We start from the raw sequence: 57671 nt of genomic DNA on the forward strand, positions 1-57671 counted from the left end.
AACCGATTTCCCGCGCTCTTTCAAAAGAGGTGAATACATCTTTTTGCTTGTGCACTCGGCCGATTTTTTCTAACAGATCGTCTTCGAACGTTTGCACACCAAAGCTGAGGCGATTTACGCCTGCTTCTTTTAATATTTTTAATTTCTCTGCGGACAAGTCGTCCGGATTCGCTTCAACCGCAAATTCCGATAAGTCGCTTGAGGGCTTCAGTACGCGGTTGATCATGTCCATCAGCTTTTTGAGCTGTTCCTCAGACAGGGAGGTCGGCGTGCCTCCTCCGATAAAGATTGTTTTGAGATCAGGCTGCCCAGTTTTTGCTATTGTATTTATCATTTCCTGTTCGAGTGCGTTTAAATACTCGTCGACTGGCTGACTTTGAATAAAATATTTATTGAAATCGCAGTAGTGGCAAATATGCTCACAAAATGGGATATGGATATAAGCTGATTTCAACGGATTCACCTTCTTTACAGAAAGAAGCCGCAGTACAAGACTGCGGCGGCTTCTATTGTTTTTTCGGACTGTCGTCCATTTTCAGAACTGCCATAAATGCTTCTTGCGGCACTTCAACTGAGCCGACCTGCTTCATACGGCGTTTTCCTTCTTTTTGTTTTTCAAGAAGTTTCCGTTTACGCGAGATGTCCCCTCCGTAACATTTAGCCAATACGTTTTTACGCATTGCTTTTATGGTGGAGCGGGCCACGATTTTCTGGCCGATTGCGGCTTGTATCGGAACTTCAAACTGCTGGCGCGGAATGAGTTCTTTCAGTTTTTCAACGATCACTTTTCCGCGTTCATATGCGTAATCTCGATGCACGATAAAGGAAAGGGCATCGATTTTTTCACCATTCAGCATAATGTCCATTTTCACAAGCTTGGACGGTTTGTAGCCGATCAGTTCATAATCAAAGGACGCATAGCCTTTAGTGCTTGATTTCAGCTGGTCAAAAAACTCATATACGATTTCCGCTAATGGCATATCATAAATGATGCTGACACGGTTTGCGTCTAAATACTGCATATCAATGAAATTGCCTCGTTTTCCTTGGCAAAGCTCCATTACAGCGCCGACATAGTCATTCGGCACCATCATCGTCGCTTTTACGTATGGCTCCTCAACCCGTTCGATCTTTTGAGGATCCGGCATGTTAGACGGGTTGTCGACAACGACCTTTTCGCCGTCTGTCATGTACACGTCATAGATAACGCTTGGCGCTGTAGTAATCAGGTCGATGTTGAACTCACGCTCAATTCGCTCCTGAATGATCTCCATGTGAAGCATGCCTAAAAATCCGCAGCGGAACCCGAATCCAAGCGCTTGCGAAGTTTCCGCTTCATATTGAAGGGAGGAATCATTCAGCTCAAGCTTTTCAAGAGCTTCCCTTAAATCATTATACTTCGCTGTATCAATCGGATACAAACCACAGTACACCATCGGGTTTAGCTTGCGGTATCCCGGCAGCGCTTCTTCTGCAGGATTAGCAGCGCTCGTTATTGTATCACCGACACGTGTGTCACCGACATTTTTGATTGAGGCAGTCAGGAAGCCTACATCACCGACCGTCAGTTCATTTGTCGGAGTTGCTTTCGGCGTGAACACGCCTACCTCTGTTACTTCGAATTCTTTGCCGGTTGCCATCATTTTGATTTTTTGTCCCGGCTTTACCGTTCCTTCAACGACTCTGATATAAGCCACGACACCGCGGTAGGCGTCATAAAGCGAGTCGAAGATCAGCGCTTTGAGCGGCGCCTCCGGATCTCCGGTCGGAGCTGGCACCTTTTCTACGATTTGTTCTAAAATCTCCTCAATCCCAATACCGGCTTTTGCTGAAGCAAGCACGGCTTCTGATGCATCAAGGCCGATAACGTCTTCTACCTCTTGGCGCACACGTTCAGGCTCGGCGCTCGGAAGGTCGATTTTATTGATGACCGGAAGGATTTCAAGATCGTTGTCAAGCGCTAAGTAGACATTGGCGAGCGTCTGCGCTTCAATCCCCTGGGCTGCATCTACGACAAGAATCGCTCCCTCACAGGCAGCAAGGCTTCGGGATACTTCATATGTGAAGTCGACGTGTCCCGGCGTATCGATTAGATGAAAGATATATTCTTCTCCGTCTTTTGCTTTATATTTAAGCTGAACAGAGTTTAATTTAATGGTTATGCCCCGCTCACGTTCAAGATCCATAGAATCGAGCAATTGTTCTTTCATTTCTCGTTGAGTGATTGCCGACGTTTTTTCTAAAATACGATCCGCTAAGGTCGATTTTCCGTGGTCAATATGGGCAATGATAGAGAAATTCCGTATTCTCGATTGCCTCTCTAAACGCTTTTCTTTATCTGTCACAATCTATCACTCCTACTATTAAACGCAAAATACACTAGCTTAGATTATATCAATAGGATTGTAAAGATTCAATGTAAAACAAGAAAGAGAAAAGTTCCCTATCATATCTGGGCTGCTTTTCTCTTTCACGTACTTATTGATTCATATCCCGTATCCATTCATACATTGACTGGGCAGTATTGGTTACGGTGTTCGAAAGCGCTTTTCCGGCTTTTGAAAACATATTGAATGTCTCCACCTTTTCCAGCTCTTTTTGTTTTTCTTCTAAATCTTTTGCCGTGACTGTTTCTCCTAGGATTGAGGCTTCTTTTTCATTATCTTTTCCGTCGGTGAGCGTAAACGCCCCCTTCAGTGAAGGGTCATGATAGCCTTTCATACTCAGCATCCCGTTGTTTGCCTGCTGCATGCCGAACAGTACGCCTAAAAACATGATCGTGACAAGCAGTAAGCATTTTCCAAAGTATGCAATCAAATCAACCACCTATTTCTTATTGTTTTTTCGTCTCCCCGCTCGCTGCGTTGACCTTTTCAGCATCCCAGTACATTTCGCTGAATACGTCCGCGGCCGCGTTAGCCGCACGCTGCAGCTCTTCGAGATTATTATCTACTCCGCCAAATTCGAGCAAAAGCGCTCTATCGGTTAAATCCTGATTGTAAACACCATTATCGCCTGGCGAGCCTTTGGAAAAGACACCTGTGCTAAGTCCGGGGTATTTTTTCTCCATCAGTTTATGAAGCTCACTCGCAATTTTATAGTTTTCTTCGAAGTTTTTGCTTTTTTTCCCGACGACAAAGGCTACCCTGGCATAGCTTTTTCCTTTAATCGTTGCGGTTGTGTCTTTTTTGCGCCGTGAGTCTCTGTGGATGTCAATGATATATTGCAGATTTTTGTTTGAAGCGAGGGCGTCTTTCACAACCGGCCTTGATTCATCATAGGACCTGGCATAGTTTAAGCCTTTTTTATTCAATTTTGACTGTATATCGGTTTTATTCACTGTGGCTCCGATTCCCTGGGATTCAAGCGCTTGTCCGAACATATCTCCTACAAGCGTGACGTTGGCTTTAGAATGGCGCGCCATGTCAGGATCGGTCTCGCCTTTTAATAGAGGGAGATATGATTCCGTATTGTGCGTGTGATAGATAAACACGACCTTTTTATCACCTGTTGTTTGTTTGGGCGGATCTTTTTGCGCATTATCTGATTGCGTTTGCTGTTTTTCAATCTCTGCCAAATTCGCTTCCCTTTCTTCCTCCATCACCTTAGACGGCGGCGGCGATTCCGCAGGCATATTCGTATAATCGGTCCCTTGTCCAGCTAACAAAATCTCGGTATCAAATTGTGCAAACCCCGGCAGCTCCCGGCCGAGAAAGCTCCGTGGATCTTCGAGGTTAATGCTCGTCGCCAGCTTTAAAGAAAGACGAGAAAGATGAAATGAGCTGTCTGTTTGAGAGAGGTCAGAAGCGAAATAATGGTTTTCCATCCGCAGCAAATGTGCAAACACGTCACCCGGCAATTCTTCAGCTATCCCATAAAAAGAGTCAGACGACGGCCTAAGTTCCGGCCGGAGAGACGTCAGCACACCGGATAGAACAAAAATCACGATAAGGCTTACGATAAATAGAAAGATGGCTTTTACCGCTTTCCCTCCATTTACCGCAACAACAATTTGTCTGTTTCTGCGTTTATTTCTCATTGAATCCCTCCAGCGCTTGTCTAGTAATTACTCTATGAACAAGCTAGAGGAAGTAGAACTGTTTAGTGATTGTAGGAGCCTTTGTTTTCTTGTGACACTTTTTCATGAAGCGCTGTGTTTAATCCGTTCGCTAAAACATTTGCCATATCGTCGATAAATGAATCGACTTCCTTCGGCGTAACCATTAAGTTGTGCCCTAAAGGCGAAAGCACCTCGTGAATGAGCTGCCGTTTTTCATCCTCTTGAAGGGTTCCGACAATACCTAGGAACGATTGGCGCTGCTTTTGATCGGGAAGATCTTCTTCAGTGAGCACTTTCTTTTTCCCAAACGTCATGCCTGCCGGAACAAGCGATCTTGCTGGCCTGTTATCCTTCATTTCTCTGCCAAAATGTTTTAATATGTAGTCCACCGTGTCACTGGCAATTGTCACGGCATCAACTACTGTCGGAACACCGATAGCAATCACCGGAACACCAAGCGTGTCTTTGCTTAAATCTTTTCGTTTATTCCCCACTCCAGATCCCGGGTGAATGCCTGTATCCGATATTTGAATGGTTGTGTTGACCCTTTCCACCGCCCGCGCCGCCAACGCATCAATGGCGATGACAAAATCAGGCTTCGATTGCTCAATCACACCTTTAATAATGTCACTTGTTTCGATTCCTGTTATCCCCATTACACCCGGTGCAAATGCACTGACAGGCCTGTAACCCTCCTGTACGTTTTCCGGCTGAAGCTTAAACAAGTGCCTTGTTACCAACAGATTTTCTACTGCCATCGGTCCAAGCGCGTCAGGTGTCACGTTCCAGTTGCCGAGCCCAACGATCAAACAGCTCGCATCTTTTGAGATATTAAGGTTTTCAAGAAAAGCTGAGAATTCCTCTGCAAAGACAGCAGAGACCTTCTCCTGCATTTCCGAATCATTCTCCCTGATTCCCTGTGCTTCAAGCGTTAAATAGCGCCCTTCTTTTTTTCCCGAAAGCTCTGCGCCTTCCTTTGTAACATCAACTGTGCGGATTTTAATGCCGCCGTGATCACGCTCTTTTTCAATAAAGCCTTTAATTTCTTTTGTCGGCACAGCCTGCTGATTGGCCATTGCTTCCTTCGTTTCCACTGCCAAATCGGTACGTATCAAATACTGATTCACATCCAGCTCACTCTTTTTCATACAGGGGCCTCCTTCACATTAAGTACCTATATTGTTGCCATTTGCTGAATGAATCATGCTAAAAAGAGAACCTTCAATGAAAAATACTTTACATTTATATTGCAATCTAAAGGTGTGTTTGATAGAATACAATTTGTTCTATTGTGAAGAAGATTTAACCTTAAGACACTGTGCTACAGGTTGTATCTTAGGAGGTGAAACACATGCCAAACATTAAATCAGCGATTAAACGTACAAAAACAAACAACGAACGCCGCGTTCATAACGCGACAATCAAATCTGCTATGCGTACTGCAATCAAACAAGTTGAAGCTTCTGTTGCCAACAACGAAGCTGACAAAGCGAAAACTGCTCTTACTGAAGCAGCTAAACGTATTGATAAAGCAGTGAAAACAGGTCTTGTACACAAAAATACCGCAGCTCGATACAAATCAAGACTAGCGAAAAAAGTGAACGGACTTTCTGCATAATATAAAAACGATCCTCAATAATGGGGATCGTTTTTTTCATTTCTTTTTAACAGCTGTAAAAGGAACAGTTCGAGCAGGAGCTGCTTGTCCTTTTTCCCGGTTTTCATCTCATAGTCCATGACAGCAAGCTGTTCAATAATTGAACGGAGCTCCTCCTCTGAAAAAAGCCTTGCTTGATCCATCGCCAGCTTTACCCGAAATGGGTGAACTTTTAGATTAGAAGCGATTTGTTTTTGTCCGTATCCCTGTTCCGCGAAGTACTTTGTCTGCAGAATCAGCCGGAACTGATTCGAAATAAGCGCCATAATTTTGATCGGTTCTTCATTTTGTTTAAGCAAATCATAAAAAATTTGCAGACTCTCAGTTCGTTTTCGGTTGACGATTTTATTGATCAGCTCAAAAATATTTTGTTCAAGGCTTCTAGCAACAAGCATTTTCACATCATCCAGCGTAATTTCTTCACGATCTCCAATAAACGTGCAGAGCTTTTGAATCTCCTGAAAAATCGATGACAAATGCCCGTTCACAAGCAGAACCAAATGCTCCGCCGCTTCCGTGCCGATTGTTTTCTGCTCTGTTTTTGCAAGGTTGACAGTAAAGTCTGTCGTTTCCTTTGCGTTTAATTCCTTCGCCTCCATCATAAACGCGTGCTTCTTTAACGCTTTCGTCAGCTTTTTCCGCTCATCAAGCTTTTCATACGGAGCAAGCAGGACAAAGACTGTGTAAGGCGCAGGTGATTGTATATATGATTCAAGCGCACTGACGTTGTGCTCAATTTTTTCTTTTTTCTTTTCACCTGTTAAAAAATATGGATTTTTCACAATGACAAGACGCCGCTCCCCCATAAACGGAAACGTTTCAGCATCTGCAATCGCTTGATCCAGCGGGTCCTCTTCCAGATCAAAAACGGACAGATTGAAATCCTTTGTCTCCTGATCAACGACCGTCTGTCTGATCCTGCTGACGGTTTCTTGCAGCAGATATGTCTCTTTTCCGTATAAACAATAAACTGGATGGACCTCTCCTTTTTTCAGGCTTTTCCACACATCAAATACCATTGTTGTACGACTTCCTCTCTTTCATCATCCCCTTCTATCCTAAATTGAGTTTGCAAAATAGTAAAGAGGAAGCCTGACTGCTGCTTCCCCATTTATATTAAACGCCTGTTCGCAAGCCCCCGGGACAGCTTGTAAAAAGGCGATAATCACCAGAACAGAAAACGTTACCTTAGCTTCTAGATTTTTCAAAACAATTCCATTATACTTAAGTCAGTCAGGAGGGATAAAGTTGAATGATTTTGAAAAAAACGTTCAAAGCAAACGAAATGATGCTGTAGATTCAGCTGTTGGTTTTGTTGTGTCCTTCGGATTTTTCGCCTTCTTGTTTGTCATGGCAACGGTTATTCACCTAGTTGGTTCATAACAGCGACTGCCCGGGCTGCTGATTTCTCGGCAGTCTTTTTTAGTTCGTCTCTGTTATATCTGATGTATCATATGGAGGATAGACAGAAAAGGTTCCAACTCTGTTTTTGTATCTATATTGGATCGTTCCGTTTTGATCTGTTCGCAGCACACGGATAGAATGTCTCTGTAATAGTTGCAGAACTTCTTGATGAGGATGATGGTACCGATTGTTTTTCCCGGCTGAGATAATGGCCGTTTTCGGCTGAAGCTGTTGGATGAATTCTTCACCAGTAGAGCCTTTGCTCCCATGGTGCCCCACCTTTAAGACATCTGCTTTAATATTTGGAAACACGTCCATCACCTCCTGTTCCCCTTCTTTCTCCAGATCACCCGTCAAGATCCAGCTCAGAACGCCCGTCTCCATCCACAGAACGAGAGAGGAATTATTTTTGCTTGCAGGATCAGGTGCTTCAGGTGACAGTACATGGAACTGCAAATCCTTTATTTGCAATACATCGCCTCGCTTCACCTCTTCAATTGTCACTCCCTCTTCTCTGGCTGTCTGCAGCACTTTCTCATCTTTAGGTTCAGAAACGAACCCTTTCGGAATCACGAGGCGCTTTACTTTATGATGCTTCAGCAGAGTCTCCGCCTCTCCGATATGATCTTGGTCAGCGTGCGTCAGAATTAAAGCGTCAAGCTGTTTGATTCCCTTAGCAGTTAAAAACGGAATCAGCACCTTTTCCCCCAGTGAAAACGGATGCTGTTTTTCACGCCAAGGCTCTGACGAGTAAGACAAAGTGCCGCCGGTATCAATTAAGACACGACCCCGCTGATGCGGAGCACCTACAAACATGCTGTCACCCTGTCCAATATCTATCATATCCACTTCTCCTTCGGAACTAAGACACGGATATATAAAGAGCAGAAACAGCACTGTGCAGCAAATGCCGCCGGTTACTATCAACTGCGACAAGGAGCGTTTTTCAATCGCCATAAGCAATAGGATGATCGTGACCGTGAATAAAAAAAGCAAAACAGGTGCAGGATGTGCGATCATAATCGTGAACACATCAACATCTGCAATTTTTGTGATTAACCTATTGGTCCAGCTTATCAATAAATCAAACCAGCTGAAAAACAATCTCCCAAACGAAGCGGAAAGACTTAATAGAAGAACACCTGCTACAGCTCCCGGCAAAATACAGAAGGTATAAAATGGTACCATCAACATATTCATCGGTACGCTAATTATAGAAAACTGATGAAAATGATACAGGAGAATCGGAAGCGAGCCCAGCTGAGCGATGAGTGATACAATTGTCAGCTGTCCCAAGGAGGTTTTAACCTGCTGAAAAATAGAAGAGGATAGAATTAAAGAAAAACTGACGGCGAACGATAGCTGAAAACCGGCTTCAAAGAGATGATAAGGATTGAAGAGCAGAAGGACGATGTATGAAAGGCAAATTGCAGTTGCAGAGTGGACACGCCATTTGACAAGACTTCCAGCTAAGTAAACACCCGACATGAGAGCGGCGCGTAGCACTGAAGGAGCAGCGCCGGTCAACATCACATAGAACGGCAGAAATAACAGCAACAGAATTGACGCCTTCTCTCTTGTTATACCAAGGCGGATCATGATATAAAACAAACCTGCTGTCAAAATCCCCACATGGAGTCCTGATATTGCCAAGAGATGGACAACACCAAGCTTTTGATACGCGGTAAGCACTTCATCCTCCACATAAAATCTGTCACCAACTGTAAGTGCCTGTACAATCCCTGCCGAATCAGGAGGCAGAAGGCTGTTTGTGAATGATATGATATGTTTTCTCAAACTGAGCACCTTGTACTTGAAATTTTCAGGTTCGCTGCAGTTTTGGATAGACGTGACAGAGTAGTTCCAATGAATATGCTGCCGATAGAGATACTCGTTATAATCAAATGCACCCGGCACAGTTGCGTGTTTCGGTTCTTCCAATGTACCAGTCAATTCACATGACATTCCTGGTTCTATGTATAACAGCTGTTCTTTTTCACCAGCAGACTGAATGCGATACGCAGCAGCCCATTTTTCCTTATCAGGTGTCTTAACCATCATAGACATACGGTCGCCGTCAATTTTGGGAATAGTGTCAATCACTGCCTTGAATTGATAGGTCCCCTGCCGATAGGAAGAGACATTCTGAGAATCTGTGACTGCATACAGTACAAAAAACAATATAAAAGAGAAGAAACAAACAATAATGAGAAAAGCGTGCCTCGTTTTGATTAAAATGATGAGGAGAAAGAGGATGAATAGAAAAATAGCGGGGAAATAAGCGGCGGCAGTAATTCCAACCGTTGCCGAAGCTGCCGCCATAGGCAATAACAAACGCGAATTACGCATTCATCACACGTAGCTCGTGAAAAGTGTATTCGCCTGTTCATGTATCTTTTTCAATTCTTCCTCCGCTAAACCGGCATCGGCCAATTTCCCTATAAGACCCGCTACAAATGAAAGCTTTTCTCTGTTTTTCAGATCAACGATCATTTCATCGAGTTCAACCTGTTCAACAGTTACACCCGCCTGTTCAAATAATTCCTGCGCATACGGATGTGTTTTGTAATCCTCAGCATAATAAACCGTTTTGATACCAGCTTGAATAATAGATTTGCAGCATTGAATGCACGGATAATGCGTCACATAAATCTCCGCTCCATCAGTCGGCACCCCAAACTTAGAACATTGAAGAATCGCATTCATTTCAGCGTGAATCGTTCTTGCACAATGATCATCTATCATTAAGCATCCTTCATCTGCACAATGTACGCCGCCCGCGATTGACCCGTTGTAGCCTCCTGCTATCATGCGTTTGTCTCTGACTATAGTAGCGCCGACAGATAATCTCGGACATGTGCTGCGCAGCGCCAATAAATGGCTTTGAGCCATAAAGTATTGATTCCATGAAATTCGTTCCACGTTGTTCCCTCCAAATGTTGTATTGCCTGACCTTTAGTTTACCTATCATAATGCATGACCGTCAAATCACTTTACTGTAATGGAAGACTTTATTTTCTCAAATGACTTTTCACCTATTCCTGAAACCTTAGTGATATCTTCAATTGTTTGGAAACGACCGTTTTCTTCCCGGTATGCAATAATAGCTTCAGCTTTGGATGGCCCCACCCCTGAGATGCCTTGTAACTCCTCTAAGGTTGCTGTATTGATATTCACCAGCGCTCCCTTCCCTCCATCGCTTTGGACAGACCCTCCACCACCACCTTGCTGCACTGCTGTTTCCTCTCCCTTTTTCGGGATGTACACCACTGTCCCGTCCTGCAGAATCTCCGCCAAATTTACTTGCGCTTCGTCTGCTTGTTCACTGGTCCCGCCCGCTTTCTCAATTGCCTGAGATACTCTGTCCCCTGTTCGCATTTCATAAACGCCAGGATGCTGAACAGCACCTTTGATGTCTATCACAATTGTTTCGTTTGACTCGTCGTTGTTTGCTTCCTGCTTTACCACTGTATTTTCTGTCTCTGTTGGTACAGCTTGCTTCACCGGCTCTTTATTTTTCCCTGTGGCCAGAAAGATCATAATCGCTGTGAAAACAGCCGCAGAAGCCGCTAAAATAATTGCTTTCTTATGCTGCTTCAACCAATTCATCGTGCATGTTCCCCGCTTTCGTCATATTTTATTTTCATAACACATATGGTTTAGAGGATAATAGCTCAAAGGAGGGGAAACCATTGAAGATAGGCTTTATCGGCACAGGAAATATGGGTACGATCCTTATCGAATCATTTATTGAATCAAAAGCAGCCGATCCCTCAAACATAACAATCACAAACCGCACAATTGAAAAAGCGTTACACATAAAAAACCGCTACAACAGCATAAACGTTACCGAAAGTCTCGAAAAGCTCGTTTCTGAGAACGAGATGATTTTTATTTGTGTTAAGCCGCTTGATATATATCCTTTACTGGCAAGAGCGTTACCTTATTTAAGAAAAGATCATATTCTCATTTCAATTACTAGCCCCGTTCAAACCGAACAGCTCGAACAATATGTGCCGTGTCAAGTGGCGCGAGTGATCCCAAGTATTACGAACAGAGCGCTGGCAGGTGTTTCTCTCGTCACTTTCGGCACAAGCTGCAGCGAATCTGCAAAAGCGAAAATCAATGAGCTGATGCAGCATATCTCTCATCCGCTGCAAATTGAAAGTGACATCACAAGGGTTGCATCAGACATCGTAAGCTGCGGCCCTGCTTTTATGAGCTATCTGATTCAGCGGTTTATAGATGCAGCTGTTTCGGAAACATCGGTGTCTAAACAGGACGCGATTTTGATGTGTAAGGAAATGCTTGTCGGAATGGGAAAACTGTTAGAAACCGAATTGTATACCCTGCCTGCATTACAGGAAAAGGTTTGCGTTAAAGGCGGTGTAACAGGAGAAGGCATTAAAGCGCTGGAAAGCGGTGTGCAGGATATGTTTCACCGGGTATTTCAAAATACTCATATGAAGTACGAGGAGGATATTTCCGCAGTGAAAAAGCAGTTTCATGTGTAGGCGAGTATGTCATACTTTCGTCTGTACTGCAAAAGCATAAAAAAGCATTTTAAAAAACCATCGTTTTAGGAAACGATGGTTTTTGATTTCTGCGCCTTGAAAAATAGGCGTTCTGATTGTGCTGATGGCTCGGTATCCGTAAAATCAGCTGTCACGCGATGGAGCTGAAAGCCGCAGTTCTTAAGCATTTCTTCGTATTCTTCCACTGGGAACGTTCTTTGCTCGTGTGTCTCATCAAAACGATCATACGCTTCTCCGTTCCACACAAAAAACGACATATCATGAATGACAGAAAGCTCGCCACTTCCGGCAAAGCTCTGCCAGATATAGCTGATATCTTCGTCCTGGTCAGCAAATGTGCTATCCGGAAAGACTTCCGCAATTTTATAAGATGAATGGACATCAAACAGCAAAATGCCTTCAGGCTTTAATACCCGAAATACACTTTTAAAGGTTTCGATCACATCATTTTTTGTTTTTAAATAATTTAATGAGTCACAGCATATCACAACAGCGTCAAACTGACCGTCAAAGCCGGTAATCTCTCTCATATCCTGCTGAAGAAATAAAATAGGCTGGCTACTCGATACCTTTTGCTGGGCGAAAGAAAGCATCTCTTCGCTGAGATCGATGCCTGTAACCTCGAAGCCTTTTTCGGCAAGCCGGATGGAGATTTCCCCCGTGCCGCATGCTAGATCGAGAATACGGCCTTTTTCCGGGAGAGATGCTTCAATCCATTCTGTCCATTGATCGTAAGGAGCGTGTGACATTAACTCGTCATACACGCTTGCAAAGCCTTGATAAATCATTGATTCATTCCAAGATCAAGATCTGCGAGCGGAGCGTCTCCCCACAGCTTTTCAAGGTTGTAGTAGCTTCTTTCATCCTTGTGGAAGACATGGACAATCACATCGCCTAGATCAACGAGAACCCATCTTGCTTCATCAAAGCCTTCCATCTTTTTGACTTGAATGCCGTTTTCATCAGCCTGATCCTTGATTTCACGGGCAATCGCCTGTACCTGTTTATCTGAATTTCCGTGGCAGATCAGAAAATAATCAGCAACCAGAGAAATACCTTCCATATCCAGTGCTAAAATATCCTCTGCCCGTTTATCGTCGCAAGCCGCAGCTGCGATCTTTAAAATGGACTTTTGGTTCATTCACAAATTCCTCCTGTTCAGCTGCCAGACACAAGCCAGTTATACGTTAAAAATGTGTCTGGAAAAACCGGTTGATTTTTTTTCATAAGAAAAACCATTGTATTTTTAATGGACTGAATCAGCGCTTGATTCAAATCTGTCTCAGCAAGCTTACGCACCTCATCGACACCGGGAAATGCCCGATTTGGCTCAATGTAATCAGCAACGTAAATGACTTTTTCTAAAAGTGTCATGCCGGGGCGCCCTGAGGTATGATACCTAATGGCGTCAAGAATGTCTTCATCTTGAACCCCTGCCTCTCTTTGGACCAAATAAGCGCCGACCGGAGCGTGCCAGAGCTCCGGATTATGATCCAATAAATGCGCAGGCATTTTTTCTCGCGCAATAATTTGTTTCATTTCTTCTTTCGGGCGGAATTTGGCGTAATCATGAAAGATTGCCGCTGTTTCCGCTTTTTTAGAATCGGCTCCAAAACGCTCCGCAAGTTCGATCGCCGTGTTCATCACGCCAACCGTATGGATATATCGGTGTTCGGTCAATTGCTGCTTCACGCATGCAAGTGCCTCCTCACGATTCATATAAACCATTCTCCTCTACATACTTCTTCACTTTATCAGGGATTAAGTAGTCAGTGGGCTTCTTGCTTTTAAACCGTTCCCTTATCATAGTTGATGATACCTCAAATTCCGGAACGTCTGCAAAGAGAAGCGGATAAGGGGTTTCAACATGAAAACCGGGGCGCTTTACTCCAATAAATTGAATGAGGTTCAGCAGCTCGTCCAGCTTATACCATTTCGGCAAATATTCAATCATATCAGCACCGATAATAAAGAACAGCTGATCATTTGGATAACGCTGCTTCAGTAAAGAAACGGTATCAAAGGTATATGACGGTCCTTCTCTTTCCATTTCAACAAGCTCCAGCTTAAAGGACGTATTAGATTGAATTGCAAGCTTTAGCATTTCCACGCGATGAAAGCTGTCGGTATAGTCTTCGTTCTGTTTATGCGGCGGAATTTGATTAGGCATAAACCAAATTTCATCAAGCCCTGCCTGGTACAGCACCTCATTCGCCATTAAGAGGTGACCATTATGCGGAGGGTCAAACGTGCCTCCGAAAATTCCGATTTTCTTCATTTCAACCACCTTTAAGGAAGCTCGATTTGTTTATTTTCCTTTGATTCCTTATATAACACAATCGTATTGCCGATTGTCTGCACCAATTGAGAGCGGCTTCCTTTTACAAGAGCTTCCGCTACATCGTTTTTATCCTCTTCGCAATTCTGAAGCACGCTGACTTTAATGAGCTCTCTCGCTTCAAGCGCCTCAGCAATTTGTTTAATCATGTTGTCGTTTACTCCGCCTTTACCTACTTGAAAAATCGGCATTAAATGATGCGCTTTTGAACGCAAAAAACGTTTTTGTTTACCTGTTAACATTCTGTTCCTCCTAATTTTCCTATTACAATGGATCTCATTTTTTCAATATCAGGCTCTTGTCCAGTCCACAATTGGAAAGACAATGCTGCCTGTTCAACAAACATGCCCACACCATCGAGTGTTTTCAAGCCTTTTTGGCTTGCTTCCTTTAAAAGGGCCGTCTGTATTGGATTATACACGATATCACATACGACGGCACTGCTCGCGGCACGCTGTAATGAAAGCGGCACATCGTCCACGTTCGGATACATGCCCACAGACGTTGTATGGATGATAACATCATACTGCTCAAGACGTTCTTCTGCTTCTTTTATGCTTAATACTTCTTTATTGTGAAACGAGGGAGTAGCTTCTGTAAGCCGCTTTGCTTTTTCTAACGTCCGGTTGCAAATGTCAAATTTTTTCGGGGTATTTCGGACAATTGTTGTAAAAATGGCTCTCGCCGCTCCGCCAGCGCCGATCATTAAGAATGACAGTTCAGAGATGGGCTTGTCTAATACCTTCTTTAATGACTTCACGAAGCCTTCCCCATCGGTATTGTATCCGACAAGCTTATCTCCCTCTCTTCTGACCGTGTTTACGGCACCGATCACTTTTGCACTCTCATCAATATGATCCAGATAATCCATAATGGAAACCTTGTGCGGAACAGTCACATTGATTCCTTCTACGCCTAGAGCTCTTATTCCTTTTACCGCATCCTCCAGATCATTCTCTTCTACCTTGAAGGCATGATAATGTCCGTCAAGCCCGAGGTCTTTCAATGATGCGTTATGAATATCAGGTGACATAGAATGGCCAATCGGATTTCCGATAACCCCGTACAGCTTTTTCATACTCCTCTCCCCTTTTCTTAAATTAATGAACGCCGAACAAATACATGAACGCCTTTTGGCGCGTATGCAGTTACCTTTTTATCGGCGTCATGGACAGTAACCCAGCCTAACCCAGAGAAAACGATATCTGTCTTTTTGTCTTTTATCGTAAACGTATGGGCGACCAATTCCGGAAACTCATCCATTTCATCTTTACCCGGAGGTGTGAGCAATTCCCCTGCATGCTTTTCATAAAGCGCGTCTGCATTTTCAAGTTTTGTTCTATGAATCATCAGCTCATTCGGCATATAGCAAATAAAAGGAGATCTTTCCCCAGACACATAATCAAACCTTGCAAGTCCGCCAAAATACAGTGTTTGCTGATCATTAAGCTGGAATGTGCGAGGCTTCAGCTCCTTTTTAGGAGATAATATTTTCAGATCATTTTTATTGACATAATGCGCCATTTGATGGTTGTTGATAATTCCCGGTGTATCATACAGCGATGAACCGTCATCCAGCGGGATTTCAATCGCATCAAGGGTTGTGCCAGGAAATTGGGATGTTGTAATAATATCTTCTTCACCTGACACTTCTTTAATAATCCGGTTAATAAAGGTTGACTTTCCTACATTTGTACATCCGACAACATAGACGTCTTTTCCGTTGCGGTAATGCTCAATCGCGTCAATTACTTCTCTGATTCCCTGGCCGCGTCCCGCACTGACCAAAAATACGTCAACCGGTTTTAAGCCAAGCTCTTTCGCTTCACGCTTCATCCATTGGATCAGACGCTCTCTTTTCAGTGACTTAGGCAAAATATCCGCTTTATTGCCAACTAATAAGATAGGGTTTCCCCCCACCAAGCGCTGCAGCCCATTAATCCAGCTGCCGTTAAAATCAAAAATATCAACAATTTTTACGACAAGAGAGTCCGTTTCTCCAATACCGTGAAGAATGTTCAAAAAATCATCATCAGTTAAGGAGACATCTTGTATTTCATTATAGTTTTTCAGTCTGAAGCAACGCTGGCAAATCACATTTTCTTTCGTAAGCGATGCAGGCGGCGCGTACCCCAAACCTGTTTTGTCCTCGGTTTGGATCGTAACTCCGCACCCGATACAAACAAACTTTTCCATTTTCTACTCCTCCCACTGAATGTGCCCTTTTCGTTTGAGAGCACTCAGTATTCTGCGTTCGACCTGGCGGTTAAAGCGCGTAACGAATCCGTCAGAGGAAGCGACTGGCACGACCAAAATCGTATGGTAGCCGTTTCGGTTTCCCCCGAGCACATCGGTCAGCAGCTGGTCTCCGATGACAACGCAGTCCTCTTTTTTCAGCTCCATATTGCGCACTGCTCTATTAAAGGCTTTACCCATCGGTTTTCTTGCTTTATAGATGAATGGGATTCCAAGCGGTTCTGAGAAAAGTTTCACTCTTCTTTCGTTATTATTAGAGACAATTGTCACTTTAATGCCGTGTTCCTTCATTTCTTCAAACCACTCGATCAATCGCGGCGTCGCGTTCGGCCTGTCCCATTCAACAAGCGTATTATCCAGGTCAGTAATAATTCCTTTTACATTTCGTTCCTTTAATTTCTCAGGTGTAATATGAAAAATATTTTTTACAAACTCGTCAGGTAAAAAAAACTTTTTTAACAAAACCCGCACCCTTCCCTTTTTCTTTCTTTCAAAATGATTGTCGAAAAAAATCGAACTTGCGCCTAAAGAAAAACTGAGCAAAAAAATTTCGACAAAAATTGGGTTTCTTCACCAGGTGTGGATAAATTTACACACACTATCCACTCTTATTACATCACTCTTTAGACAAATTATAAACACGATACTCACAAGTTATCCACTTTTTGGTGTGGATAACAGAACGATTGTTCTTATATGCATTTCATGGTAGATTAAAGATAACTTCAACCTCAGATGAACGCAACTTATCATTGTATGCGTTAAAATCATGAATGATTCCAACTTTTAAGGAGGTGCCTCTCCCATTAATTGGGTTCCTAGCATGAGAAAACTGTCTGATGAATTACTAATAGAATCTTATTTCAAAGCCACCGAAATGAATTTAAACCGTGACTTTATCGAGTTAATTGAAAACGAAATAAAAAGAAGATCGCTCGGACATATTATTTCCGTATCTTCTTAATAGGAATTTGTCTATTTTTTCCGGGCGTATTTCCTTTTTTTACTCAGATGACTGATATTATATCACTTTGGCTGCGCGCTTTACTACTATTTTCAGCAAAAAACACCCCTAAAAAGAGGTGTTTTAAAGGGCCGGTTATTATGCTAACCAGTATATGCCGCCCACAACCAGGAGAACAACAACTAAAACAACAATAAAAGCGTATCCATATGCTCTGCCTGCGCCATACATGTGAAGCGCCTCCTTAATAAGGTTTTATAACAGCCTATGTAGGAGAAATAAATCGGACTAGGCGGTTGTCCGGCTCAACGCTGCAGGATCTGCCCATCTTGTATTCCTTCATATACGATCCTTGCCCCTTTAGGTGTCATATGATTTCCAGAAGGATCTATAAGACCAGATTGGATAAGCGCTTCATCAGTTGCTTTTCCGCCGTCTGCTTCTATAAAATGCTTCCAGTTATCTACAAGAGGGACATCCAGGCGCTTCGACACATCTCTTGTAATATCGTTATATGAGTTGTGCCATTTCCTTGCTCCGCCTTTTGGTTCAAAAGCAGCTGCTTGATATCTGGAATAGTAAAACAAATGATGCTTCCCATTACCTTCTATAATTGGGATACACGTCATTAAGATAGGCTTGATTCCGTGTTTTCTGCTTTCTTCAATAAAATAAACCAGATTTTCTCTAAAACGCTGCTTCGACACTCTCGGTTTCCCCTCAGTCAGTATGGCAGCGTCATTGGTGCCGAACATAATAAACAAATACTTCGGTTTTTGATCCAGCACATCTGTCTGAAATCGGAGACGGGCATCCTCTGTCGTCTGTCCACCGATTCCCGCATTGAGTATATCAAGGTTACCGCGCTCAGCTGTTTTTAATATATTGACCCACTGCTGTGCTTTTGGATAATCGCGATAATCCCAATTAGAGCCACGCGTATTGCTGTCACCAAATGCTACAACGTCTTCGTATCCCCTTCCCTCGCATCCTGCTGTAACGAACAGCAGAAGGAAAAGGATGATAAAATGTTTCATCTTTACACCCCCAAAAGCCTCACCTTAATGTTATACCTCTGTTTCTCTTCGTTCAATGAAGAGTTTTTCGCTATCACTGTTTTTTCCTATAGTTAACGTGTCCCCCTCAGTGAATATCATTCTGCTTTCATTGCGGCGCAGCTGATGATTTTTTAAAATTCCCTTCTTTCCAATCTGAAAAACACACAAACCAAAGAAAAGAAAATAACCTGAATCCGCACTGGAAACAGGTTATCCGTTAAATCCTGCATTTACTTTAACTTCGATTTAAGCTTGGCCTTTGTTTTTGGCCCATAAATCCCGTCTGCAGTTAATCCGTTCATGAGCTGAAAACGCTTGACGGCATTCGCTGTTTTCGGTCCGTAAACTCCATCTATGCCATTGTTTTTGGCTCCCTTATCAGGGTAAAAGTGAAGTGCAGCTAAAGCCTTTTGCAGCTGGAGAATGTTTGTGCCCTTTCGATAAGGCGAAGTGAGCTTTATAACCCCAGACGGCAGAGGATATGATGGTGAAGGTTCTTTTGGAGGTGTATCCGAGGAAGAAATTCCGTTTATAAAAGAGTTCCAGTGGTTCAAGAGTTTCCGCGGACATTCTTTCCCAGACCATTTTTTGTGGGGAACAACACGATTTAACGGAATATTGTTTTCCTTCATCAGCTTTCTGATCAGCCACTGGGCATTTGATGTTGCTTTTTCAAAATCGCCATCAGCATTTTCGCAGATTTCAATCCCGATCGATTTGCGGTTTCCTGTGCCGTTTGTACCGTCTCCCGCATGCCAACCGTTTTCATCTATCGGGAGATGCTGATAAATGACTGAATCGTCAACTGTAAAATGCCAGCTTTCGGATGTGCTCGGGTTTTTTACAAAATTGGCGTGCATTTTCGCATCAGCGCCTTTTGCTGTATTCGCTGTATTATGCACCGTAATATAAGCAGGCGTCATCGCATAGCCAGGACGATTATCATTTGATACCGGTATAAAATCCTTTTTTATGGTTACCATTTCTATCCCTCCCTATTATTAAGAATGCAGAAAACAGAGAGATGGACAGCCTTTTTTATGAGGTAAAAAAGAATTGTGTTCTCAACCTGGTTTTCAGTTGAACCGCTGAAATGGCACCAGTTATACTAATTTAGATGACGGAGGTTTTGGCTCCTGACATCACCTAAGTTGGGAGTGACCATAGACATGTTAAAAAAAGTAATAGGTATACTTGTGATTATTGCTATCATTGCAGTCGGTTTTTTTCAGAAAGAAGCTTGGCTTGATGCAATCAAAGCAGGAGGGATGTTTTCCGTTTTATTTAGTATGCTGCTGATTGCTGCCGATGTTTTTTTCCCAATAGTGCCGTTTGCTTTGATTGCTGCTTTAAATGGCGCAGTGTTCGGGACTGCAAATGGAATTTGGATTACACTGACCGGCTCAATGCTTGGTACAATATTGCTGTTTTTTCTCGCCAGGTACAGTTTTAGAGATTGGGCCAGAAAAAAAGTTCAGGCCTATCCTGCCATACAAAGCTACGAGGCTTCCTTCAACAAAAACGCTTTTACCGCTGTTTTATTAGGAAGGCTGATACCTGTCATACCTTCACTTGTAATGAACGTGATCTGCGGGCTGAGCCAGGTTCGCTGGCATGTTTTTTTCTTTGCGTCTTTAATAGGGAAAATCCCCAATATTGTTGTTGTCACTATTGCAGGTGCCAATTTCACCAGCAATAAATTATTGTCTATCAGCATTTACGGTACATATATTCTGATCATCATGCTGGTCATTTATAAAAAGTTCCCTCACCTTCTAAAGGTGCCAAAAAAATAAGGAGGCTTGTTGGCCCCCTTACTTTTTTTCTGTCGCATGGCCTCCAAATTCATTTCGAAGCGCAGCGACAACCTTTCCTGTAAACGTATCGTCCGTTAAAGAACGGTATCTCATCATCAGTGACATGGAGATGACCGGCGTTGCCGTCTGCAGATCAAGCGCGGTTTCCACGGTCCATTTTCCTTCACCTGAGGAATGCATAATGCCCTTGATCTGATCCAGTTTCGCATCCTTAGAGAAAGCTCGCTCAGTCAGTCCCATAAGCCAAGAACGAATGACAGAACCATGATTCCACACTCTGGCAACCTTCTCGTAGTCAAAATCAAATTGGCTGTTTTCAAGCACTTCGAATCCTTCACCAATCGCGGCCATCATTCCATACTCAATTCCATTATGGATCATTTTTAAAAAATGTCCGCTTCCCGCTTCACCAGCGTATAGATAACCATTTTCGACGGCGGTATCACGAAAAAGCGGCTCCACAATCTCCCATGCTTCATGATCGCCCCCCACCATAAAACAGGCTCCATGCCGTGCGCCTTCCATTCCGCCCGACGTTCCGGCATCGAGATATTGGATACCCGCTTCTTTCATTTGATTGTAGCGGCGAATTGATTCTTTATAATGAGAGTTTCCAGCTTCGATAATCATATCGCCTTTACTTAATAAAGGTGATACATCACGCAAAACAGCATCGACAATGCCATGCGGTACCATAACCCATAGGATACGCGGCGGGTCTAATAAAGAAATTAACTCTTTAAGATTCGTTGTCCCCTCAGCCCCGTATGCTTTCAGTTCATCAACAGCCGCTTGATTTACATCATATCCTACCGCTTGATGATTGCGGTCAATGAATTGCTTTCCTATGTTTATGCCCATTTTCCCTAAGCCGATTAATCCGATTTTCATATCTGTTCCTCCTGATTGTCTAAAAAGCCTTTACTCTTTATGTTCCCTTTGGATTGTATTGTGATACGCAGAAAACAAATGGGGCTTACATCGTCTGCGCATGTAAATTTTATTTTTCATGACCGACGGCGCCTGCCAGTTCTATTACTGAATCTCTTTATATCCATAATTATCGCTTTATCCTTGATTTACCATCAGTTTAAGTTAAAATATGGGAAGGAATTCGATATTTTCAGTAAAAAGAAGGTGACATGTTGCAGAATCAACCTCATACTCTTATTGGAGTTACGAAAACCGCTGTATTCTTTTTATACGCTGCACTTGCAATCATCGGTTTTGCAATCGGGTATTTTATTCCGCAGATTGCGAAATGGGCATTATCCCTCCCCTGGGTCCCTCTTGAAGGACCTCTTCGGCTCATTACCTCTTTTCAGGGATCTACAGCTGCATTTATCACTGCTCTTCTCGGTATGTGTGCGGGGATTTGGTTCGCTCATTCTGTTATTGCAATGCTGCTGTCTGTCAAAATTACAGATCACACAGTGGAATTCATCAAAGGAAAAAAAGTGCAAACAATTCATTCCGATGACATCGCTCTTGTATTTATGGATCACAAACGGCTTGTCCTCCTGGGAACAGCCGGATATGAATTGGTACGGGAAGAAATTGATGAAAAACCAGTAAACGTTGAGAAGGCCTTTAGACAGCATCATTACGAATGGGCAACAGATGGTGATCCGTTTAAAGATCAATTTCGCCGATGGATTCCTGATGCACCAGACCTATCGCAAGGCGCCCATGCCTTATTAAAAGCTCGTCATAAAACGCTGCAGGACGAAGAAAAAGACGATATTGAAGAATTCCGTCTCGAACTGGCACAGCTGGGCATCGTTGTACGGGACGAAGGCACACGCCAATATTGGCGAAAAGCAGAAACCTATCCCCCGAAAATTCAGCACGGCGAAGGATTGTAACAACAGAGGCTCAAGAAAGAGCCTCTTCTTTACTACTGCACAATAAACAGCACTCTGGTACCGTCAGGATAGCTGCTCATTTGATTCCCTACCCACGAGCCGGCGCCGCGATTATCAGAAGGCGTCACATATCGGACATCAGCCCCTGCGCCGCCTTCCTCGCAGACCGCCATCGGCCACTCATCCCGGTCATAGCCCGGCTTGGTCGGGATTCCCTTTAAAGATTCCTCTCGCCTTTTGTCTGCTCCATCTCTGTCAATGGTACAAATATCTGGATGTCCCTCTGCAATCGCATCTCTAATATGACTGCCGGTTTCCGGATAACGAGACAGCGGAAAATATAGCACTTTGTCATACGAAGATGCGCCTTGGATCTGTTGCGGAACCATTAAACAAAGAAGAACTGCAGCAGCAAGAAACAGGCCTGCCATCCATTTTTTCATTCCCATCCCCCCATACCTTTGTTCATTTCAATGTATGGGCGCTTGATGAAGATTATTTTTAACATTTGAAGTTAGTATGCTGCTTACAAAAGCCTGACTCCCCCGCGAGAAATTTCCCGGTACAGACACAGACAGCCTCCCGGTCACATACATTTACATATAGGCTTTTGCCTACATACTTTTGTGGAGGTGACGATGGTGACAGGTGTTTTCGCAGCGCTCGGCTTTGTTGTTAAAGAGCTTGTCTTTTTAGTATCTTACGTGAAAAACAATGCCTTTCCACAACCGCTCTCAAGCAGCGAAGAAAAAAAATACTTAGAGCTCATGGCTAAAGGGGATGAACATGCCAGAAACATGCTGATTGAGCATAATCTTCGCTTGGTCGCCCATATTGTGAAAAAGTTCGAAAATACAGGTGAGGATGCAGAGGACTTAATCTCCATCGGAACGATCGGGCTTATTAAAGGAATTGAAAGCTATTCCGCTGGAAAAGGGACAAAGCTGGCGACGTATGCAGCGAGGTGTATTGAAAATGAAATCCTCATGCATTTGCGCGCATTGAAAAAAACAAAAAAAGACGTCTCCCTTCACGATCCGATCGGGCAGGATAAGGAAGGGAATGAAATAAGCCTGATTGACGTTTTGAAATCCGAAAACGAAGATGTGATTGATACGATCCAGCTCAATATGGAGCTTGAAAAAGTGAAACAATACATTGACATTCTAGATGACCGTGAGAAGGAAGTGATAGTCGGGCGGTTTGGGCTTGATTTGAAGAAAGAAAAAACGCAGCGTGAGATTGCCAAAGAGCTCGGGATCTCGCGCAGCTATGTATCGCGGATTGAAAAGAGGGCGCTGATGAAGATGTTTCATGAGTTTTATCGGGCTGAGAAGGAAAAGCGGAAGAAGGCGAAGGGGAAATAATGCAGAAGAGGCCGGATCTCATATTCCGGCTTTCTCTATTTGAAAGAGTTATGAAAATCATTTTTTTCATAGCTGATAAGCTCTCCGAGAAAGACGGTCAGGATCATAACAAATGACTTGACTTATAAGTCCCTTGCTTGCATCCTCCCTCAAGCGATTCAAAGCCGGACGTTCTAAAAAGCTCACCAGAAAATCCTTCGTCAGCATACTTCAGCACATCCTTAGTCCTTGCTTTCTTTATGCAGGCCTCGATTTGGCTGTCGATGCTCGATCCCTTGATCGCTTGTTCCTCGGTCGATACCCTTACATATATTGCCATCACCCTGGATCTCCTGCCTATAAAGTTTTATTAAATAATGATAGCAATCGTTCATGCATTTGTCAGCTTGCGCTCCCTCGATGATTATTACCTTCATAAAATGCATCACCCCTTGGGTAATGCTATGTAATAAGTGTTTGCCTAATGAGGTGATTTTCAATGAGTGTAAAAAAAGAAAAAACTAGTTACAGATCAGTAACTAGTTTTCACCTTAAACGATTTAAATGTTTGGTTTCACCATATCTTCTGGTTTAACCATCTCATCAAATTGTTCTTCCGTTAGCAATTTAAGTTGCACAGCAGCCTCTTTTAACGTCAAGCCTTCTTTATGAGCAAACTTAGCAATTTTTGCAGCATTTTCATATCCGATATAAGGATTCAATGCTGTGACAAGCATCAAAGATCCGGAAAGATTTTCTTTAATGGTTTTCTTATTAGGTTCAATACCAACCGCACAATGATCATGGAATGATTTTATTCCATCACTCAATAACTGCACGGATTGAAGGAAGTTATAGATAATAACTGGTTTAAATACATTTAGTTCAAAGTTACCCTGACTTGAAGCAAAACCAATAGTTGCATCATTCCCCATAATTTGAGCCGCAATCATGGTAAGGGCTTCACATTGCGTAGGGTTAACTTTACCGGGCATAATGGAGCTACCTGGCTCATTTGCCGGGATTGAAATTTCCCCGATACCACAGCGAGGACCGCTTGCAAGCCATCTAACATCATTCGCGATTTTCATTAAGTCAGCAGCTAATGCTTTCATAGCACCATGTACATACGTTATTTCATCATGACTAGTTAAGGCATGAAACTTATTTGGTGAACTTTTAAACTGTTGGCCTGTAAACTTCGAGATCTCCTCTGAGACAACTTCTCCAAACTGTGGATGTGCATTAATGCCTGTCCCTACAGCCGTACCCCCGATAGCAAGCTCACGCATCTTATCAGTTGCTTCCAATATCATTTCTTTCGAACGATTAATCATATATACCCAACCGCTAATTTCTTGTCCAAGCGTGAGAGGTGTAGCATCTTGAAGATGTGTACGACCTATTTTTACAATGTCATTGAATTTTTTTGCTTTTTCATCTAATGTGTTCCGAAGTTGATCAAGTGCAGGAACTAATTGTTCATAGATAGCTAATACACCTGCAACATGCATCGCTGTTGGGAAAGTGTCATTTGAACTTTGACTGCGGTTCACATCATCATTTGGATGTATGGTTTGGACAGAGCCTTTCTCTTTTAATAAAGATGTTGCAAGGTTTGCTATAACTTCGTTAACATTCATATTGCTTTGTGTTCCGCTTCCCGTCTGCCAAACAACGAGTGGAAAATTATCATCATATTTGCCTTCAAGAATTTCATCACAAACTGCGGTAATAACCTCTGTTTTTTCACTATCCAAATTCCCTAAACGATTATTAGCAATAGCTGTACTGCGCTTCAATATAGCAAAAGCTTTAACAATACGTTTTGGCATTTTTTCAGAACCTATTTTGAAGTTCTCTTTACTACGTTGTGTTTGCGCTCCCCAAAACTTATCAGCAGGCACCTTTATTTCTCCAAAAGTATCTTTTTCAATTCGATAGTTCATTAAAATAGTCCTCCTTCTGAACACGAAAATAGCTTAAAATTCATATAAAAATTTATTTATTTTGCTGCTAAATTTAGCTTAACACTAATAAATCATGATGTATAATGCATAATAAATATGATTTCAATTCTTTTATGTAATGATTTATAAGAAGAGAGGTTTTTTTATGGAATGGGAACAATTAGAGTACTTTCAAACTCTTGCTCGTATACAGCATGTAACCAAAGCTGCTGAAACGTTATCAATTACACAGCCAGCACTTTCTCGATCTATTGTTAGATTAGAAAATCACTTAGGTGTTCCGCTTTTTGATAGACAAGGCCGGTCCATTAAATTAAATAAATATGGGGAAATATTCCTCAAGAGGGTTGATTCCATGATTCGAGAATATACAGAAGGAAAGGAAGAAATTCAATCTCTTTTAAAACCGGATCAAGGTGAAGTGTCTTTAGGCTTTTTACACACCCTGGGTACAACAATAGTTCCAAATTTAATTGGAACGTTTAAAGATAATTACCCAAAAGTTCAATTTCAACTAAACCAGTCTCACTCTAATTTGCTTTTAGATAAACTAAAATCAGGTGAGCTTGATCTCTGCCTACTTGCTTCTTTTCCAGTCGAATCAAATATAATGTGGAAACCCTTATGGAAGGAGGAGCTTTTTTTATTTTTGCCAAAAAAACATGTGTTAGCTACTCGTGAGGATATTACGTTAAACGAAATAGCTAATGAGCCTTTTGTTTTAATGAAAGAAGGTTTCGCCCTTCGAGTGACAATAGATGATATTTTTGAGCAAGTTAATATTACCCCAAACATTGTATTTGAAGGTGAAGAAGCTACAACAATCGCAGGTTTTGTTGCAGCGGGTCTTGGTGTTTCAATTCTCCCTGATTTTAAAGGCTTAGACCAAACGAATATCGCAAAGGTTCGGATTAGTTGGCCAAGGTTTGAGCGTACAGTAGGTCTCTCTTGGATTAAAGGGAAGCACCTATCACCTGTCACTGAAAACTTCAAGCAATATATCATCAATCAGTTTCCTCAAATAGATTCGATATAGTATTAAATTACTGTTGTTGATGGCACGTCATAGATCCTAGAAATGAAAGCAAAAAAAAACACACCATAAATTTCTTGTGTGTTTTCAAAAATACTCATCATTTCAGTAACATCACCCGCGTACCAAGTCCTTAAAGCATTCCATATCGCAGGATTGCATATTCAGGTAAGTTGGTGTCGCTGATCAATGTTTGATTTTAATTGAAATGAAATTCGCTTTCCTTACTAGTATCTCCGGTACTCTAGAAGATGCCAGCTTTAGATACAGACGTCGAAGAATCCTTTATAACAGAATCTGTCGAGAGAGAAATCAAACTTTATTTGCCAAATACTCATCTATCGCTTTTAAAGCTTTCTTTTCTCCTCCTGATTCTTTAAAGCTTTTACTTATCATTTTGACATTTTCACGGTATGAAGGAGTGGATAATATGAGTTGCACAGCTTCTTGCAGATTTTTTACACTGACTTCATGTGGATCAATCCTATATCCGGCTTGAAGCTCTTCTAACCGATTGGCGATCATTGGCTGATCATTTGCTTGGGGGATGACGACAAGGGGCACTTCATAATAGAGAGCCTCACTCGTGCTATTCATTCCCCCGTGCGTAATAAAGACGTCCGTATGCTGTAAAACTTCCAGCTGCGGTATGTAATTACGAACAATGAAGTTCTCTGGAAAAGACCCTAGTTTGGATATATTGGTATTCTTCCCTACCGAAAGAATAACCTTCCCTTTGAATTCCCTGAAAGCCTCCACACAGGTTTTGAAAAAAGGTTCCCCCCCCAGTAGAAGGGTACCCATTGAAATATAAAGAACTTTCTGACCTTTTAATTCTTCTAATGGGAAGTCATTTGTTTGCATACGTTTCGTGATCGAGGGTCCAATAAAGATATATGAATCGTTTATATGTTCTCCACCTGGCTGAAACTCTCTACTTGTATAGACGATATTCAAATCAGCAGTATTCACTAGAAATTGAAAAGGGTTCTTTATCTTAACACCGAAACTATGCTCAATTTGCTCTGTTAAAGCTTCATTTTCCTTCTCAACTTCCGAAGATGGATTTAAGGAAGTAGTGCTACTTTTTATAATTTCTAAGAATTGTTCTTGGGGTATAACAAAAGACGATGATGAAGAGATAGACGGGATGTTTAAATAATCTTTGACTAATAATCCCGCACCGAACGTATCATGATACACATAATCAAATGATATGGAATCAGCCAGTTCTCGAACGATAGTCAAAATATCAAAGGAAATCCTTAAATGGACTTGCAAAAATTCATGAATACTAGTGTTTTGAGGTGTTCGTCCCTTAAGGTAATTTGGATGAAGATACGTCTTCGCACCCAAACCTTCAATTCGCTCCTTAAATTCTTCTGTTGTTACGTAATGAACCGAATCTCCCCGATTAATTAATGCTTTAACGATACCAAGAGTTGGATTAATGTGCCCCTCACCTGGAAAATTAATCATTAGTACATTCATAAGTCCATTTCCCCTCCTATTTTAATTCACTCAGAAAATAAAAACTTTTAATTATAATTTAATGCTAATATTGAATTGTTCATTCAATATCTTTATATACTGGTCTTGATTAATAACCTCCTTAGTTTTTTTACCATTTTTAATTTGGATGAATTTGTCTTGTGTTAAAGTAATATGTCCGTTTTCTACAAGTTTCACAGCGAGAAGAGCTTTATTAAATGGTGATTTTTCATTTTCTATAATGGTTTCTTGCATCTCATTTAACTCTGTTATCGAAATCTCGTTAAGTCTAAATGCATACCCTAGTTTCCATTCCTTATTTTTTAATATATCTTTTTCTTTCATTTCAAAAACATATGATCCTTTTTCGGTAAGCAACTTTCTCACACGATAATCTCTAACTTTAGTTTGTACAGCCTCACCTGTAAAAGGAACCGGTGAAAGTGGAAGAAATGAAGCAAATCCTGAATCAATTAGATACATGATATGATTATAAGTTAAGAGTATAGCTACATGTGTATTATCAAGGGCCCAACTCTCTGACGAATGATCATATATCGTTGCTGATACTAATTGTACATTGAATCCACAATCTTTAAGGAAGTAGTATAAAAGAGGGTTTATCTCGTAACATAATCCGCCTCGATGATTGTCTAAAAGTTTTTTTTGAAGGTTTTCTTTTGAAATCTCTTTATGGTTTTTATAGATGACATCTATATTTTCAAAAGGAACACTTTTAGCAAAAGAGCTAAGTATACTAGGTAGGTCTTCGAATTTAACTATTTTCTTTGGTTCTATCTCTAATCTTGAAAAGAAACTATCCTTTAATTGCACCATTAAACATCCTCCTTTATTTTCTAATACTATAAATGACCTTTCTTTTTTGGTCTTATCAATATTTAACCTTAAGATAAATCATTCATTACCTGTTTCAGAATATTGGTCTTTTTTCTTTAAAGTAAGGGCTAAAATGAAAGAGACAACCGCAAAGACAATCGCTACATAATAAACTGCATGAACACCTTGGGTCATACTTTGTATGTTCAACACAGTTTTATTGGCTTCGTTTGAATGTTGAATATAATACTGAGAAGCGACTGCCATAATACTTGTATAAAGAGCCGGACCGATTGCACCAGAAACTTGGTTAATGGTATTAGAAATTGCTGATCCATGGGCATGCAGCTGTTTAGGAACTTGATTTAGTCCTAGAGTCATCACCGGCCCTATACTCAACCCTACTCCAATTGTAAATGCTGCATAAAGAATGGCAGCTGTTGTCGTAGTTGTTTCGTTTGAAATCTGAGTGAATAAACATAAAACGATCATTAAAAGAATTAAACCAATGATTAGCAGTGGTTTAAAACCAACCTTATCAAACAATCTTCCGCCAATCATTGCTGTAAGTGCCAGCGTGATTCCGCCAGGCAGCATAAGAAATCCCGTTTCTAATGGTGTCAAGCCGGCAGCTGTTTGAAAGTAAAGAGGTAAAATAAGCATCATCGAGAACTGAATCATCATAATGAGAAACATCAGAAACATCGCTCTTGAAAAAACTGATGACGTAAATGGTTTCATGCTGATCATAGGTGACGTAAGCTTCGTTTGTTGTCTGACAAATAAAGCAAGAGCTAGCACCCCAACAGCAAACGTAATCCATACTATTGGGTTTCCCCATCCAGATGCTTCACCAGCTGTACTAAATCCATAAACAACTCCGCCAAATCCAACTGTCGAAAGAACCACTGATGGAACGTGAATCGTCGGTTTAGATGTTTCAGACACATTGCAAAGTTTAAAGAAAGCTATTATCAAAATGAGCACCGCTGCAATCAAAAGACCTAAGAAAACGATTCGCCATGAATAATATTGAATAATCAAACCAGAAATTACAGGTCCGATCGCTGGAGCAAATAAAATCGCTACGTTGAAAATCCCCATCACAGTTCCGCGTATACTTACCGGTACAAGTGTTAACATTGTACTCATGACTAATGGTAAAACAATACCTGTTCCCAATGCTTGAATCATACGGCCAATAAAAAGCAAAGAGAAGAATGGCGTAATATAACCAATCAATGAACCAATCACATATAAACACATCGCTGTGATAAACAGTTGCCTTAGTGTAAACCGTTGAATTAAAAAGGCTGATACCGGTACGGATATTCCGATGATAAGCATATAGCCAGTTGATAGCCATTGTGCAGTGCTTGTTGTAACGTGCATTGTTGAAATGATGCTGGGCAATGCCACATTCATTACAGTTTCACTGATTAGGCATAGAAAATTCCCTAAAATTAAAATGAAGAGAATGACTTTGCTTTGTGTACTCATTTTTTCATTTGTTGTCATGATTTTCACCTCTTTTGTCCGAGATAGCTTAATTAAACTCTATTTGAACAAGCAATGCTTTTGTCGCCAGAGAGCCTTTGATCCAAGGTTAGATATTAAAATCCAATGACCTAGTTTCTTCAGGCTCATTTCCCGACCGAACAAAATGATGACCATCAATTTGTTTTTATTCCACTGGTACCCCCATTTCTAAAGAGGTAGCTTGTTTCGTAAGTTTCCAACCTAGTAAGATAATAATCAAACCTAAGGTGATAAGAAGATATAATGTCGGAACAAAACTTCCTAAATAATCATGAAGAAAACCGATGATAAATGGCCCCACTGCACCAATCATATATCCAATGGCTTGAGTCATTGCTGACCAAGTGCTTGCTTCTATAGGTGAAGTTGTCTTATCTATTGGTAATAATAAAGTGAGTGAAACAAGACCACCGCTGCCAATTCCTAAACATATGCTTGCAACAATAGGTGTTACGTTTGTAAAACATAACAGGGATAAACCAATCATCACGCTGAGGGTGAGGAATGTAATCCAAAATCTTCTGCTTGGCATGACCTTTAAGAGACTAGGCAATAAAAGAGTAGCCGGCAGCTGTGCAAGCATAGATATTGTACCGATAAGTCCACCAAATGCCGCAGTTTCTCCTTTTTCCTCTACAATTGCTGGCAGCCAAGCTGCAAAACAATAAAATAAAAGAGTTACAAGCCCTACAAAAGAAGTTAATAACCAGGCCTCTTTATTTTTTAATGGTAAAGATGCACGACTCTTTTTTGACGATTGATTGGTGTGATGATGAGCGTGTTTTGTGACCATAAACCAAAGTGGAAGAGCGACTAAAGCAAAAATACTCCAAAAGGCTAATCCGTTTTTCCATGAATCATTTAGCATGTGTTGAAGCGGTGTCGTCAGCCCAATAGAAATAGATGCACCAACGACCATTGACGTAGAATATATGCCTATCATGGATGCAGCATTCTCTGGAAAGTAACTTTTAATGAAGCCAGAGAGCAGAGGGCTGACAATCCCAATTCCTGCACCAATAAACAAAGCCGTTATTAATAGGTATATTGAGGAATTTGAAAAGAAACGCAGAAACGTTGCAATACCTATACAGGCGATAAAGAATGTGATAATTTTCTCTGATTGATAGCGATTGGCCAAACGACCAGCAAATAATGAACAAAAACCAAAACATATTAAAGGAATAGACGTGAGTAAACTCGCTGACATCGAACTCATGCTTAGTTCCTCCGTTATTCCGTGTAGAACTGGGCTAACTGAAGTGATACCCGGTCTCAGATTAAATGCAGCTAGTATAAGTGCAAATAGAAATAATCTATTACGATTGATCATACTTGTTACCTCCGATTAATTTCTTGAAGTTTAATTCTCTCTAATGGTACATGAAGTTCACACATAAATAAAATGCATATTAATTATATGACGGATAACAAAATTGATATGTAAAACACAAATTCAACTTATTGTTCAGATATCCGAAATGGGAAGTTTTACAAAATACGGTGAGGAGCTACACATGATAACCTGCGTACAATCTTAGTTTTCGTACTTGGCTGAAATGATGGAAGAACGGGGACTCTTCATTGCTCATACAACATCATGTGCAGGGTTTATCAATATGATCCTGAATTAGATGAGCAATGATTCTTGACTTATTTTTGCCCCGAAAGATGTTGCATTTACTTTGGTCATATTACGGCTGATTTTAAAAAAGTCATAAGTCTGGGGTAACACCAGCATTTTGACATAAAACCCATGATAATACGTTTATTGGAAAAACAAAAGCTGATTTCTCCAACTCTAAGGAGCCATCAGCTTCAATGTTATGTCTTTAAATGTGTTCTATCACTTATCTTTAATACTTAATTTGTAAAGAATTAATCTATGATATCTTATAAATCTGGCAACGATATGATTTTAAGGGTTCGGAACCTGACATGGGATCCAACTGCTCTATACCTACCAATTGATTCACGTTTGCACCTTCAGCTGAAAATGGATCAAATCCTAATAACTCTAGCTCATCACACTTATCCCACCATCCTGCTTGAGTATATACCGTACCCACGGGTATACTCTGTGTAATTCGAGTGACAGCCTTGATTCTACCATTAGGAGATACCAATTGAATCCATTCACCATCATTTAATTTATACATTTGAGCTGTTTCTGGGTGAATCTCAACAAAAGGATCAGGATGCATTTTCCTTAGTTTAGCAATGTTTCGATGCTGGCTATGACAATAAGATTTTAATTTAAATGAAGAAAGAACTAACGGAAAATCATTTGATTTATCCTGATAATGTGGAACAGTTAATGGTTTTTCAAATTGGGGCAGTGGATCATACCCATGCTGTAACAAAAACTCGGAATAAATCTCCAACTTCCGCGTTGGGGTGGAAAAGCCACTGACTATTCCATTCAGCTTTTCACTATATTTACAATATTTCACTTGTAAGGGGATTGATATCCCTGCGGGCTGAGAACGAAGTTGATCTAATGTTAAATTCAAAGGTTCAAGATAGTAATTAAACGCTGCTTCAATATCCCCATTCCAAAAATCATCTTCATAACCCAATTCTAATGCCAGATCCATTATGATTTGCAGGTCAGGACGAGTTTCCCCAGGGGCCTTTGACAGTGCAGGTTTGTATTGAATATGTTGAACCGTTTGTAAACTCCCTTCAAAACCAGCCAACAGACTTGGTGACTCCCATGCATGTGCAGCAGGTAATACAATATCTGCAAACCTTGTCATAGGGCTATGAAACATGTCGACATGGACATGAAATTCTAGTTTTTTTAAGGCCTCAATCATTTTTCCGGTTCCTGGGTTTTGTGTGACCATATTACTCCCAAAACTTAATAACGCTCGTATAAGGTAAGGTGTTTCGTTCAATACAGCATTAGCAAAATCATACCCTGTTGCAGAAATTTTCGGAGCACCTAGGGGCCTCTTCTCTATTCCTAAACGCTTCTGTTGTTGTGAACGCGTTATAAAATTTTGATCTTTAATTAGATTAACTGGTAATGATGGAAGGATAATATTTCCTCCCTGCCTATCAAAATAACCAGTCAGACTATAAAGGATACATAATGCTCGATTGGTTGATGAACTATTTACATGCTGTTCTAAGCCATTCCATGAATAATAAGATATCGGATCTACACCGCATAATAATTCCCCAAGCTCCATTAATTTTTCATATGAAACACCCGTTATTTTTTCCACATTTTCTATCGTGAAAGAAGAGACTCTTTTCAATAATTGAGAAAATACGGTTTCTGAAGAAACGCTTTCATTTGTATATTCACCTGTAAGTAAAATATTTTCTGACCATGTTTGGGGATCTTCTCGGGTATCAATTTTATATGGCTTCTGATTCTTATCAAGAGCTAAAAATTCATATGGACGATGATTTTCCGGTCGAAGGAACTTCCCCGTTTGCTTATCCACTAAGAAAGGGGCATTGGTCCAATTAAGTAGAAATTTATGATCAAATGAATTATTCTCAAGTAAAAAATGAATACAACCTAATATTAAGGCAATATCAGTTCCATGATTCGGAGCAATCCATAAATCTGCCGATGCAGCTGTCGTTGTTCTACGTGGATCAATTACTACTAGTTTGCTCCCTCTTTTTTTCGCTCCCATGAGCCTTTTCCATGTCTGAAGATTCGTATCTGCTGGATTGTGTCCCCATATCAATATTAAATTAGCATGTTCAAAGTCGGGTTGAGGTAATCCAACACCATACGTGTATTTTGATCCCTCATCCCTTGCCCATTGGCAGACATTTGTATGGGAAATATAGTTGGGAGTGCCGTAAAGATTCATCAAGCGCTGCAGATATGGCCCCCAGTTAAAACTTCCGCTCGCACCAACAGTTGGAAAAGTGTATGATACCGATTCTGCCCCTGTTTCAGAACTGATCTGTTTTAACTTATCAGTAATGGTTTGTATGGCTTCTTCCCATGTGATTCTTTCCCATATCGGTTCTTTTCCCTTTGGGTTAGTTCTTTTTAAAGGGAAAAGAATACGATCAGGATGATTGACTATTTGAGGAGCTGCTGCTCCTTTTGGGCAGATTCCCCCATTCGGATGATTTTTATCTGGAATCACCTTTACTAACTGATCATTTTCCGTAATGGATATAACCCCACATTTTGAAACGCATTGCGAGCAAAATCCCGATCTTCTTTTTTCACTAGTATTCATCATACTTGTCTCCTTTTTAAGATTAGAGTCATTAGTCAAAACCTAGGAATCTTTTCAATCGAAATGATTTGGAATACATATCAAATACGGATATTCAATCATTTTAGGATAAAGAGAATACCTCTTCTAAATGTTTATCAGTATACTCAAGTATTTTTTCAATATCAGGCTGGAGAGCTGAATGATTTGAAAGTGTTTTCAATGGTTTCAATCCTATAAATTGCTGCGTTTTATGCATTGCAATGAGTACTTCGTCTACTCCCTTCCCCTCAAAAAAAGGTTGATCAATCGGATTATTAAAGACCTCTTCACCTGCACCCCATGTAACAGAAAGCATGTATTGGCGCCCTTCTAGTAAGCCTCCTGCACCATAGGTGTCTGTACCTCGATAAAAAACCCCGTGTTCATATACAGTATCAATATACTTCTTAAATCCAGCAGGATAGTTATACCAATAAACAGGTGTTTGAATGATAATAATATCAGCCCATTTAAATTTTTCCTGTTCCTCTTTTATGTCATAGTTTTTTTCAACAATTGTGGTTTTGACATTATAAAATGGGCTTAGTTTGTCTACCATTCTTTCTGTTAACGTTTGATTTAATTGTCCTTTGGCCATCTCATGATATTCATGTGCATTAATCACTAAAATATTTTTCATCGTGATCCTCCTATCACTTTATATTTAAATTTCAAATTCAAAGAACGATTTGCAGCTGGTTAAGTGTAAATAGAAATGATCCATTATGATTAACCATACAAATTGTCTCGGAGTATTTCTTGAAGTTTCATTTTCTTTTATGGTACATTAAGTTCTAATATAAATAAAATGCATATTAATCATATAGGAGATAACAAAAACGTTATGAATAGATCACAAATTCAACTGATTGTTAAGATATCTGAAACAGGAAGTTTCACAAAAGCCGGTGAGGAATTACACATGACTCAACCTGCAGTAAGTCGTGCCGTAGCAACGATTGAATCGGAATTAGGGACGAAGTTAATTAAGAGAAATAAGAAGAACGGGTTGTTTTTTACTGATATAGGAGAGCGTGTCTTAATTATTTTTAGAAATATCCTGGGTGAATTACAGAAAGTAGATGAATTAATTGCAGCTGAACAAGGATTAGAAATAGGCAAGGTTCATATTGGAGCTTACCCAACTGCATGCACTAGGTTTATTCCCAAAATTATACGGACAATGGAAGATAAGTATCCTGGTCTTGAAGTCAAGATTTCGGAAGGAAGTGTAGACCAAGTCAAAGAATGGTTACGTTCTAAATCTGTTGATGTAGGAATGATTATTCCTCCTGTAGAAGATTTTGATATCGTGCCCTTAATGAAAGATCAATTGATTGTCATTATGCACTCGAGTCATCCATTATATCGGAAAGAAACAATAGGTATTCCCGACTTACAAGATGAGGATATAATAATTGGAAGAGGCGGTTATGAGGTACAAATTCACTCTTTATTTAAAGATTTTAATTTGAAGCCTAAAGTACGGTTTGTCATTGATTATATAGACACAGCATTATGTATGGTACAAGAAGGATTAGGTATTACAATCACAACGAAAAAAAATATTCTATCACTACCGGAAAATGTCGTTTTTCGTGAATTAAAGCCAAACACGTTTAGAGAAATCGGTATAGCTGTTCCAGATATGAAAGATATATCCAAAGCAACAGATGTCTTTATCCAAACAGCTCGTACTCTTTTCACTAATGAAAGTGATTAAATGTCGCTCGCTGCTTTTTAAGAGAGAAATTATAAAATAGTACTTAAATAACCTCGGGGGATGCTCCAGCAGCTTCATTTCCGATTACACGTAGGCTATCCAAGGTTTGTTGTATTTTTGGCTGTTTTAGGAATGTTAATTCTAAAAAAAGAGTGAGTATTACTTCAAGCTCACTCTTTTTCTATAGTTAGGCCCCAACTATGTCAGCAGCTAATTGTATTGGTGCTATAACATCCTGATAAATAGAGTTACTAAAAGATAATACACTACCCAATATCACTGTTGTTAATAGGATCCGGCAATTATCAATCTCTCCTTTTTAAATTTTCACTAAGAAACTTGCGACTAATTGTGAATTTGATGGAGGTGCACCTTCATTGACTTGTATTTGATGCCATGTAATAGGTACTCTAGTGAAATTGAATCACTCTAAAACAAGAAGATAAGGCACTCAACAAGTAGTTGTAATAAAAAAGTTATTGCGGTCTCACCGAAAATTTAAATTGCGGTGCCCTATTGCCTTTTTCTGCGAACAAAAACTTGTTAATATTTACATTACTAGTAGAGTTAAGGGAAGGGTGAATATCTTGATATCAATCACATCAGCTGAAGTAGGAATGAAAATTAATGAATGGCATAGGCATATACAAAAATTCAACGTTACTGATGCTGAAATGTTAAAGGCAGAAATAGAACGTGATATAGAGGTTATGGAAGAAGATCAAGACTTGCTTATTTATTATCAATTAATGGCCTTTCGCCATAAAATCATGTTGGAATACACGCTGCCATCCGATGAAAACCGAATGGAAATTTTCAGAATATTTAAAGAAAATCGAAGGACATAAGAAAAAACTAGACAATATGCGGGCATATTATTATAACTTCTTCCGCGGGATGTATGAGTTTAGAAACGGTAAATACACAAAGGCCATTACATATTACAAAAAAGCTGAACGCAAAATTCCAACGATCTCCGACAAGATTGAAAAAGCTGAGTTTTATTTTAAGTTATCCGAAGTCTATTATCATATGAAAATGACTCATATCTCAATGCACTACGCTGAACTATCATACAACATCTATAAAAAACATGAACTTTATTCTGTTCGGCGTATTCAGTGCCATTTTGTCATTGCCGGTAACTACGATGACCTTGAAAACCATGAAAAAGCTCTCCCCCACCTTCAAGAAGCTTTAAAAGGTGCCGAGCTGCTTAAAAGTAAAAATATTCACATCTATGCCACTGCATTTTTCAATCTCGGCAACTGCTATCACAAAATGGACAACCTAAATAAGGCTGCACGTTACATCGAACAAGCCTTGGTTCAATACAGAAAAATAAACTCTGACGTACTTCCACAGGCCTATCATGACCTAGCGTTGATTTATTTTAAACAAGGCAAAAAAGAACAAGCAATGGATTGCTTCCGCAAAGGAATTAGAAGTGCTGTAGATTTTAAAGACGAACTTTTTATGAACTTATTTGAAGCATTAGACGTTCTTTATATAAGAAATGGTGATACACCTAAACTCCTCAACATTTTTTCTCGTTTAGAGAATGGCAAAGGATACCCTTATCTGGAAGAGCTGGCATTGTTAGGAGGCAACCTTTTCGATTATAATGGAAAAATAGAGGATAGTATCATCTGTTTCAAGAAGATGGTATATGCTCAAAAGCAAATATCGAAAGGGGAATGCATGTATGAAATCTAAATTGTTTATCAGTTTATCCGCCGTTTTAATTGGACTTGCCTTTTTCGGATCTATATCTAATGGCGAAATGAAGGAAGCATCCCGGAATGTAACTCTCGCACCTACTCATGAATTCCTTGTTTGATTCGATAAACAACGTTAGTTCTAATTCCCTTTAGCCGTTTCATAACGGCTTTTTCTTATTTTAGCCATGAAAAGCATTTCACAAAAGCTGGTCAAACCCCAAAAACTAGATCAAAAGACACAGATCGAATGATTCATTTCCACCCTTTGATCCACATAACACTTAGTTTCATCATTCTTCCATGGTAATATTTTGTTATATGATTAAATGAAAGGGTATGATTATGAAAGTCTTTGAAGCTAAAACACTTATGTCTGAAGCTACAGACCGCGCCAAAGAATATAAAGAACTAAGGACGCAAATGGTCAACTTGAGAAAAGCTTTACAAAGCGTTGCTGAACTTGACGACAGCGAATTCTCAGGTAAAGGCGCTAATAACATTAAAGCATTCTATCACGATCATGTTGGTGTAACTGATCAATGGATCGACTACATTGACATGAAGATCGCGTTTTTTAATAGCATTGCCGGGGCTGTCGAGGACAAAGGTCTCTCTGATGCTTATATTGAAGAATCTTTTTTAGAACATGAACTGGCTAACGCCCATAAAAAATCAAAGTCCATCATGTCTGAACAGAAAAAAGCCATGAAAGATATTCTAAACGATATCGACGACATCCTCCCGCTCGACTTGTTTTCAACAGAAACCTTCAAGGATGAGCTTGCAGATGCCAATGATAAACGCAAAAAAACAATTGAAAAACTAGGTGACCTTGACGAAGATTTACTGACAGAATATGCTATGTCAGAACCAAATGAACAATTCATCAAGTCAGACTTCCAAAAGCTCCAAGAAGCAACGGGCAAAGGCAAAAACGCTACGCCCATCCACTACAACGCCAAGGCATACCGTGAAAGCGACATACATAAGAAAAAAGGCGATATTGAAAAGCGTACAGAGGCTTATTTGACGATTAAGAAAGAGGAAGCGAAGGAACGCGAGATAAAAGATTTAAAGAAAAAGCTTGCGAATGGTGTCTCAGATCCGGATGAGTATTTAGAAATTGCGAAGAAGATCGGGTATGAGAACCTTGAACCTGCACAGTTACAGTATGTGGTGCAGCTAGAACAAGCAAAACAGCTGAAGTCCGTCGGTGAAAGTGTAATCAATGCAGGTAAAACGGCATTGGATATCATCGATGGGGTTAATGATGGGCTTAACGATGCGATTGATGATACGATATATGGCATCAAGGACTTGGTTGTAGGCGCATGGGAATTTTCACAGCTCCCTATGGAACTAAAACTTGCAAAAACAATTACAACAGTCTTAAGTGTCCCCTCCTACCCTAAAATAATTTGGACAAACATCGTTGATTCATGGAATGATAAAATGATAAATGGCGATGCATACTCAAGAGCACATTATATCAGTTATGCGGTCGGTAATATCGTTGGTCCAAAAGGTGCAGGTGCTGCAGTGCAAACCACTACTAAGCTATCAAAAGTAGGTAAAGTGGTGGAAGGTGGAACAGCCGCTTCTCATGTGAATAAAGGAATTACAAAAGGAAACAACCTTATTAATCCCTTTTTTAAAAACAGATATGAACCTGCACTTGTAGGAATTGCACAAGATATTGAGAATACTCATAACGTTAAAAACACACCACTGTTAAAAAGTATAATTGAAGAAGAAAAAAATAATGCTTTTCACAAAATAAATGTTACTTTTAGGCAAGGATATGATACCCATTTAGTTGAGGTAGAAGATATAGTTAGAAAGAAAAATAAAGGAATTGTCGGCGGTCACAATCTACAGAATTTTGAAAAGGCATTTATTGATAAAGGTTGGGATTTAGAGAGTTGTATAATTTCAAAAAGAGAACACCCCACAATTGATGGTATCTATGAAATTGAATATGGTTTACCTGCATTAGATAGAGAAGGAAATATCAAACCTGGAGAACTAAAAAAAGTCCGTACTCCAAAGACAGTTTATGATCCCGAGAAGGTCTCAAACGAACAAATGTTGCAGTGGGGAGAAGAAGCAATGAAAAATGGAGAAGTAGTCGGGAGAAAAGTAACTGGATACGCTAAAAATGGTCTCAAGTTTGAAGGTTATATCGATGAAGCTACTGGAGAAATAACAAATTTTTTCCCTACCTTAAATGATTAAATAATTCGGAGTGAAAGTGAAATGGATAATAAAAACAAAGACTTAATTAACTATTTTTTTCAAGTTATGGGTGATGAACGTTTTTTACGCATTTTAGAGAAATTCTCCAACGGAGAGGGTTATGGTATAGAGAATGTCTGGTGTGTATTTGCTGATGACTACGAAGAGTGGGAAGAAGATTATTTTGGAGATGAGGGTATAGCTTTTTATTTCGATTACCCAGCAGTCGAGGAAGATGAAGAAGTCATATTAGATTACGAAAATTTCTATAAATATTTAAATGAAATTGTTGGTCAATATGTAGAACGACACCCAGAAAATAAACCCGAGGTAGAGAACTACATGAAAAGAATTAAGGAAAAGTATGATATTAAGGTATAAATAAAACTGCTTATCCGTTATATAAATAATAATATTTAAGGTGAAATAACATATGAAGTATTCATATAAATTTGAAGAAAATCCATTTGGTGATTTAGGAACAGTATTGCCAGAAGAAATCAGTATTTTCTCTGATTTCATTGAAAACATCGCTACAGAAGAACAGACCAACGAGTATATAGATTACATTGAGAAGGTTTCAGAAGGGAAATATGAAGATTTTGAGATTGAGTTAAATGCTACAAGTGTTCTCATCAAGAAAGATGTGACAATTGTTGAAAACTCTTTTAGGATAGAAGAACCCTCTGAAAACTCAATTGAAACCGATCAATTTAGAGAATTGCTATTAATATGGCGAGATAAAATTCCGGACATATTTAAAGGCTGAATAAAATTAAAACCCTTCTTACATAAAGAAGGGTTTTACATATCGAGGCGGAGATTTCATATGATTGAATGGGATTTCGGAGAGCAACCTGTTAGTAACAAGGAAATTAATGAAGTAGAAGACACATTACAAGTAAAGTTCCCAAAAGATTATTTAGAATATGTCAAAATCTATTCGGCGCTACCCCCTCTCCTGAAACTTTTGATCTTGAAGATAGGGAAGAAATTGCATTCTGATACTTACATAGCTTCCATAAAGAAAGCGAGTCATATATAGTAAACGTTTCTAATCGTTATCGAGACGGCAGAATTCCAGATAAAGTAATATCGATTGCCGATGACGTGTTTGGCAATGAAATCTGCTTCGATTTTAGAAAAGGACTCAGTAGTCCTTCTATTGTATTTTGGGATCATGAGATCGCTTATGAAGATAAGGAAAGTTCCATTAGCTATGTTTGTGATTCATTCACAGAGTTAATGAACAAACTTGAATAGAATGAACTTTGTCTCTAGTTGATTTTAAGTAAATAACAAAAAACTAAGACAGAATTCGCAGAAAGCAAAATTTAAGAAACCATATTAAATATGTGGAAACCCTTCTCATAAAGAGAAGGGCTTCTCTTTTATTTGAAATTTAAGTTTTGCTTTTGTTTTTGGTCCATAAATACCGTCTTGAAGTAATGAGAAAAAAGAGCCCTTCTTTAAGTAAGGACTCTTCTCAATTTGGAATTATGAATTTTTATTTAAACCAAGCTTTCTTTAAATTGTTGGTGAAATTACTATTATTTAAAGGAACATTTGCTTTACCGAAATCTACTGTATTTAATGCATTCCTTGCGGCAGGAGTTAAATCATCCCAACCGATTAACGGTTGAGTTCCACCTACAACACGATCGCTCATCATCAATTCGTGGTTAAGTGGCCACGTGCTATCATAGGCAATCAAAGGATGAGCACCATCTTTCATGTTGGTTCCGCTTGGTGCTACATTTGTGAATTTTCCATGTCCAGAATATGCAATTGATAAAACCTTTGGATTTTGAATTGCTGGATTATCAATCCATACAACGATTCCTTCCCAGTCATGTCTGTGACCTAAGCTTGGAGAGGCTTCATCTTTAGGAAAATACCAAGAATACATAATTGCCCAAACCCCATTGTACCAAGCAGAACGTGAATATACTTGTCCAGTATTTTTGCTGCAATGTCCTTCAGGTGCTCCAGTCGGCTCTAAACCACCACTTGTATTACCCTGCGCATCTACTGCAGGAAAAGGCACACAACCGCTATAAACCTTTAGATATGGTTGAAAACGTTTCGCCGCTTTTTGAGTAACAGTGGTAGGCACCACCTCTCTAAAACCCACAACTTTATCATGATCGATTACAGCTGCATTTGCTGTTGAAACCGTGCTAACAGAAGTGATTACAGATAAAAAGAGAGCCAAGAAAAATTTGTTCATTAATCCAACTCCTTTTAAGAATATTGACAACAATTAAATACCACAGAGTTGGAATAGATATCAACATCTATTTTAGAGCTTACTGAATTTCCATACTAGATTACTATTTTTTTTCATTATGTCTTTAAATTCGGTAAATAATGCACTCTTCAAAAATAAATAAAATGCCTCCCTTTTAAAAAAGAGAGTTGTTATTTCAATAATGCTTCAAGTTTAGCTTTCTTATCCGGTCCATAAATACCGTCAAGAGATAGCCCGTTAACTGATTGGAACCAATTTGACCGCGTTTGCTGTTTTCGGACTGTATACGCCGTCCATACCGTTATTCTTCGCACCTTTGTCCGGATAGAAATAAAGTACAGCCAGAGCATTTTGAACTTGTCTGACATTCGTTCCTTTCGTCATCGGGCTTGTCACTTTCATAATTCCGAAAGAAACGGATATTATGTCTTTTTGCCGCTCGTTTAATGCTGCGGGATGAACTGGATCCTTTTAGTTTCAACTGTTGGCCAACTATAATTTTATGCGGATCCTTAATGTTATTTCATTTCTGGAGGTTTGCCAAACTTACTCCTTCAGCCTTTGCGATTCCGGAAAACCTCTCCTAGATCAGTTTAAATCTAAACACAAAAGAACCGCGACTGGCGGTTCTTTTAGTGTATATTCCTATTTTACTTCATTATTATTGGGCAGTACCGTAATCAAAATCAATATCTTTCTTGTCTAAATCCCCCTTAAAATTTTTAGCATAAGTCATGGTTAAATGTACACTTTTATCTATCCACCAAGTTCCATCATCAGTGTTCGTATCCCAAGTAACATCTATATCCCTGCCCAAATTCTCAAAAAACACCAAATTTCCAACAGCTACTGTTTTTCCGTTGATCTTGTAATATATTAAAACAATTTTCTTATCGAATATACCTGTCCCGTGCTTTACGATTGTTAAACTGTAAGGCTTATTAGGACATTGCTCTTCAAGTATAACTTCAGGATTTAAAAATAAAACATAACAAATGAATAAAATTGGTACAATCGTTAACCTTTTTAATAATTTTTTATTGATATTTAACCCCTTCAACATAGCCCTCCCTTTTTAACAATCCATTTCATTTGGGATACACCCCCATCATTGAACGTATTTCCTATGAAAAATGATTTTGAACCTCATAGGAACCCTTACATGACAGGGTTTGTGTTGTTTTTTCATTGTTTATCAAGACCTAAATCAAAAAAAGCCATAAAAAATAAGGAGTGATACATATTATACATGACTAATATGTATCACTCCTTTAATTTTTGTTCAATAATCGCGCCCGATTGTGGAAGATCGTTATTGAACTAAAGCCCTCGATAGTTGGATAAGAAAAAGCAAAAGAACTTGCTATTTCTCAAATACATCAACCAAATGTTCAATGTTAGTTTGTTTTTCATACATACTAATAATAAAAGTAAAACCTTATTAAAACTTTACAAGACAAACTGAATTGACTATAGTCTAATTAGACTAAAATATTGATGTAAAGAAGTGAAAAATTAGATGATAAAGTCTTTTTTTATGTTGGGGCAGTCGAATATGGCGGGCCGTGGATTTTTGAATGAAGTAGACCCTATCTATAATGAAAAAATAAAAATGCTGCGCAATGGACAGTGGCAGATGATGACAGAGCCGATTAATTACGACCGTCCGGTTTCCGGTGTTGGCCTGGCGGCATCTTTTGCAGATGCATGGTCGAAAGCTCATCCCGATGAAGAAATTGGCTTGATCCCTTGTGCTGAAGGTGGCAGTTCATTGAATGACTGGCATCCGGAAGGCACCCTTTTTCAGCATGCTTTGTCCGAAGCCCGCTTCGCCCTCCGATCCAGTCAAATTTGTGGAATCCTTTGGCACCAAGGTGAGAGTGACAGTTATCGTTCGCTACATGAAACTTATTACGAGAAATTAACTCTTATCATCGAGACGCTAAGAAACGAGTTGGAGCTTGATGAGGTACCGTTGATTATTGGAGGGCTTGGTGACTTTCTTGGGAAGACCGGTTTTGGACAGCACGCGACTGAATTTCGACAGGTTAATTGAACAATTGCTGCGTTTTGCTAATGAACAACAGAATTGTTATTTTGTTACTGCAGTAGGTTTGACTGCGAATCCTCATTTAGACGCAGCTTCACAACGCAAATTCGGTTACCGCTATTTCGAGGCTTTTTCGAAAAATCACCATATCCTGAAACCCATTTCGGGAGAGGAGCAATCACTGAAAGTGAATGGTGACTATTCTAAAACAGAACAGATTTATCTTCATAGTATGGATTTAGCTTCCGGTAAAATCACGTACGCGGAATTTGAGGCGCGGATGGCGAAGATGATGAAACCATGATTCCCTTACTTATCCTTGGCTTGCTAATCCAAAACCCCGGAGCTCACGGCTATGAACTTCTGGCCTTAATGGAAAAACGTCATTACAAATACATTGTTAACTTCACGAAAGGTTCTTTTTATTACAATCTGCAGCAACTTGAAGAAAAGTGTTTTATTGAACAGATTCAGCAGAAACCCTCAACCAGCGGGCGTGAAATCCGTAACTTTAAAGTCACAGAATCGGGAAGGGCAGAATTCGAAAAATTAATGATCAAATACGGCACCAAATCGGAATATGTGAACCTGCAATTTTATGGGGCGTTACTCTTTGCCGATGAATTCGACAAAAATAAATTACTGGATCTGATCCAATCACAAATCGATCAGACTAAAGCTCGAATCGAGCTCCTTGATGAATATCTGTCCATTACTCAAGAAATTCCCGGCACAATCAATTACTTTCGCCGTATGAACGAAAATTCCCGTTCACATCACTTGATTAATTTAGAGTGGTTCGAAAAATTGAAAGCAGAAATAGAGTGAACTATTGCATAATAAAAAAATGTAATGTTAGATATATAAGAATATTAGTTAGCTAAATATAAAACCTGTGTCGTAGATATCTAGTAACATCATTGATACAGGTTTTATACTCCTTCTTTAATTAAACCAGTAATAGGATTGTCAACACTTGCCCCCAACAAGAGCAAGTGAATCAGCTGCGTATTCTTCTTTTTTCAATCCTTCGTATTAATAACCACTTTTTACACCTATTTAGTATTCAAGTAAGTCAACTGATTTTTCTCCTTCTTCCGCTAAACTGCTGCTTAGTCGAATAAGAAAAAGTGATCTCCCTTAAAGAGGAATCACTTCCTCTAATTGAACAAGCAGTGAAGGTGAACATTTTTGAATTGGATGTCAATGGGGAAGCACCAAAAATAACCGAATTTCGTATGCTAAAGCAAAATTTCATTTCATAAAGAAAAAACCGATGTTCCTATATGTGCGGGACATCGGTTTTTGTCGTATCCTTCTACTTAAAAGTAATAAAATTACCTATACTAACTAGAAAAGGGTTCATACTATACATTTTAAAATATCAATTAAGCACTAATATTTGGGTTATGCGCCGTTTCACCTTTATGGGAAACATAACTATGTGCTATCATTCCTAGCATTATTACAAACATACCACACCAAGATAAAATAGAAGGAAATGAAGAATGTAATAAAATTAGTTCTCCGATAACAGCAAAAAGTACCTCCATGGATTGTGTTGCTTCAACAGTTGCAAGTTTCTGCATATCTCCTTTAACCATATCAGTCGCTTTAAAAAATAAGATAGTTGCAATTACACCCGAACAAATAGCAACTAAAATAGATTGCATAGTTTGCTCTTTACTAGGCAATCCTTCCGTAAAAAGACCATACAAGGATAGTAAAAACCAAAATGGTAAGCTAGCTAATGTCATTCCAAGGACACGTTGATAAGCATCTAGACGATTTCCACAAACCTCCATCATCTTACGATTCCCGAGCGGGTAAGCGAAAGATGCTACAATAACAGGGATAATACCTAACAAAATATCTTTTACAGCAAGCGATTTTGCTTGTTCCATTTGCATGAAGAAAATACCAAGAAGAATAATTAATGACATACCCATACCTTTCATTGGGATTTTTCCTCTTTTCTTAAGAATTCCATCTGGTGTTTCAATGGTTTGAATAAAAAGAGGAGCTAACAATGATCCTGATATAATAGTAATTTGCCATGTCCCAGCAATTATCCATCCTGGTGCATGTACAGCGGCAAAGCATAATGGAGCGTAAAATAGACCGAAACCTACGAAACTCCATAAAAACCATGCTCTTAAATTCTCTCTCATAACTTGTAATAATACTTTTAATTTTTTCCTACTCATAACAAGAAGTAAAAGAAATGGAAGCATGAAAACAAATCGTAATGAGGCACTCCATATCCAGCTACCACCTGATAATTCCATTGCTCGATTCAATATAAATGTGAAAGCAAAAAAGAAAGCAGCACATATACCTAAAAAAATAGGCCGTAAATTTCTCACCTCAATCTGTCTCATAAGTCAGTAATTCCCCCAGACTTAACCAGTTTTGTTCTACAAGATGTGCTGTTGTTTCTTTATCTTTATTTTTGCATGCTTCTATAATGTGCTGATGTTGTTCTACTGATTTCAAACCATTCATAGAAGTGAACTGAGAAATTTCAAGGCGTTGAATCTTAGATATACTTCGTTCTAGCGCGCGAATGATTTCAGGATTTCCCGCCACATCTAGAAAAACATTGTGGAATAGCTCATCGGCTTCAATTGCTTTTATAATATCTTTTTTCTCAATAGATAGTAGTAAGGCTTTATTACTGAACTCTAATTCTTGAATATCTGCCTCTTTGAGTAATGGTACTGCTAAACGAGCTGCTAATGAATGTAAAGCTGCTACCACAGTAAATGCGTGTTTTGCCTCCTCAAGATTTAATGGTGCAACGCGAGTCACTGAACCAGGAATAGATTCAACCAGTCCTTCATCTTCAAGACGTTTTAGAGCCTCTCTAACCGGAGTACGGCTAATTCCGAATTCTTCTGCTAACTCTTTGTCATTTAAGCGTTGCTCCGGTTGCAGCTCTAATGTAACAATTGCTTTTTTCAAAGTTAGATATACTTCATCTCTTAATGACGTACGTTTAATGGGTTTAATAATATCTTTTTTCATAAAACCAATATATCGGATATTGGTTTTAAGGTCAACTGTAATTTTTTCAATCAGATACATTCAATTAGCAAGTTCTAAAAACGACTGTTTATGGTACTTGGTTATTTTAAACAAAAGCGCTAAAAATTCATCCATTTTAAGTACCAAAACCCCGGTGCAATGATGGCGATGGGAACTAACATTGGTCTAAATAAAATGGCTGATGCTACTCCTGGTATCTCCTACGAAAATAAGAGATATACCATATATCCAAATCTGTTGTTTTTCTAATTTTTCTCTAGTTATCTTCATAGTACTATAGTCAAGACTTGTCCAAGTCACCTTTATCAAAAAGAATTTCATCAAGCACTTGAAACATTTATTGAACGTGAGCAAGTGTTATAACATTAATAAGAAACCAACGAGTGATGAATCTTTTAATCTTTCATTTTACCAGCTGACTCATATCAAAGAAGCTCTAACCAAATTTTAATAGCTGTCGCACCTATTAATAGCGCTAAAATCCATTGCAGGAATTTTGTATTTACTTTTTGCCCAACTGATGCACCAATAGGAGAAGCAATTAAACTAGCAATCATAAGAACCAGAGCTGGTACAAAAAGAACCTGGCCAGTAATTACTTTTCCAACTGTTGCGCCAATAGATGAAAGAAATGTAATCGCAAGAGATGAAGCGACTGTGATTCTAACAGGAATATTTAAAATCGATAACATAATGGGGACCAGGATAAAGGCGCCGCCAGCTCCTAAAATACCTGATACACCACCTATGATTAACGCTAGGGACGAAGCCAACCATTTATTAAATATCACTTCTTTGTCTTCGCTATGTTCTTGTCCTTTTTTAGGTATCAACATTAAAATAACTGCTAAAATAGCCAGAATTCCGTATATAAAGTTAATTCCTTTTTCAGATATGTAATGAGAAAAGTAACTCCCCAATACACTCCCTAAAAGGATGCTGCTTCCCATGTAAATAATTAATGCTTTATTTAGAAGACCACTCTTACGATAAGCCCAAACACCGCCGAGTGTCGCAAAGAAAACTTGAATAGCCCCTATTCCTGAAACTTCATGGGCAGTTAATGACATCACTCCCACTAAAGAAGGAATGTACAATAGCATTGGATAATTAATAACTGCTCCGCCAATACCAATCATTCCGGAAATAAAGGCACCAATAAACCCTATAATGAAAAGAGTTGTGATAAAGGCAATATCCACTTTGGTTTCCTCCTTTCAAAGGAAAAGGGTATCTTTTTATTCGATACCCTTTCACATTATTAGCCTTTTTTAATCCAGAATTTCAATACATCACCTTCATCAGTTTGCTCTAAAAGGTCATGCCCGCCTGATTTAGACCAAGCTGCAAGATCACTTTTAGCTCCCTTATCTGTTGCATGCACTTCTAATATTTGACCTGATTCCAGTTCATTCATCGCTTTTTTTGTCCTGACGATTGGCATTGGGCATGCCAGGCCTTTTGCGTCTAATACTTTATCTGATTTCATGTTCATCTCTCCTCTTTTTAATAGAAACTTGTGTTACCGTATTGCACAGCGGTTTGGACCAATCTCCATTTCACGCTGTTTTTCTTCATCTGGGCTGATTTTCCCCATGTTTGTTTCTCGAATCTCTTGGTATGCATTTGGTTGCGGAGGCAAATGATCTGTTACTAGGTGTCTAAATTCTGTTTCATCCGCAATGTTCAAACCATGGTTCTCGCTAAATAATGTACTTAGTTTTTTACCAACACTTCCATCCTCATTTAGCTCGTCAATGATCATAAAGTGTGCTGGTAATACAATTAAATCCTTTGATAACGCTTTGTAACGGCTATAAAGCGTTTTTCTTAAATCTCCTACCCAATCTTCTGCCATACCGGCTAAGTCTGGTCTGCCAATTGAATCAATAAACAAAATATCACCTGAAAGAAGATACAGATCATCGACAATGAAAGAAGTGGACCCAATCGTGTGCCCCGGAGAATAAATCGGTTGAATTTTAATCGTTGTATTTCCAATGATCATGTCGTTTCCTTCTTCCAACGGCTGATAATCGAATACCACTTCTTCAGCATCTTTAGGCGGTAACCAGTAGGTTGCTTTTGTTTTTTCAGCAATGACTCTGCCGCCTGAAATATGGTCCGCGTGAAGATGTGTATCAAATACGTGAGTAATCGTTGCACTCTTCTCCTTCGCAAAATCCATAAAGAAATCTACCATACGTGTCGCATCAATAATTGCTGCTTCACCATTGGAAATGACCATGTATGACAGGCAGCCTTTACCGATTCGAACAAACTGATACATCTCACCGCCATCTTTTAAATCCCCGACTTTTACCGGCTCTAAATGTTCGCTCCATGCTTTCATTCCACCCTTAAGATAGGATACAGAATGACCTGCTTCAGATAGCATTTCGGATACCATGACGGATGAACCTTCTTTTGCACAAACGACCAGCACTTCTTTATCAGAAGGAATTTTCTCCAAGATATCTTCTACGCCATCTAAAAGATCGAAATACGGTATATTTAAATGGTCAAAGTCATGTCCTTCAATCTTCCAATCGTTAAAATCATTTTCATTACGCACATCCAAAATAAATAAAGGTTCTTTGTTAAAGATTTTTTTTGTCACTTCTTTTGGGGTCATTGCCTTTACGGTCATGTTTCAATACCTCCTATATCGAATCTTTTAGCGGGACTAAAATGTTAAGGATACATCAGCATCTTTAGTAAAATCTAAAAAGGTAACAGCCCCGCCTACTTCGATTCCTTCCATAAAATCATCTTTTGTTAAACCCATAACGTCCATCGTTATTTGACAACCAATTCATGCAACTCCCATTTCAATCAGTTAAGAATAGAAGGCACATTTGCTTTCTTACAACCTTCTGCGAAGTGTTCTTTTCCTTTCGGCATTTCTAAATGTTGATGGGAATGCTTATGGATCAGGTTTAATCCCTCGAATGTAAAGAAGATAGATACTTCTTGATCACTTGCTGCTGCCGCAGTCGCAATATTAAATACTTTATAAGCGTCAAACAGACCACCATTTGCCGCAATAATCGCTGCTCTTGTACTTATCTGTTCATCATCCTTTTTGTTTATTCTGTTTTACCTGTCCAATCCCGCATACCGGGAACAACATTAATAACCTTTTTAAAACCTTGTTTTTTCATAGTGCGGGCCGCCATTTCACTTCTTCTTCCCGAATGGCAGATAATATAAATTTCATCATTTTCGTTTAATTCGTTAGAGCGCTTTTCCACTTCACCAAGAGGGATATGCACAACTCCAGGGATATGAGCTTTTTCATACTCCTCTATCTCTCGTACATCTAAAATGTTAAGAGACTCGTCACTATCCACTTTCTGTTTGAAAGCTTCTAATGAAATCTCAGGAATTGAAGATGCATTTTCTGATGAATGCTCTCCTCCTTTTCGAAGAAAATGACGAAGTATTTCTCCCTCTGCTTCAGTACCTAGATATTCATGGCCTGTACTTTTTGCCCATGCTGCCAGATCTGCTGTAGAACCTTTATCTGTCGCATGAATTTCCAATACTTCACCAGCTTTTAAATCCTTCATTCTCTTCTTCGTTTTTACGATAGGCATTGGACACGCCAAACCTTTAGCGTCTAGTACAATATTTGCTTTCATCATTTTTTCCTCCTTTTCTCATATAGGGGTGGGGGTATATAAATATACAAAAAGTTTCTCCCTAGAAGTTAATACCATGTATTCATACCCCCTTTTATATTTGTGATCTTTTTAAATCCTTGTTTCTTCAATATTTTACTTGCCTTTAAACTTCTCATTCCGCTTAGCAATGAGTAACATTAGATAAATAAGTTGACACTGCCTTCCTCAGCATCAGCCAAATAGGCTGCTACACCAGCATAGTCGATATCATCTAATAGTTCTTTTTCCTGTAAACCAAGAAGATCCATTGTCATCGTACAAGCTACGAGCTTTACCCCCTGTTCTTGAGCCATCTCAATCAACTGAGGTAAAGTAAGTACATTATGCTTTTTCATCACATTTTTAATCATTTTAGGGCCCATACCTGCAAAGTTCATTTTAGATAAACCCATCTTATCAGCACCACGAGGCATCATCTTTCCAAACATTTTTTCAAGAAATCCTTTTTTCACTGGAATCAGCTCTTCTTTACGTAAAGCGTTTAATCCCCAAAAAGTATGGAAGATCGTCACTTCATGATCGTAGGCAGCTGCACCATTTGCAATAATATAGGCTGCCATTGCTTTATCATAATCCCCGCTAAATAAAACAATTGTTGTGCGTTTTGTTTGTTCTGTCATGTTTATTCTCCTAACTAATTACCCCCATGGGTATATTGAAGTCAAAAAATTTTTTCGAAAGATCTGCTATTATTCAACTCTTTAAATACCGGCAGGGGTATAATATAACGCATATAAAAATTCGTCAACCTTAGGTTGATGAATTTTTATCGGCTCTTTACCAATAAGTCGACTGCTTCTTTTACTAAATTTTGTGTGTCTTCGCCTTTTTCTAAACTTTCACGAACACAATGTTCAAGGTTTGTGCTCACAATTAAACCCATCGCTCGATCGATCGCATTACGGGAAGCTGCTAATTGAGTCACAACCTCTCTACAATCTTTTCCTTGTTCCATCATAGTCAATACACCTTTAATTTGTCCTTCAATCCGTCGTAAGCGGTTTTTTATCTTTTGATCATACTCCATATATCAATGAAATCCTTTCTTTCATTTATTTTTACATTTACATGTTGCCAGTTCATAACTGTTTACATGGATACCTTTGCGCTTTAGAAAACGCACTCCTAAATTTAATTCCACCCGATCACGAGCTATTATGTGTATTTTATCACGTGGAATCTCTAAATAAAAACGTTTTAGATACGCATATGGGATGTTTAAAATAATATCATCCGAAAAATTGGGTACATCGTTATAATGGCGAATATCTAATATTGTCATGTCTATAGCCTTTAATTTATCTTTATGGATACAAGAGATTCCGGTTATAGGATAATAACGTCTATACGTTGCAATGATAATCACAAAAATAAGCAGGAATGCAATAACTAAATAATTGATACTACTTACACCACCTTATTAACTCTTTGTTATTCACAAAACTATAATATACCCCCATAGGTATATAGTCAAGTGTGAAAGTCACTTTCTTTGAGCTGATAGATTCATTTCAATATCCGCGAATTGAAAAAATACTTACATTTCGATAATGCCAATTCTGCTAAAAGTAACTTGAATAAAGAAATAAGCCGATTTTATTTTAAATCGACTTTATTTTATCAATTACTTTTAAAATTAGCACAAGACTGCTTGGATATTACATTGGGTTTCATTTGCATAAAAACAATTCTTAGGTACTGGTTCCCCATGTTTCATGCTGGATGTGATTCTGCGAATAACTATGCTAATCTTCCGCAGCCACTGCATCTGCTTTGGTTTTATGAACTGTACCAAATGGATGGTTAGGAGGAGCATAAATGGAGTAAAGTTTTAATGGCGTATTACCTGTATTAATCACGTTATGCCAAGTGCCGGCAGGTACAACAATGGCAGAATCATCATAAACATTTCTTTGAAAGTTCAAATGATCTTTGCTCTTTCCCATTTTGACGATCCCACGCCCCTGCTCAATCCGTAAGAACTGGTCAACGTTAGGATGGATTTCCAAACCAATGTCTTCTCCAATACCAAGACTCATCAAAGTAACTTGAAAATGCTTTCCTGTCCATAAAGCAGTACGGAACGTATTGTTTTGTTTTGTGGCCCTATTGATATTTACAACAAATGGTTTTGGTCCATAATCCTTCAAAAGAAGGTTTCTATCTTCATATGAAGAGCGCAAATCGGCACCTCTGTGTACGTTCTCCATCTCATTTGGAATAGTCCAATAAACAGATCTTCCATCATTATACATCGGTACAGTCACATAATAATAACATTGAGGCGAAAAAGGGTTATAGTACATTTTTTGATCCCCACAATTATAAATTTTTGTGATAGTATCCTATGCATTTATTAAGGGAGTGTGCTAAATCAAGAAAACTCATATTAAACACAAAAATGAATGTTCGATCACCGTTTGATTCACGGATGAATAATTTATCACCGACCTTGTAATCGTTTTCTGGATGTTGAATTTCACTAGCCTTTGTTAACAAGACATCGAATGACACTTTTATATGATGGATTATCAAAGGTCGACGATCCTAAATGGCTTTTGAACATTTACATAGCACAACAACAGAGTATACGGAATTCTGTTGTTTGTCCCCCCTATCCCAGCTCTTTTAGATTTATCCCTTTGGATGCGCCTTGATGGCCAGCTTTTCAGCAGCGTAGTATTTAGCGCCTCCTGAATCGTTATAGCATATTTCAACGCCGATAGACTTGCGGTTCCCAGTGCCGTTTGTACCGTCACCTGTATGTGGGCTCGCTTTTAGTAAACCAGTTTATATTCTTTTGATAATCTTACACCTCTTTAACTTGAAGGAGGATTTTTGCATATGTATTTTCATACCCGTCAACTACCATCTCATCCAGCATATATTCCTCATATGCATTTTCCCCTATTTGCATTCCATTCTTTTCAATGAACTCAATGATTCTCCGGTACGCCTCTTCAGTATTTCCGCCTATTTCATATCCAACTGCATACAGGCCTTTTGGTCGTACATGATAATTTATGTTCTCTCCCCCATTTTTTACTTTTATATAAAAGTAACTGTAATTGTAGAAGTCTTTTTCTAAGATTTGTTCCCGTGCAAAGATTCCGCCTATCGGATATCCTTCATCTAATTCATTTTGCTGAACTTCATGAATGAGTTCTGAAATGGCTGCCACATATTTTCGTTCCGGTAAGTTTAATGTTTTTCGGCTTAACATGAATGTTTCTTCATTTAAATATTCAAAAGAAATTGAGGAAAAATCAGTCTCAAGTGCTTGTTCAGTAAGCGCCACTTTTGTTTGTAAGATCGTTTGCAACTGCTTAAGCTCATTTATTTTTTTATCAATCTCAATAGACTTTTCTTTTAGAACATGCAGGATCTTATCTGGTGTTTTTCCTTTTATTAGACACTTTATTTCTTTTAATGGAACCCCAAGCTCTTTAAATAGACTGATGACTTGAAAAATCTCAAATTGATGATAGGAATAATATCTATATCCATTTTCTTTTTTTATTTCCGGCGAGAAAAGACCAATCTCATCATAATGAAATAAGGTTTGTTTTTTTACACGGCAGAGCTTCGAAAACTCCCCTGTTGTGAAATACTTCTTAACATCTTCGCTCATAAAAACCTCCTTGACTATACGGTAACCATATACCTTATGATTTGATTGTACTTGAAAAAAGCTTCAAGCGAAAAGGATAGGTAAAAAGGGTTCAATTGAGTAAAAGGGGAATTCAGATGAAAAAATCAATAAATGAGCAAAAAACGATATTCATTATACTATTAAGCAACATCTTCGTAGCATTTCTTGGTATCGGTTTAATCATTCCAGTTATGCCTTCTTTTATGAAAATCATGCATTTATCTGGCAGCACAATGGGTTATCTTGTTGCGGCTTTTGCCATTTCTCAGTTAATTACTTCACCTTTTGCAGGTAGGTGGGTTGACCGTTTCGGGAGAAAAAAAATGATTATTCTCGGGTTGCTTATATTCAGTTTATCTGAGTTGATTTTCGGATTAGGGACCCATGTTTCAATATTTTATTTTTCGAGGATATTGGGTGGTGTAAGTGCGGCTTTTATCATGCCCGCGGTAACAGCATATGTAGCTGATATTACAACCCTAAAGGAAAGGTCAAAGGCTATGGGGTATGTTTCTGCTGCAATTAGCACCGGCTTTATTATTGGGCCTGGTGCGGGAGGATTTATTGCCGGCTTTGGCATCCGCATGCCGTTTTTCTTCGCCTCCGCCATCGCGTTAATAGCAGCTGTCACTTCCGTTTTTATACTAAAAGAGTCATTGTCGATAGAAGAACGCCATCAACTCTCATCTCATACAAAGGAATCAAATTTCATTAAAGACTTGAAAAGATCCATTCATCCTGTCTATTTCATTGCATTTATTATCGTCTTTGTAATGGCTTTTGGTTTATCAGCTTATGAAACGGTATTCAGCTTGTTTTCTGATCATAAATTTGGCTTCACACCAAAAGATATTGCAACCATTATTACGATTAGTTCCATTGTTGCGGTAGTTATTCAAGTTTTACTATTCGGGAAATTGGTCAACAAACTTGGAGAGAAAAGAATGATTCAGCTGTGCTTAATAACCGGTGCGATCTTGGCTTTCGTGTCTACTGTTATGTCAGGATTTTTAACTGTTTTGCTTGTAACTTGTTTTATTTTTCTGGCGTTCGATTTGCTACGTCCGGCCTTAACCGCTCATTTATCCAATATGGCCGGTAACCAGCAGGGTTTCGTAGCAGGCATGAACTCCACATACACCAGCCTGGGAAATATATTTGGACCTGCTTTAGGCGGTATACTATTTGATCTTAACATTCATTATCCTTTCCTTTTTGCAGGTTTCGTTATGATTGTCGGCCTTGGCCTTACAATGGTTTGGAAAGAAAAAAAGAATGATGCTACAGCTTTGAATTAATTCAGCCTCTATAAAGTCAAGTCATTTGGATGCAGGGAATGCCTCTGGTTAGGCACAATAAGAAAAGGTACTTAATATGATAGGCTACATGTTGCTTGACGTGAATATAGTTTAAGCTGAGTTTTGGCAATATCAGGATACCGGGATAAGAAAAAAGGAGAATGTAGTATGAGTATAAAAATAAAAGCAGTAACTGATGATAATCGTGCTGCAATTCTTGATCTACATGTCAGCCAGAATCAATTATCATATATTGAATCTACAAAAGTATGTTTAGAAGATGCAAAAGAATGTCACTATTATAAACCTGTCGGGCTTTACTATGAAGGAGATCTAGTCGGTTTTGCAATGTATGGATTGTTTCCCGAGTATGATGAAGATAATAAAAACGGACGAGTCTGGCTTGACCGATTTTTTATTGACGAACGCTATCAGGGAAAAGGATTAGGGAAGAAAATGCTTAAAGCCCTCATTCAGCACCTTGCTGAGCTATATAAATGTAAGAGAATTTATTTAAGTATATTTGAAAATAATATTCATGCTATACGCCTTTATCAAAGGTTTGGTTTTCGATTTAATGGTGAACTCGACTTTAATGGTGAGAAGGTAATGGTAAAAGAGCTATAGATATCCAAGCCTCCTTGTTTGCTGAGTAACGTTTTAACTTCGATAATGATTACCTACTTAAACTGGAAGATCATTGTTTAAAAAAGCCTGGATGAAAATTTCATCTCAGGCTTTAAGCATCTTATTAGTCAAAATCTCATGTGTTTTATCCAAATGTTATTCTTTTTTCCGGACAATTTCTAAATAATTAATATGCCGGCCAACTGTTTTGTGCACTTTAAAAATATACCCATCGGCTTCTATAACGGACCCAACTGCAGCGTCTATTTGTTGAGTCATAAACCAGCCGCCTATTGTATCCACTTCGTCACTTGCTAACGTCGTTCCCAATAAATCATTTACATCCTCAATGAGCACTTTCGAATTTAAGATATAGTGATTATCATTTACTTTTCTAATATCAGGCACTTCATCTTTATCAAATTCATCTCTGATTTCCCCAACAATTTCTTCAAGAATATCTTCAGCAGTGACTAAACCTGAAGTGCCGCCATATTCATCCACAAGAATAGCGATATGTGTTCGCTCTTTTTGCATTTTTACCAATAAATCATGAATTGGAACGGATTCAATAACACGGATAACAGGATTGATATGATTTTCTAACTTGAAATTCTCTTTTATCTTCTGGTCTGTGTCAATATAAGCTGACAAGAATTCTTTAGCATTGATAAAACCAATGATTGAATCTTTATCTCCATTTAGGACTGGGTACCTTGTATAGCTCTCTGTCTTAATGGTCTTAACAATAGTTTCATAAGAATCCTCACTAGAAATCGCTACGATCTCTCTTCTCGGAATCATAATTTCTTTGGCGATTCTTTCATCAAATTCAAAAATATTATTTACATATTTCAACTCATTTTTATTGATTTCACCGCTCTTATAGCTTTCAGATAGTAAGATGCGCAGTTCTTCTTCAGAATGAGCAAGTTCATGTTCTGATGCAGGTTTCAAACCGAAGAGTCC

At 39.2% G+C, this 57671-nt stretch carries 61 protein-coding genes and 9 pseudogenes (2 of these 70 only partly in view); 20 read left to right on the plus strand and 50 right to left on the minus strand.

The window, feature by feature from the left end; genetic code table 11:
- From hemW to gpr, 5 genes are all read right to left on the minus strand, one after another.
- A protein-coding gene (hemW, locus tag CW370_RS08015) for a radical SAM family heme chaperone HemW (protein ID WP_024572267.1) crosses the window boundary here: on the minus strand, positions 1 to 454 show its beginning. It extends 686 nt beyond the left edge of the window; the window shows 454 of its 1140 coding nt (coding positions 1-454); it begins with the start codon at positions 452 to 454; the stop codon falls past the left edge of the window.
- Between the two features lie 52 nt (positions 455 to 506).
- Positions 507 to 2345: a translation elongation factor 4 gene (gene lepA / locus CW370_RS08020; protein ID WP_024572266.1), complete on the minus strand. Its 1839-nt coding sequence runs from the start codon at positions 2343 to 2345 to the stop codon at positions 507 to 509.
- Between the two features lie 133 nt (positions 2346 to 2478).
- Complete coding sequence (locus CW370_RS08025) at positions 2479 to 2817, minus strand: YqxA family protein (protein WP_024572265.1); 339 nt, start codon at positions 2815 to 2817, stop codon at positions 2479 to 2481.
- A 16-nt stretch (positions 2818 to 2833) separates the two neighbouring features.
- A complete protein-coding gene (gene spoIIP, locus CW370_RS08030; RefSeq protein WP_014477383.1) occupies positions 2834 to 4039 on the minus strand; it encodes a spore autolysin SpoIIP in 1206 nt (401 codons plus the stop codon).
- Between the two features lie 62 nt (positions 4040 to 4101).
- Positions 4102 to 5208: a GPR endopeptidase gene (gene gpr / locus CW370_RS08035; RefSeq protein WP_024572264.1), complete on the minus strand. Its 1107-nt coding sequence runs from the start codon at positions 5206 to 5208 to the stop codon at positions 4102 to 4104.
- A gap of 203 nt (positions 5209 to 5411) precedes the next feature.
- Here gpr and rpsT point away from each other — a divergent pair, with 203 nt between their 5' ends.
- On the plus strand, positions 5412 to 5678 hold the full coding sequence (rpsT, locus tag CW370_RS08040; protein ID WP_003229989.1) for a 30S ribosomal protein S20: 267 nt from the start codon (positions 5412 to 5414) through the stop codon (positions 5676 to 5678).
- Between the two features lie 14 nt (positions 5679 to 5692).
- Here the strand turns inward: rpsT and holA are convergent, their stop codons facing one another.
- Together holA and CW370_RS21230 are read right to left on the minus strand one after the other, a co-directional pair.
- Positions 5693 to 6736, minus strand: coding sequence for a DNA polymerase III subunit delta (gene holA / locus CW370_RS08045; RefSeq protein ID WP_015714286.1), 1044 nt, complete (start codon positions 6734 to 6736; stop codon positions 5693 to 5695).
- 39 nt (positions 6737 to 6775) lie between these two features.
- Positions 6776 to 6925, minus strand: a complete 150-nt coding sequence (locus tag CW370_RS21230; RefSeq protein WP_003229985.1) for a hypothetical protein — start codon at positions 6923 to 6925, stop codon at positions 6776 to 6778.
- 40 nt (positions 6926 to 6965) lie between these two features.
- Between CW370_RS21230 and CW370_RS08050 the strand changes: the two genes are divergently transcribed.
- Positions 6966 to 7100 (plus strand): YqzM family protein, encoded by a 135-nt coding sequence (locus CW370_RS08050; protein ID WP_003229983.1) that lies wholly within the window; start codon positions 6966 to 6968, stop codon positions 7098 to 7100.
- 39 nt (positions 7101 to 7139) lie between these two features.
- Here CW370_RS08050 and CW370_RS08055 read toward each other — a convergent pair whose 3' ends face one another.
- The 3 genes from CW370_RS08055 to comEA all read right to left on the minus strand — a co-directional run bounded on the left by CW370_RS08055 (position 7140) and on the right by comEA (position 10730).
- Positions 7140 to 9470 carry a DNA internalization-related competence protein ComEC/Rec2 gene (locus CW370_RS08055; protein ID WP_024572263.1) on the minus strand — a complete coding sequence of 777 codons (2331 nt, stop codon included), beginning with the start codon at positions 9468 to 9470 and terminating at the stop codon, positions 7140 to 7142.
- 3 nt (positions 9471 to 9473) lie between these two features.
- A complete protein-coding gene (locus tag CW370_RS08060) occupies positions 9474 to 10043 on the minus strand; it encodes a ComE operon protein 2 (RefSeq protein WP_003229978.1) in 570 nt (189 codons plus the stop codon).
- A 66-nt stretch (positions 10044 to 10109) separates the two neighbouring features.
- Positions 10110 to 10730 (minus strand): competence protein ComEA, encoded by a 621-nt coding sequence (gene comEA, locus CW370_RS08065; RefSeq protein ID WP_024572262.1) that lies wholly within the window; start codon positions 10728 to 10730, stop codon positions 10110 to 10112.
- An 83-nt stretch (positions 10731 to 10813) separates the two neighbouring features.
- Between comEA and comER the strand changes: the two genes are divergently transcribed.
- The gene (gene comER, locus CW370_RS08070; RefSeq protein WP_024572261.1) at positions 10814 to 11635 is read left to right on the plus strand and encodes a late competence protein ComER; all 822 of its coding nucleotides are present in this window, start codon (positions 10814 to 10816) and stop codon (positions 11633 to 11635) included.
- Positions 11636 to 11700: 65 nt separating this feature from the next.
- Here comER and CW370_RS08075 read toward each other — a convergent pair whose 3' ends face one another.
- The 8 genes from CW370_RS08075 to CW370_RS08110 are packed head-to-tail and all read right to left on the minus strand — an operon-like array spanning position 11701 to position 16712.
- Positions 11701 to 12444, minus strand: a complete 744-nt coding sequence (locus CW370_RS08075; RefSeq protein WP_029946669.1) for a class I SAM-dependent DNA methyltransferase — start codon at positions 12442 to 12444, stop codon at positions 11701 to 11703.
- Positions 12441 to 12797 (minus strand): ribosome silencing factor, encoded by a 357-nt coding sequence (gene rsfS / locus CW370_RS08080; RefSeq protein ID WP_014480315.1) that lies wholly within the window; start codon positions 12795 to 12797, stop codon positions 12441 to 12443. Before rsfS ends, CW370_RS08075 begins: the two co-directional genes overlap by 4 nt.
- A gap of 17 nt (positions 12798 to 12814) precedes the next feature.
- The gene (gene yqeK / locus CW370_RS08085) at positions 12815 to 13375 is read right to left on the minus strand and encodes a bis(5'-nucleosyl)-tetraphosphatase (symmetrical) YqeK (protein ID WP_014480316.1); all 561 of its coding nucleotides are present in this window, start codon (positions 13373 to 13375) and stop codon (positions 12815 to 12817) included.
- Positions 13365 to 13934: a nicotinate-nucleotide adenylyltransferase gene (locus CW370_RS08090; protein WP_024572404.1), complete on the minus strand. Its 570-nt coding sequence runs from the start codon at positions 13932 to 13934 to the stop codon at positions 13365 to 13367. The genes yqeK and CW370_RS08090 overlap by 11 nt, the downstream gene beginning before the upstream one ends.
- An 11-nt stretch (positions 13935 to 13945) precedes the next feature.
- Complete coding sequence (gene yhbY, locus CW370_RS08095; protein ID WP_024572405.1) at positions 13946 to 14236, minus strand: ribosome assembly RNA-binding protein YhbY; 291 nt, start codon at positions 14234 to 14236, stop codon at positions 13946 to 13948.
- Positions 14230 to 15072, minus strand: a complete 843-nt coding sequence (gene aroE, locus CW370_RS08100) for a shikimate dehydrogenase (RefSeq protein WP_024572406.1) — start codon at positions 15070 to 15072, stop codon at positions 14230 to 14232. Before aroE ends, yhbY begins: the two co-directional genes overlap by 7 nt.
- A gap of 17 nt (positions 15073 to 15089) precedes the next feature.
- Positions 15090 to 16190: a ribosome biogenesis GTPase YqeH gene (yqeH, locus tag CW370_RS08105; RefSeq protein ID WP_024572407.1), complete on the minus strand. Its 1101-nt coding sequence runs from the start codon at positions 16188 to 16190 to the stop codon at positions 15090 to 15092.
- A gap of 3 nt (positions 16191 to 16193) precedes the next feature.
- Positions 16194 to 16712: a YqeG family HAD IIIA-type phosphatase gene (locus CW370_RS08110; RefSeq protein ID WP_101169547.1), complete on the minus strand. Its 519-nt coding sequence runs from the start codon at positions 16710 to 16712 to the stop codon at positions 16194 to 16196.
- Between the two features lie 361 nt (positions 16713 to 17073).
- Between CW370_RS08110 and CW370_RS08115 the strand changes: the two genes are divergently transcribed.
- Positions 17074 to 17214, plus strand: coding sequence for a sporulation histidine kinase inhibitor Sda (locus CW370_RS08115; RefSeq protein WP_003226124.1), 141 nt, complete (start codon positions 17074 to 17076; stop codon positions 17212 to 17214).
- Between the two features lie 305 nt (positions 17215 to 17519).
- On the opposite strand, the gene CW370_RS08120 is transcribed toward CW370_RS08115, so the two are convergent.
- On the minus strand, positions 17520 to 18251 hold the full coding sequence (locus tag CW370_RS08120; protein ID WP_003229964.1) for an SGNH/GDSL hydrolase family protein: 732 nt from the start codon (positions 18249 to 18251) through the stop codon (positions 17520 to 17522).
- A 251-nt stretch (positions 18252 to 18502) separates the two neighbouring features.
- Complete coding sequence (gene cwlH / locus CW370_RS08125) at positions 18503 to 19255, minus strand: N-acetylmuramoyl-L-alanine amidase CwlH (RefSeq protein WP_101169548.1); 753 nt, start codon at positions 19253 to 19255, stop codon at positions 18503 to 18505.
- A gap of 186 nt (positions 19256 to 19441) precedes the next feature.
- Between cwlH and CW370_RS08130 the strand changes: the two genes are divergently transcribed.
- Positions 19442 to 20068, plus strand: coding sequence for a TVP38/TMEM64 family protein (locus tag CW370_RS08130; protein WP_024572279.1), 627 nt, complete (start codon positions 19442 to 19444; stop codon positions 20066 to 20068).
- Between the two features lie 18 nt (positions 20069 to 20086).
- Here the strand turns inward: CW370_RS08130 and gnd are convergent, their stop codons facing one another.
- Positions 20087 to 20980 (minus strand): phosphogluconate dehydrogenase (NAD(+)-dependent, decarboxylating), encoded by an 894-nt coding sequence (gene gnd / locus CW370_RS08135; RefSeq protein WP_101169549.1) that lies wholly within the window; start codon positions 20978 to 20980, stop codon positions 20087 to 20089.
- A 251-nt stretch (positions 20981 to 21231) separates the two neighbouring features.
- Between gnd and CW370_RS08140 the strand changes: the two genes are divergently transcribed.
- A complete protein-coding gene (locus CW370_RS08140; protein WP_101169550.1) occupies positions 21232 to 21954 on the plus strand; it encodes a YqeB family protein in 723 nt (240 codons plus the stop codon).
- Positions 21955 to 21986: 32 nt separating this feature from the next.
- On the opposite strand, the gene nucB is transcribed toward CW370_RS08140, so the two are convergent.
- A complete protein-coding gene (gene nucB, locus CW370_RS08145) occupies positions 21987 to 22397 on the minus strand; it encodes a sporulation-specific Dnase NucB (protein ID WP_009967785.1) in 411 nt (136 codons plus the stop codon).
- Positions 22398 to 22592: 195 nt separating this feature from the next.
- On the opposite strand from nucB, the gene sigK reads away from it, so the two are divergent.
- Both sigK and CW370_RS21235 read left to right on the plus strand, forming a co-directional pair.
- On the plus strand, positions 22593 to 23321 hold the full coding sequence (gene sigK, locus CW370_RS08150) for an RNA polymerase sporulation sigma factor SigK (protein ID WP_013308023.1): 729 nt from the start codon (positions 22593 to 22595) through the stop codon (positions 23319 to 23321).
- Positions 23321 to 23437, plus strand: coding sequence for a hypothetical protein (locus CW370_RS21235; RefSeq protein ID WP_041850087.1), 117 nt, complete (start codon positions 23321 to 23323; stop codon positions 23435 to 23437). The genes sigK and CW370_RS21235 overlap by 1 nt, the downstream gene beginning before the upstream one ends.
- On the opposite strand, the pseudogene CW370_RS08155 reads toward CW370_RS21235, so the two are convergent.
- From CW370_RS08155 to fumC, 3 genes and pseudogenes are all read right to left on the minus strand, one after another.
- Positions 23403 to 23601 (minus strand): annotated as a pseudogene (locus CW370_RS08155) (recombinase family protein); the annotation flags it as partial. The gene CW370_RS21235 and the pseudogene CW370_RS08155 sit on opposite strands and share 35 nt — an antisense overlap.
- Positions 23559 to 23737: pseudogene (locus tag CW370_RS21500) on the minus strand (hypothetical protein). The pseudogenes CW370_RS21500 and CW370_RS08155, both read right to left, overlap by 43 nt.
- Before the next feature lie 123 nt (positions 23738 to 23860).
- Complete coding sequence (gene fumC, locus CW370_RS08165) at positions 23861 to 25249, minus strand: class II fumarate hydratase (RefSeq protein WP_101169552.1); 1389 nt, start codon at positions 25247 to 25249, stop codon at positions 23861 to 23863.
- A gap of 166 nt (positions 25250 to 25415) precedes the next feature.
- Between fumC and CW370_RS08170 the strand changes: the two genes are divergently transcribed.
- Positions 25416 to 26306, plus strand: coding sequence for a LysR family transcriptional regulator (locus CW370_RS08170; protein ID WP_014480326.1), 891 nt, complete (start codon positions 25416 to 25418; stop codon positions 26304 to 26306).
- A gap of 309 nt (positions 26307 to 26615) precedes the next feature.
- Here CW370_RS08170 and CW370_RS08180 read toward each other — a convergent pair whose 3' ends face one another.
- The 6 genes from CW370_RS08180 to CW370_RS08205 form a co-directional block, all read right to left on the minus strand.
- Positions 26616 to 27794: a macrolide family glycosyltransferase gene (locus CW370_RS08180; RefSeq protein WP_032725153.1), complete on the minus strand. Its 1179-nt coding sequence runs from the start codon at positions 27792 to 27794 to the stop codon at positions 26616 to 26618.
- Positions 27795 to 27845: 51 nt separating this feature from the next.
- The gene (locus CW370_RS08185; protein WP_101169553.1) at positions 27846 to 28631 is read right to left on the minus strand and encodes an arylamine N-acetyltransferase family protein; all 786 of its coding nucleotides are present in this window, start codon (positions 28629 to 28631) and stop codon (positions 27846 to 27848) included.
- A 78-nt stretch (positions 28632 to 28709) separates the two neighbouring features.
- Positions 28710 to 30152, minus strand: coding sequence for a DHA2 family efflux MFS transporter permease subunit (locus tag CW370_RS08190; RefSeq protein WP_088112558.1), 1443 nt, complete (start codon positions 30150 to 30152; stop codon positions 28710 to 28712).
- Between the two features lie 163 nt (positions 30153 to 30315).
- Positions 30316 to 31503: an MFS transporter gene (locus CW370_RS08195; protein ID WP_088112400.1), complete on the minus strand. Its 1188-nt coding sequence runs from the start codon at positions 31501 to 31503 to the stop codon at positions 30316 to 30318.
- A gap of 550 nt (positions 31504 to 32053) precedes the next feature.
- Entirely contained in the window at positions 32054 to 34390 is a 2337-nt protein-coding gene (locus CW370_RS08200) for a molybdopterin-containing oxidoreductase family protein (protein WP_199878750.1), read from the minus strand.
- Between the two features lie 103 nt (positions 34391 to 34493).
- On the minus strand, positions 34494 to 35051 hold the full coding sequence (locus CW370_RS08205) for an NAD(P)H-dependent oxidoreductase (RefSeq protein ID WP_101169555.1): 558 nt from the start codon (positions 35049 to 35051) through the stop codon (positions 34494 to 34496).
- 204 nt (positions 35052 to 35255) lie between these two features.
- Here CW370_RS08205 and CW370_RS08210 point away from each other — a divergent pair, with 204 nt between their 5' ends.
- The 7 genes and pseudogenes from CW370_RS08210 (at position 35256) to CW370_RS08245 (ending at position 41353) form a co-directional block, all read left to right on the plus strand.
- Complete coding sequence (locus CW370_RS08210; RefSeq protein ID WP_032725159.1) at positions 35256 to 36134, plus strand: LysR family transcriptional regulator; 879 nt, start codon at positions 35256 to 35258, stop codon at positions 36132 to 36134.
- A 587-nt stretch (positions 36135 to 36721) separates the two neighbouring features.
- Positions 36722 to 37850, plus strand: a pseudogene (gene rapE / locus CW370_RS08215) (response regulator aspartate phosphatase RapE).
- Entirely contained in the window at positions 37840 to 37974 is a 135-nt protein-coding gene (gene phrE, locus CW370_RS08220) for a phosphatase RapE inhibitor PhrE (protein ID WP_101169556.1), read from the plus strand. Before rapE ends, phrE begins: the two are co-directional and overlap by 11 nt.
- A 223-nt stretch (positions 37975 to 38197) precedes the next feature.
- Positions 38198 to 40090: a T7SS effector LXG polymorphic toxin gene (locus CW370_RS08225; protein ID WP_101169557.1), complete on the plus strand. Its 1893-nt coding sequence runs from the start codon at positions 38198 to 38200 to the stop codon at positions 40088 to 40090.
- Between the two features lie 21 nt (positions 40091 to 40111).
- On the plus strand, positions 40112 to 40471 hold the full coding sequence (gene cdiI, locus CW370_RS08230; RefSeq protein ID WP_079287990.1) for a ribonuclease toxin immunity protein CdiI: 360 nt from the start codon (positions 40112 to 40114) through the stop codon (positions 40469 to 40471).
- A gap of 52 nt (positions 40472 to 40523) precedes the next feature.
- Complete coding sequence (locus CW370_RS08235) at positions 40524 to 40859, plus strand: tRNA-Val4 (protein ID WP_101169558.1); 336 nt, start codon at positions 40524 to 40526, stop codon at positions 40857 to 40859.
- A 329-nt stretch (positions 40860 to 41188) separates the two neighbouring features.
- Positions 41189 to 41353, plus strand: a complete 165-nt coding sequence (locus tag CW370_RS08245) for an SMI1/KNR4 family protein (protein ID WP_234398219.1) — start codon at positions 41189 to 41191, stop codon at positions 41351 to 41353.
- 244 nt (positions 41354 to 41597) lie between these two features.
- Here the strand turns inward: CW370_RS08245 and CW370_RS08250 are convergent, their stop codons facing one another.
- From CW370_RS08250 to CW370_RS08260, 3 genes and pseudogenes are all read right to left on the minus strand, one after another.
- Positions 41598 to 42320, minus strand: a complete 723-nt coding sequence (locus CW370_RS08250; protein WP_101169560.1) for an NPP1 family protein — start codon at positions 42318 to 42320, stop codon at positions 41598 to 41600.
- A gap of 191 nt (positions 42321 to 42511) precedes the next feature.
- Positions 42512 to 42924, minus strand: a pseudogene (locus CW370_RS21750) (PGRP and LysM peptidoglycan-binding domain-containing protein); the annotation flags it as partial.
- Between the two features lie 78 nt (positions 42925 to 43002).
- Positions 43003 to 43401: a hypothetical protein gene (locus CW370_RS08260; protein WP_199878751.1), complete on the minus strand. Its 399-nt coding sequence runs from the start codon at positions 43399 to 43401 to the stop codon at positions 43003 to 43005.
- A 459-nt stretch (positions 43402 to 43860) separates the two neighbouring features.
- On the opposite strand from CW370_RS08260, the pseudogene CW370_RS08265 reads away from it, so the two are divergent.
- Positions 43861 to 44695: pseudogene (locus CW370_RS08265) on the plus strand (sialate O-acetylesterase).
- Positions 44692 to 45219 carry a PadR family transcriptional regulator gene (locus CW370_RS08270; protein ID WP_024572218.1) on the plus strand — a complete coding sequence of 176 codons (528 nt, stop codon included), beginning with the start codon at positions 44692 to 44694 and terminating at the stop codon, positions 45217 to 45219. Before CW370_RS08265 ends, CW370_RS08270 begins: the two are co-directional and overlap by 4 nt.
- Positions 45220 to 45779: 560 nt before the next feature.
- Here the strand turns inward: CW370_RS08270 and CW370_RS08275 are convergent.
- The 15 genes and pseudogenes from CW370_RS08275 to bltR all read right to left on the minus strand — a co-directional run bounded on the left by CW370_RS08275 (position 45780) and on the right by bltR (position 54756).
- Positions 45780 to 46772, minus strand: a complete 993-nt coding sequence (locus CW370_RS08275; RefSeq protein ID WP_029878411.1) for a DMT family transporter — start codon at positions 46770 to 46772, stop codon at positions 45780 to 45782.
- A complete protein-coding gene (locus tag CW370_RS08280; protein WP_042976734.1) occupies positions 46759 to 47418 on the minus strand; it encodes a GntR family transcriptional regulator in 660 nt (219 codons plus the stop codon). Before CW370_RS08280 ends, CW370_RS08275 begins: the two co-directional genes overlap by 14 nt.
- Positions 47419 to 47864: 446 nt before the next feature.
- Entirely contained in the window at positions 47865 to 48641 is a 777-nt protein-coding gene (locus CW370_RS08285; protein ID WP_024572221.1) for a sulfite exporter TauE/SafE family protein, read from the minus strand.
- A gap of 59 nt (positions 48642 to 48700) precedes the next feature.
- The gene (locus CW370_RS08290) at positions 48701 to 48928 is read right to left on the minus strand and encodes a sulfurtransferase TusA family protein (protein WP_012116896.1); all 228 of its coding nucleotides are present in this window, start codon (positions 48926 to 48928) and stop codon (positions 48701 to 48703) included.
- A gap of 33 nt (positions 48929 to 48961) precedes the next feature.
- A pseudogene (locus tag CW370_RS08295) lies at positions 48962 to 50096 on the minus strand (MBL fold metallo-hydrolase).
- A 29-nt stretch (positions 50097 to 50125) separates the two neighbouring features.
- Positions 50126 to 50508 (minus strand): annotated as a pseudogene (locus tag CW370_RS08300) (DsrE/DsrF/DrsH-like family protein).
- A gap of 20 nt (positions 50509 to 50528) precedes the next feature.
- Positions 50529 to 51086, minus strand: a complete 558-nt coding sequence (locus tag CW370_RS08305) for a sulfurtransferase TusA family protein (protein ID WP_101169563.1) — start codon at positions 51084 to 51086, stop codon at positions 50529 to 50531.
- 65 nt (positions 51087 to 51151) lie between these two features.
- Positions 51152 to 51247: pseudogene (locus CW370_RS21505) on the minus strand (rhodanese-like domain-containing protein); the annotation flags it as partial.
- Positions 51248 to 51262: 15 nt separating this feature from the next.
- The gene (locus CW370_RS08315; RefSeq protein WP_019712550.1) at positions 51263 to 51745 is read right to left on the minus strand and encodes a DsrE/DsrF/DrsH-like family protein; all 483 of its coding nucleotides are present in this window, start codon (positions 51743 to 51745) and stop codon (positions 51263 to 51265) included.
- Between the two features lie 146 nt (positions 51746 to 51891).
- Positions 51892 to 52152, minus strand: coding sequence for a metal-sensitive transcriptional regulator (locus CW370_RS08320; RefSeq protein WP_003237170.1), 261 nt, complete (start codon positions 52150 to 52152; stop codon positions 51892 to 51894).
- 21 nt (positions 52153 to 52173) lie between these two features.
- Positions 52174 to 52491, minus strand: a complete 318-nt coding sequence (locus tag CW370_RS21510; RefSeq protein WP_086344106.1) for a sulfurtransferase — start codon at positions 52489 to 52491, stop codon at positions 52174 to 52176.
- A gap of 379 nt (positions 52492 to 52870) precedes the next feature.
- The gene (locus CW370_RS08335; protein ID WP_024572227.1) at positions 52871 to 53431 is read right to left on the minus strand and encodes a cupin domain-containing protein; all 561 of its coding nucleotides are present in this window, start codon (positions 53429 to 53431) and stop codon (positions 52871 to 52873) included.
- 225 nt (positions 53432 to 53656) lie between these two features.
- The gene (locus CW370_RS08345) at positions 53657 to 53800 is read right to left on the minus strand and encodes a hypothetical protein (RefSeq protein WP_032722385.1); all 144 of its coding nucleotides are present in this window, start codon (positions 53798 to 53800) and stop codon (positions 53657 to 53659) included.
- A pseudogene (locus tag CW370_RS21810) lies at positions 53781 to 53891 on the minus strand (N-acetylmuramoyl-L-alanine amidase); the annotation flags it as partial. The pseudogene CW370_RS21810 and the gene CW370_RS08345, both read right to left, overlap by 20 nt.
- 43 nt (positions 53892 to 53934) lie before the next feature.
- Entirely contained in the window at positions 53935 to 54756 is an 822-nt protein-coding gene (bltR, locus tag CW370_RS08350; protein ID WP_029727181.1) for a multidrug efflux transcriptional regulator BltR, read from the minus strand.
- Between the two features lie 116 nt (positions 54757 to 54872).
- On the opposite strand from bltR, the gene blt reads away from it, so the two are divergent.
- The gene (gene blt, locus CW370_RS08355; RefSeq protein WP_101169564.1) at positions 54873 to 56075 is read left to right on the plus strand and encodes a multidrug efflux MFS transporter Blt; all 1203 of its coding nucleotides are present in this window, start codon (positions 54873 to 54875) and stop codon (positions 56073 to 56075) included.
- Positions 56076 to 56243: 168 nt separating this feature from the next.
- Complete coding sequence (bltD, locus tag CW370_RS08360; protein WP_101169565.1) at positions 56244 to 56702, plus strand: spermine/spermidine acetyltransferase; 459 nt, start codon at positions 56244 to 56246, stop codon at positions 56700 to 56702.
- 156 nt (positions 56703 to 56858) lie between these two features.
- On the opposite strand, the gene CW370_RS08365 is transcribed toward bltD, so the two are convergent.
- Positions 56859 to 57671 carry the 3' portion of a hemolysin family protein gene (locus tag CW370_RS08365; RefSeq protein WP_101169566.1) on the minus strand. It continues 492 nt past the right edge of the window, so only the last 813 of its 1305 coding nucleotides appear in the window; its start codon lies beyond the right edge, outside the window; it ends in the stop codon at positions 56859 to 56861.

It is taken from the genome of Bacillus sp. SN32 (assembly GCF_002837495.1).
In the GTDB taxonomy this organism is placed as follows: Bacteria; Bacillota; Bacilli; order Bacillales; family Bacillaceae; genus Bacillus; species Bacillus subtilis.

Excerpts from the sequence above, each read along its gene's own strand:
- spoIIP (WP_014477383.1), bottom strand. The coding sequence starts at position 4,039 with ATGAGAAATAAACGCAGAAACAGACAAATTGTTGTTGCGGTAAATGGA.
- gpr (WP_024572264.1), bottom strand. The coding sequence starts at position 5,208 with ATGAAAAAGAGTGAGCTGGATGTGAATCAGTATTTGATACGTACCGAT.
- rpsT (WP_003229989.1), top strand. The coding sequence starts at position 5,412 with ATGCCAAACATTAAATCAGCGATTAAACGTACAAAAACAAACAACGAA.
- holA (WP_015714286.1), bottom strand. The coding sequence starts at position 6,736 with ATGGTATTTGATGTGTGGAAAAGCCTGAAAAAAGGAGAGGTCCATCCA.
- CW370_RS08055 (WP_024572263.1), bottom strand. The coding sequence starts at position 9,470 with ATGCGTAATTCGCGTTTGTTATTGCCTATGGCGGCAGCTTCGGCAACG.
- comEA (WP_024572262.1), bottom strand. The coding sequence starts at position 10,730 with ATGAATTGGTTGAAGCAGCATAAGAAAGCAATTATTTTAGCGGCTTCT.
- CW370_RS08075 (WP_029946669.1), bottom strand. The coding sequence starts at position 12,444 with ATGATTTATCAAGGCTTTGCAAGCGTGTATGACGAGTTAATGTCACAC.
- rsfS (WP_014480315.1), bottom strand. The coding sequence starts at position 12,797 with ATGAACCAAAAGTCCATTTTAAAGATCGCAGCTGCGGCTTGCGACGAT.
- yqeK (WP_014480316.1), bottom strand. The coding sequence starts at position 13,375 with ATGAATCGTGAGGAGGCACTTGCATGCGTGAAGCAGCAATTGACCGAA.
- CW370_RS08090 (WP_024572404.1), bottom strand. The coding sequence starts at position 13,934 with ATGAAGAAAATCGGAATTTTCGGAGGCACGTTTGACCCTCCGCATAAT.
- yhbY (WP_024572405.1), bottom strand. The coding sequence starts at position 14,236 with ATGTTAACAGGTAAACAAAAACGTTTTTTGCGTTCAAAAGCGCATCAT.
- aroE (WP_024572406.1), bottom strand. The coding sequence starts at position 15,072 with ATGAAAAAGCTGTACGGGGTTATCGGAAATCCGATTGGCCATTCTATG.
- yqeH (WP_024572407.1), bottom strand. The coding sequence starts at position 16,190 with ATGGAAAAGTTTGTTTGTATCGGGTGCGGAGTTACGATCCAAACCGAG.
- CW370_RS08115 (WP_003226124.1), top strand. The coding sequence starts at position 17,074 with ATGAGAAAACTGTCTGATGAATTACTAATAGAATCTTATTTCAAAGCC.
- CW370_RS08120 (WP_003229964.1), bottom strand. The coding sequence starts at position 18,251 with ATGAAACATTTTATCATCCTTTTCCTTCTGCTGTTCGTTACAGCAGGA.
- cwlH (WP_101169548.1), bottom strand. The coding sequence starts at position 19,255 with ATGGTAACCATAAAAAAGGATTTTATACCGGTATCAAATGATAATCGT.
- CW370_RS08130 (WP_024572279.1), top strand. The coding sequence starts at position 19,442 with ATGTTAAAAAAAGTAATAGGTATACTTGTGATTATTGCTATCATTGCA.
- gnd (WP_101169549.1), bottom strand. The coding sequence starts at position 20,980 with ATGAAAATCGGATTAATCGGCTTAGGGAAAATGGGCATAAACATAGGA.
- CW370_RS08140 (WP_101169550.1), top strand. The coding sequence starts at position 21,232 with ATGTTGCAGAATCAACCTCATACTCTTATTGGAGTTACGAAAACCGCT.
- nucB (WP_009967785.1), bottom strand. The coding sequence starts at position 22,397 with ATGAAAAAATGGATGGCAGGCCTGTTTCTTGCTGCTGCAGTTCTTCTT.
- sigK (WP_013308023.1), top strand. The coding sequence starts at position 22,593 with ATGGTGACAGGTGTTTTCGCAGCGCTCGGCTTTGTTGTTAAAGAGCTT.
- CW370_RS21235 (WP_041850087.1), top strand. The coding sequence starts at position 23,321 with ATGCAGAAGAGGCCGGATCTCATATTCCGGCTTTCTCTATTTGAAAGA.
- fumC (WP_101169552.1), bottom strand. The coding sequence starts at position 25,249 with ATGAACTATCGAATTGAAAAAGATACTTTTGGAGAAATAAAGGTGCCT.
- CW370_RS08170 (WP_014480326.1), top strand. The coding sequence starts at position 25,416 with ATGGAATGGGAACAATTAGAGTACTTTCAAACTCTTGCTCGTATACAG.
- CW370_RS08180 (WP_032725153.1), bottom strand. The coding sequence starts at position 27,794 with ATGAATGTACTAATGATTAATTTTCCAGGTGAGGGGCACATTAATCCA.
- CW370_RS08185 (WP_101169553.1), bottom strand. The coding sequence starts at position 28,631 with ATGGTGCAATTAAAGGATAGTTTCTTTTCAAGATTAGAGATAGAACCA.
- CW370_RS08195 (WP_088112400.1), bottom strand. The coding sequence starts at position 31,503 with ATGATCAATCGTAATAGATTATTTCTATTTGCACTTATACTAGCTGCA.
- CW370_RS08200 (WP_199878750.1), bottom strand. The coding sequence starts at position 34,390 with ATGAATACTAGTGAAAAAAGAAGATCGGGATTTTGCTCGCAATGCGTT.
- CW370_RS08205 (WP_101169555.1), bottom strand. The coding sequence starts at position 35,051 with ATGAAAAATATTTTAGTGATTAATGCACATGAATATCATGAGATGGCC.
- CW370_RS08210 (WP_032725159.1), top strand. The coding sequence starts at position 35,256 with ATGAATAGATCACAAATTCAACTGATTGTTAAGATATCTGAAACAGGA.
- phrE (WP_101169556.1), top strand. The coding sequence starts at position 37,840 with ATGAAATCTAAATTGTTTATCAGTTTATCCGCCGTTTTAATTGGACTT.
- CW370_RS08225 (WP_101169557.1), top strand. The coding sequence starts at position 38,198 with ATGAAAGTCTTTGAAGCTAAAACACTTATGTCTGAAGCTACAGACCGC.
- cdiI (WP_079287990.1), top strand. The coding sequence starts at position 40,112 with ATGGATAATAAAAACAAAGACTTAATTAACTATTTTTTTCAAGTTATG.
- CW370_RS08235 (WP_101169558.1), top strand. The coding sequence starts at position 40,524 with ATGAAGTATTCATATAAATTTGAAGAAAATCCATTTGGTGATTTAGGA.
- CW370_RS08250 (WP_101169560.1), bottom strand. The coding sequence starts at position 42,320 with ATGAACAAATTTTTCTTGGCTCTCTTTTTATCTGTAATCACTTCTGTT.
- CW370_RS08270 (WP_024572218.1), top strand. The coding sequence starts at position 44,692 with ATGATTCCCTTACTTATCCTTGGCTTGCTAATCCAAAACCCCGGAGCT.
- CW370_RS08275 (WP_029878411.1), bottom strand. The coding sequence starts at position 46,772 with ATGAGACAGATTGAGGTGAGAAATTTACGGCCTATTTTTTTAGGTATA.
- CW370_RS08280 (WP_042976734.1), bottom strand. The coding sequence starts at position 47,418 with ATGAAAAAAGATATTATTAAACCCATTAAACGTACGTCATTAAGAGAT.
- CW370_RS08290 (WP_012116896.1), bottom strand. The coding sequence starts at position 48,928 with ATGAAATCAGATAAAGTATTAGACGCAAAAGGCCTGGCATGCCCAATG.
- CW370_RS08305 (WP_101169563.1), bottom strand. The coding sequence starts at position 51,086 with ATGATGAAAGCAAATATTGTACTAGACGCTAAAGGTTTGGCGTGTCCA.
- CW370_RS08315 (WP_019712550.1), bottom strand. The coding sequence starts at position 51,745 with ATGACAGAACAAACAAAACGCACAACAATTGTTTTATTTAGCGGGGAT.
- CW370_RS08320 (WP_003237170.1), bottom strand. The coding sequence starts at position 52,152 with ATGGAGTATGATCAAAAGATAAAAAACCGCTTACGACGGATTGAAGGA.
- CW370_RS08335 (WP_024572227.1), bottom strand. The coding sequence starts at position 53,431 with ATGTACTATAACCCTTTTTCGCCTCAATGTTATTATTATGTGACTGTA.
- bltR (WP_029727181.1), bottom strand. The coding sequence starts at position 54,756 with ATGAGCGAAGATGTTAAGAAGTATTTCACAACAGGGGAGTTTTCGAAG.
- blt (WP_101169564.1), top strand. The coding sequence starts at position 54,873 with ATGAAAAAATCAATAAATGAGCAAAAAACGATATTCATTATACTATTA.
- bltD (WP_101169565.1), top strand. The coding sequence starts at position 56,244 with ATGAGTATAAAAATAAAAGCAGTAACTGATGATAATCGTGCTGCAATT.